Annotated in this window: 40 protein-coding genes and 3 pseudogenes; 5 read left to right on the top strand and 38 right to left on the bottom strand. The window is 26.0% G+C overall.

The window, feature by feature from the left end:
- Positions 1-186: 186 nt before the first annotated feature.
- The 4 genes from lepB to JOC62_RS16255 all read right to left on the bottom strand — a co-directional run bounded on the left by lepB (position 187) and on the right by JOC62_RS16255 (position 4492).
- The gene (gene lepB, locus JOC62_RS16270) at positions 187-687 is read right to left on the bottom strand and encodes a signal peptidase I (protein ID WP_204596350.1); all 501 of its coding nucleotides are present in this window, start codon (positions 685-687) and stop codon (positions 187-189) included.
- A gap of 1060 nt (positions 688-1747) precedes the next feature.
- Positions 1748-2245 (bottom strand): hypothetical protein, encoded by a 498-nt coding sequence (locus JOC62_RS16265; protein WP_204596349.1) that lies wholly within the window; start codon positions 2243-2245, stop codon positions 1748-1750.
- Positions 2246-3076: 831 nt separating this feature from the next.
- Positions 3077-3247: a hypothetical protein gene (locus JOC62_RS16260; RefSeq protein WP_204596348.1), complete on the bottom strand. Its 171-nt coding sequence runs from the start codon at positions 3245-3247 to the stop codon at positions 3077-3079.
- 180 nt (positions 3248-3427) lie between these two features.
- Positions 3428-4492 (bottom strand): hypothetical protein, encoded by a 1065-nt coding sequence (locus tag JOC62_RS16255; RefSeq protein WP_204596347.1) that lies wholly within the window; start codon positions 4490-4492, stop codon positions 3428-3430.
- Between the two features lie 124 nt (positions 4493-4616).
- On the opposite strand from JOC62_RS16255, the pseudogene JOC62_RS19495 reads away from it, so the two are divergent.
- Positions 4617-4883 (top strand): annotated as a pseudogene (locus JOC62_RS19495) (IS1/IS1595 family N-terminal zinc-binding domain-containing protein); the annotation flags it as partial.
- Between the two features lie 53 nt (positions 4884-4936).
- Here JOC62_RS19495 and JOC62_RS19235 read toward each other — a convergent pair.
- The 6 genes from JOC62_RS19235 to JOC62_RS16240 form a co-directional block, all read right to left on the bottom strand.
- Entirely contained in the window at positions 4937-5314 is a 378-nt protein-coding gene (locus tag JOC62_RS19235; RefSeq protein WP_243425097.1) for an amidoligase family protein, read from the bottom strand.
- Between the two features lie 82 nt (positions 5315-5396).
- Positions 5397-5636, bottom strand: a complete 240-nt coding sequence (locus JOC62_RS19230; protein WP_243425096.1) for a hypothetical protein — start codon at positions 5634-5636, stop codon at positions 5397-5399.
- 113 nt (positions 5637-5749) lie between these two features.
- Positions 5750-5869, bottom strand: coding sequence for a putative holin-like toxin (locus JOC62_RS19225; RefSeq protein ID WP_221858685.1), 120 nt, complete (start codon positions 5867-5869; stop codon positions 5750-5752).
- Between the two features lie 100 nt (positions 5870-5969).
- Positions 5970-6503 (bottom strand): hypothetical protein, encoded by a 534-nt coding sequence (locus JOC62_RS16245; protein ID WP_204596346.1) that lies wholly within the window; start codon positions 6501-6503, stop codon positions 5970-5972.
- A 113-nt stretch (positions 6504-6616) separates the two neighbouring features.
- Positions 6617-6751, bottom strand: a complete 135-nt coding sequence (locus JOC62_RS19400) for a hypothetical protein (protein WP_279381526.1) — start codon at positions 6749-6751, stop codon at positions 6617-6619.
- Between the two features lie 399 nt (positions 6752-7150).
- Entirely contained in the window at positions 7151-7399 is a 249-nt protein-coding gene (locus JOC62_RS16240; RefSeq protein WP_204596345.1) for a hypothetical protein, read from the bottom strand.
- Between the two features lie 477 nt (positions 7400-7876).
- Between JOC62_RS16240 and JOC62_RS16235 the strand changes: the two genes are divergently transcribed.
- Positions 7877-8779, top strand: a complete 903-nt coding sequence (locus JOC62_RS16235; protein WP_204596344.1) for a hypothetical protein — start codon at positions 7877-7879, stop codon at positions 8777-8779.
- 535 nt (positions 8780-9314) lie between these two features.
- A complete protein-coding gene (gene pnuC / locus JOC62_RS16230) occupies positions 9315-10106 on the top strand; it encodes a nicotinamide riboside transporter PnuC (RefSeq protein WP_204596343.1) in 792 nt (263 codons plus the stop codon).
- A 191-nt stretch (positions 10107-10297) separates the two neighbouring features.
- On the opposite strand, the gene JOC62_RS16225 is transcribed toward pnuC, so the two are convergent.
- From JOC62_RS16225 to JOC62_RS16170, 12 genes and pseudogenes are all read right to left on the bottom strand, one after another.
- On the bottom strand, positions 10298-10459 hold the full coding sequence (locus JOC62_RS16225; RefSeq protein WP_204596342.1) for a hypothetical protein: 162 nt from the start codon (positions 10457-10459) through the stop codon (positions 10298-10300).
- Positions 10460-10705: 246 nt separating this feature from the next.
- On the bottom strand, positions 10706-10846 hold the full coding sequence (locus JOC62_RS16220; protein WP_204596352.1) for a hypothetical protein: 141 nt from the start codon (positions 10844-10846) through the stop codon (positions 10706-10708).
- Between the two features lie 106 nt (positions 10847-10952).
- Positions 10953-11150 carry a YwbE family protein gene (locus JOC62_RS16215; protein ID WP_204596341.1) on the bottom strand — a complete coding sequence of 66 codons (198 nt, stop codon included), beginning with the start codon at positions 11148-11150 and terminating at the stop codon, positions 10953-10955.
- Positions 11151-11257: 107 nt separating this feature from the next.
- Positions 11258-12007: pseudogene (locus JOC62_RS16210) on the bottom strand (DNA topoisomerase); the annotation flags it as partial.
- A 1067-nt stretch (positions 12008-13074) separates the two neighbouring features.
- On the bottom strand, positions 13075-13371 hold the full coding sequence (locus tag JOC62_RS16205) for a hypothetical protein (protein WP_204596340.1): 297 nt from the start codon (positions 13369-13371) through the stop codon (positions 13075-13077).
- 56 nt (positions 13372-13427) lie between these two features.
- Positions 13428-15053 carry an ABC transporter ATP-binding protein gene (locus tag JOC62_RS16200; protein ID WP_204596339.1) on the bottom strand — a complete coding sequence of 542 codons (1626 nt, stop codon included), beginning with the start codon at positions 15051-15053 and terminating at the stop codon, positions 13428-13430.
- Positions 15050-15631, bottom strand: a complete 582-nt coding sequence (locus JOC62_RS16195) for a hypothetical protein (protein WP_204596338.1) — start codon at positions 15629-15631, stop codon at positions 15050-15052. Before JOC62_RS16195 ends, JOC62_RS16200 begins: the two co-directional genes overlap by 4 nt.
- A 109-nt stretch (positions 15632-15740) precedes the next feature.
- Positions 15741-15947 (bottom strand): hypothetical protein, encoded by a 207-nt coding sequence (locus JOC62_RS16190; protein WP_204596337.1) that lies wholly within the window; start codon positions 15945-15947, stop codon positions 15741-15743.
- A gap of 122 nt (positions 15948-16069) precedes the next feature.
- A complete protein-coding gene (locus JOC62_RS16185; RefSeq protein WP_204596336.1) occupies positions 16070-16912 on the bottom strand; it encodes a PqqD family protein in 843 nt (280 codons plus the stop codon).
- The gene (locus tag JOC62_RS16180) at positions 16905-18248 is read right to left on the bottom strand and encodes a radical SAM protein (protein ID WP_204596335.1); all 1344 of its coding nucleotides are present in this window, start codon (positions 18246-18248) and stop codon (positions 16905-16907) included. Before JOC62_RS16180 ends, JOC62_RS16185 begins: the two co-directional genes overlap by 8 nt.
- 18 nt (positions 18249-18266) lie before the next feature.
- Positions 18267-18764: a hypothetical protein gene (locus JOC62_RS16175; RefSeq protein WP_204596334.1), complete on the bottom strand. Its 498-nt coding sequence runs from the start codon at positions 18762-18764 to the stop codon at positions 18267-18269.
- The gene (locus JOC62_RS16170; RefSeq protein ID WP_204596333.1) at positions 18757-19854 is read right to left on the bottom strand and encodes a radical SAM protein; all 1098 of its coding nucleotides are present in this window, start codon (positions 19852-19854) and stop codon (positions 18757-18759) included. The genes JOC62_RS16175 and JOC62_RS16170 overlap by 8 nt, the downstream gene beginning before the upstream one ends.
- Positions 19855-20842: 988 nt before the next feature.
- On the opposite strand from JOC62_RS16170, the pseudogene JOC62_RS16165 reads away from it, so the two are divergent.
- Positions 20843-21487, top strand: a pseudogene (locus tag JOC62_RS16165) (transposase).
- A 132-nt stretch (positions 21488-21619) separates the two neighbouring features.
- Here JOC62_RS16165 and JOC62_RS16160 read toward each other — a convergent pair.
- Positions 21620-23794 (bottom strand): DNA topoisomerase III, encoded by a 2175-nt coding sequence (locus JOC62_RS16160; protein ID WP_204596332.1) that lies wholly within the window; start codon positions 23792-23794, stop codon positions 21620-21622.
- Positions 23795-24298: 504 nt separating this feature from the next.
- On the opposite strand from JOC62_RS16160, the gene JOC62_RS16155 reads away from it, so the two are divergent.
- Positions 24299-24973: a ferric reductase-like transmembrane domain-containing protein gene (locus JOC62_RS16155; protein WP_204596331.1), complete on the top strand. Its 675-nt coding sequence runs from the start codon at positions 24299-24301 to the stop codon at positions 24971-24973.
- Positions 24974-25269: 296 nt separating this feature from the next.
- Here JOC62_RS16155 and JOC62_RS16150 read toward each other — a convergent pair whose 3' ends face one another.
- The 15 genes from JOC62_RS16150 to gshAB all read right to left on the bottom strand — a co-directional run bounded on the left by JOC62_RS16150 (position 25270) and on the right by gshAB (position 41855).
- Positions 25270-26475: an L-lactate MFS transporter gene (locus JOC62_RS16150; protein WP_204596330.1), complete on the bottom strand. Its 1206-nt coding sequence runs from the start codon at positions 26473-26475 to the stop codon at positions 25270-25272.
- 19 nt (positions 26476-26494) lie between these two features.
- Positions 26495-28066, bottom strand: coding sequence for an acyl CoA:acetate/3-ketoacid CoA transferase (locus JOC62_RS16145; RefSeq protein ID WP_204596329.1), 1572 nt, complete (start codon positions 28064-28066; stop codon positions 26495-26497).
- 231 nt (positions 28067-28297) lie between these two features.
- Positions 28298-29671, bottom strand: coding sequence for a sigma-54 interaction domain-containing protein (locus JOC62_RS16140; protein WP_204596351.1), 1374 nt, complete (start codon positions 29669-29671; stop codon positions 28298-28300).
- Positions 29672-29949: 278 nt separating this feature from the next.
- Entirely contained in the window at positions 29950-30366 is a 417-nt protein-coding gene (locus JOC62_RS16135; RefSeq protein ID WP_204596328.1) for a MaoC family dehydratase, read from the bottom strand.
- A gap of 235 nt (positions 30367-30601) precedes the next feature.
- Entirely contained in the window at positions 30602-32293 is a 1692-nt protein-coding gene (locus JOC62_RS16130) for an NEAT domain-containing protein (protein ID WP_204596327.1), read from the bottom strand.
- 14 nt (positions 32294-32307) lie between these two features.
- Complete coding sequence (locus JOC62_RS16125) at positions 32308-32613, bottom strand: nitrous oxide-stimulated promoter family protein (RefSeq protein ID WP_204596326.1); 306 nt, start codon at positions 32611-32613, stop codon at positions 32308-32310.
- Positions 32614-32615: 2 nt separating this feature from the next.
- Positions 32616-33014 (bottom strand): YbaN family protein, encoded by a 399-nt coding sequence (locus tag JOC62_RS16120; RefSeq protein WP_204596325.1) that lies wholly within the window; start codon positions 33012-33014, stop codon positions 32616-32618.
- Positions 33015-33030: 16 nt separating this feature from the next.
- Positions 33031-34698, bottom strand: coding sequence for an ABC transporter ATP-binding protein (locus JOC62_RS16115; protein ID WP_204596324.1), 1668 nt, complete (start codon positions 34696-34698; stop codon positions 33031-33033).
- Entirely contained in the window at positions 34699-36468 is a 1770-nt protein-coding gene (locus JOC62_RS16110; RefSeq protein WP_204596323.1) for an ABC transporter ATP-binding protein/permease, read from the bottom strand.
- A gap of 262 nt (positions 36469-36730) precedes the next feature.
- Positions 36731-36952, bottom strand: a complete 222-nt coding sequence (locus tag JOC62_RS16105) for a DUF454 family protein (RefSeq protein ID WP_204596322.1) — start codon at positions 36950-36952, stop codon at positions 36731-36733.
- A 29-nt stretch (positions 36953-36981) separates the two neighbouring features.
- Positions 36982-37893, bottom strand: a complete 912-nt coding sequence (locus JOC62_RS16100) for a tetratricopeptide repeat protein (RefSeq protein WP_204596321.1) — start codon at positions 37891-37893, stop codon at positions 36982-36984.
- A 116-nt stretch (positions 37894-38009) separates the two neighbouring features.
- On the bottom strand, positions 38010-38165 hold the full coding sequence (locus JOC62_RS16095; RefSeq protein ID WP_204596320.1) for a zinc-ribbon domain-containing protein: 156 nt from the start codon (positions 38163-38165) through the stop codon (positions 38010-38012).
- A 172-nt stretch (positions 38166-38337) separates the two neighbouring features.
- A complete protein-coding gene (locus JOC62_RS16090; protein ID WP_204596319.1) occupies positions 38338-39228 on the bottom strand; it encodes a CehA/McbA family metallohydrolase domain-containing protein in 891 nt (296 codons plus the stop codon).
- A 39-nt stretch (positions 39229-39267) separates the two neighbouring features.
- The gene (locus JOC62_RS16085; protein WP_204596318.1) at positions 39268-39537 is read right to left on the bottom strand and encodes an ArsR/SmtB family transcription factor; all 270 of its coding nucleotides are present in this window, start codon (positions 39535-39537) and stop codon (positions 39268-39270) included.
- Positions 39537-41855 (bottom strand): bifunctional glutamate--cysteine ligase GshA/glutathione synthetase GshB, encoded by a 2319-nt coding sequence (gshAB, locus tag JOC62_RS16080; RefSeq protein WP_204596317.1) that lies wholly within the window; start codon positions 41853-41855, stop codon positions 39537-39539. The genes JOC62_RS16085 and gshAB overlap by 1 nt, the downstream gene beginning before the upstream one ends.
- Between the last annotated feature and the right edge of the window lie 192 nt (positions 41856-42047).

Below are 42047 nucleotides of genomic sequence, written 5' to 3'. Positions count from 1 at the left end.
CTATATAAGTTTAGTTGTATACTAGTAAATCTGCAATTAACATATTATATTAATAAAATAGATTTTTAATTTATTTATTATTTTATTAAACAAATTTTCAAATACTTTATTTAATTAAAAGACTAGATCAATTAATTTTATCTAGTCTTTTAATACTATATCTTAATTTCTATAACTACATATCTTTTAAGTTAAAAAACCAATATTATTTAATGGCCATATCCTAAAATAAGCTTTTCCAATTATATTATCTCCGTTTATGTAAGGACTGCTCCAAAAACGTGAATCATCAGAATTCGCTCTATTATCCCCTAAAAAGAAGTACTCCCCCATTGGAACTTTATACGTTCCTTCAAAATTCATATTATTTCTTACATACGGTTCATCTAATTTTTTACCATTTACATATACCGAAGTTCCATTAATATTTATCTCATCTCCTGGTAATCCTATAAGTCTTTTTATTAAATCTTCATGAAGTTCATTAGACTTAAATATTATAATATCTCCTCTATTTAGATGACTGGTGCTATACACTCTAGTTGCTAAGATTCTATCTCCAGGATTTAAAGTCGGTATCATTGATCCACTAGGTATATAAGCTGTAAATATTAAAAATTTATTTATTAACACTGTAACAACTATAATTACTAATATTTCTAATATATTTTTTGCTTTAGCTTTCATATGAACTTCTCCTTTTATATTAAATAATATTATTTGATATAATATCATATTTATTTTTTGATACATATGACTTTTATCATTTTATAAATAAATTAAATACCTTATAATAGTACTGTCTCATTATTAATATATTACATAATAAAAAGATAGCTTTTTTTATTTGGCTATCTTTTTATTTTAACTGTTATGTAATATATATTTTTTTAATTTATAGCATACTATATTCGGCAAATTATACCTATTTTTCAATAATGAATTTTTATTATCATTACTATATTTTCACTTAATTTATGTAAATTTGATATGAATATAATTATTTTTTATTAAAATATTGTGAGCATAATAGAAAAAATCCATAATAAAGTTCCATATAAGATAATTAATATAAATAATAATGTAATCAAATTAAACATATTACCTGGCTTCTTAGTTCCATTGTATTTTTTTTTCACATTTCATTCTCCTTTCTTATCAAATAATTATATTGGATATATTATCATATCTATTTTTTCATACATATGATTTTTATCATTTATTTTTATATTGTATAGATATATAATTTAATCATTAATTAAATTATTTTACGCTTTTTAAGTGACCCCTTATCAAAAAAGAACTTCATTTTATTAAAATGAGGTTCTTTTTAATTCTATATATAATTTAATTTTTATCTATATAACTTTATATGAATAATTAAACCTAATACATTTAATTATATTAATTAATCGCCATTATATTATCACTATTTTATTTTCAAAAATAAATGCAAATAAAAAATAATACGAAGTGTTTAATTGAAGTTTTATGTAAATCTTAATTAGTGATTTAAAAGATTACAATTCATCTCTTTATCCGCTAGATACTAAATCTTATTACAGATAAAAGCTAAAAGGATTTTTCAGCTCCTTTTCTTTTATTTAGTTTTTATTTATTTTTCCTAAATCTTTCTTTTAAAATATATTTAACCAACTTTTTAGATGTTGTATAATTTATTTTGTCACTAAAAAAGTTCTAAAGTTTTTCTTTAGAACCCTTTTACTATCAATATTTAAAACCAATTTCAATTAAGGCCTGTGAAATTTGAATTTTCTTCTTTTAAAAGCTTTTTTATATATTCATTTGGAGGGTATGCAAAATCATTTTCTATTTCATTTAAACTATTTATACTATTTCCAAATAAACTATATTGTAAACGATACACCTCTGTTTGATTAAATTTAGAAATTTTAGGAGAATACGTACAAGAATATTGTATTTCACAATCTTTAATTTTTACATCTTTATAATTTTTACCCTCTTTTTTTAATTTTTCTTTCCATCTTTCAAAATCTTTTTTTGTTGTAAAATATTTTGAATACTCCTTTTCAGAATCTCCTATCATACCCCATTCCTTAATTGGGGTAATTACTAAAATTTCACTTAAAGGTATATTAGCTTTTTCAGTAATAAATTTATCTATTTTTTTATCAGCATCCATTTTTTTTAAATACCCTTTGCCCACAAAAAAAATTATAATCCCAACTATAATAATTAAAATTATTAATAACTTTTTTTTCATATTTTATTCCCCCTAATATGTTCCAACTTTATAAGGCGCATATTTTCCTGTAAACACATTTGGTAATGCATTTGGTCATACCCAAGATAGATTAACCATGTTTTCTTTTATAACAGATGCACTACCACTTCCCCAGTAATATGATTGAAAAACTAATTTTGAACAATAATTAGGATTTTTAGTTGTTAATCTCGATGTAATTCTATAATCAATATGTATATTTTTATGATATCCACCTGTAGAATTCTAAAATGTCCTATCAGCATAATTAGCACATTTATTAGCCATATTTCTATCAGGTACACGCCATATCTGTATCCAACTATCAATATTTTTTGCAGGTTTTGCTCCTTGTTCTCCAATTCCCCATAACCAATTATATTTACTAATAACTAATTTTACATATCTTAATATCTAAATATCTTTCCATTTTTCTTTAGCAATTTTTTTGCTTATATCTATAACATACATTGTATATAATATACATATAGCTGCTATGATAAAACTTACTACTACCCCCTAATACTATTAAAATTATAAAAAACCACCAATAACGTCACTGATACAACAAATATAACTCTAATTTTCTTTAATATCTTTATTCATTTAAAATATATATCCTTTAATTTTGGAGCTTTTTTTTGTTAATTTTTTCATAACATATCCACTTTCCTTATTTCTTATTAATTATAGTTTATTATAACGCCATTAATATAACCATAAAAGGCCATATTCTTTTCGATAAACTCAAATCCAATTTAAATTACTTTTACAACAATTATTATTATACTAATCCAATTTTCATCAAACTATCTTTTGACTTTACAATTGCTATTGCCGCTTTACTTTAACTAAATCATTTATTGATATATTATTTAAATAAGCACTAAGAAAGATTTCTTTTTCATCATTATCTAAAATATTAGGTAGTTCTATAACCAAATTATCTTTACTAAACTCCCTATCTGATATGTCTTCAAAATAATCATTTAAAAATAACATAGTTTAATCTCTCATCAAATGTTACAAAGCCTTTATTATTTTTATAATCTTTAAGCAATAATTTTTGATACATTTTCTTATATATCCATTTAAATTATTTTTCTCGTTTTTTACATTTTTTAACTTTTTGAACCAATTTATTAATATTTTTCGTTTTTTATGTTTTTATTCATTTCTAATCTATAGTATAGCTTTTACAGTATCTGCTACAGAATACTTTTGATGATTTAGTCTACGATATATATCCCAATCTGGATTATCCTCCCCCATTGTAAGACCAGTTGGCCCCCAAATAATATATGCTACTCCCTTAGCTTTTATATATCTTTTTCTACCTACACTATCCATATGATCTTCATCATCCATTGGACTTCTTTTAGTTACAGCAAATAAAAAGCCTTGTCTTAAATTTGGATTGCTTTTTTTATGCTTTACACTTAAATATATACCATCATTATCAGATTTTATTGTATAAAGATCATTCCAACTAGCTGGAATTGTCATTTGTAATCCTAATTCATTATTTACATACACATAGGACTTAGACTGATTTTTATTAGAGTTACTATTACTACCTTTTTCATTTTTTGAATTAATATTTGTTTCTTTTTTCTTAGGTGTATTTTGTTTTACAATTTCTTCTTCTTTTTTCTTTTGTTCTAACTCCTTTTGTTTTTTCTCTTTAAGTAACTTTTCTTCTCTCTTTTTCTCATCTATTTTTTTGTTTAATGAATCTTCTAAATCTATTACTTTTTTGACTTGATCAGTAGTTAAATGTTCATTTTTTATATTATCTATTCCTTTTTTAGCCTCTTCTAACTTTCCATCACTAATTAATTTATGTACTTTATCTAAATTGTTATTAAATTGTTTTATTTCTTCTAATCTTTTATTTATACTACTTTTTAAATTTTCAATTTCATTTTTTATATCATAATTACTATATTCTTTTGGAATATTTAACACTTCTTCATTAGCCTTATTAATTTTCCCATCATCAAATAATTTTTTAGCAGTTTCAAAATCACTTATGATCTCTATTAGTAATTTCGCTTCTGAATTATTTGAATTCTCCTTCAAAACTACTTCCAATTCATTTTTAGCTTCATTATATTTTCCTGAATTCAAGTAATTCATAGCTAAATCCATCTGTTCTTTAACTTTATTACTACATCCAGAAAAAAATAAAATTCCACTCAAAAAAACTGCTGATATAATTGATATTTTTTTTAATTTTCTCTTCATAATATGCCCCCTCATTGTAAAGTACGTTCTGTTAATTTATATGAACATCGCTCTTCTTAACCTAAGGAAATACACTAAGTTTGACTAGACCACAATATACTCCCCACAAAAAGAGAAAAAAGCAATGAACAAAACTAATTTAAAATATCCTCACTGTCATTCGATTAAACTATATAAGTTTGGCTTTGATAAGCAGGCTAATCAATAATATCAATGTAAAAATTGTAACCGTCAATTCGTCTTGTAGACGGTATTGGAAAGGTTAAATCCAATTATCCAAGATACCAAAATGCGATAAAAAACTTATTTATATCATAAATATAAACATTACAATCTCTATAAATGCTGCAATATAAAGTGTACTCATATAATTATTAATCATCATAACTTAACAGAATCTAAATTTTAATTAATTTATGAAACATCATCTGATATTATTATACACTAAACTCTAAAAATTCTAAAATTTTCATCTCCATTCATTCTTTTTAAATACATTATTATTGCATCCTTATCTTTTTTTCTTGAAAAAGCTATATCTATAAATCTCATCATTTTATCCTTTATTCTTGTCACTGTAGCTATAGCAGAAGCTTTTAATATGTTACCTCTTTTTTTATAGTTTTCATCATCTGCATCTCTAAATCTTGCCTTTTCATATGCATTAATTATTCCTGCTGCCATTTTTATATTTGCCCGGATTTGCTTATAATTTAATGATCCGTTAAAATAACGAAATTCTACTGTATGAGCTCTTCTTGTTGCTATATTTTTTAAATTTATTTCATAGAATCTATTCATTCCTGATAATCTAGATTCCATTCCTTTAACCTCCTCATCAGATTCTAAGTTACATCGCATATTTTTAGTGCCAGAAGCTACTCTACTAAATTTCGTGTACTGTTTAACCTGTCCTAAATCGCCTCATGAAGCTACATATACCTTCTTCATAATTTTCTATTGTCTTAAAAAACCTTCTCCACCTTTGTCTTTCAGTATCTAATTTATTCATTTCAACATGAACATGACCACCACAATATTGATATACTCTTTCTCCATGTCTTTTGGCTACATCACATATGGCTTTTATTTGTCTCCTTGTCTCAGAAGTATCACTTGAAATTAGAGAAACTAATACCCTCATAGCAGATGGTATCCTAAATACAAAAAGTAGAGCGCTTCTAACACTCTACTAGAATATAAATTAAAGTTGCTTATGCAACTAATATCACTATAATATTATTAAAATAGTAGCACTCAATTTCGGTCAAGGGCTACTATTTTTTTGTTATTTTTTATAAATATGACTATAAACGTTAATAATGCTAGTAAAAACATTCCATCATTAAATAATAACCTTAACTTACCAATACTCATATCTATCACTCCCGTTCAAAAAAGGTATGATAATCAGTAGCACATAACAATCTTTAATTTATCTCTTTTGATTTTATTATAATATCCTTTTATTTTTTATTTATCCTATCTCATTTAAATACACTTCATAATTATATTTTCTTAATGCATCTATAATCTTTTTTGATAATTCATAATTTCTTTTAGCTGCATATGTAGAAACATTAAATGTTATTTCATTATTAGTCTTATCTACATAATAAAATAAAACCTTTACATTATTATATTTTATAGAAACTTCAATATATTTTAAATTTTGTGTATCTATAATTTTATAAATAGTACCTATATACTCATCATTAATATAAATAACTGGATTAACAAAAAAAATTAATGGTACATAATATATAAACCAAATATTATAATAATCATTATTTTTACTAAATAGATTATAAACTAATATAATAAAGCTAATAATCACTAATGGAATAACAAAAAAATTTATCCATCTATTCCAATTACCTTTATTTATATTATTTAAATTTATAACTGTAAATGATCTATTGGTTAATTTCATTTTACTTCGTAATAATAAATATAAAACCAATAAATTTAACATTATTATAATTAGATTAATAACCATCTTAAATTCCATATTTACATCCCCCTACCCCATGGAATACAACTTTTTATCTTCAGTTATACATTTTTCTATATTTTTTAGTTCAATATTAGCATCTTCTAAAGATGAATATTTCCCTAATTCTATTATTTCACTTGAAAAAAACTTGAATTTTTTAAAGTCCCAATAATTGCACATTTATATTTAGAACCAATTGCTTTCTGTAATTCTACTTTTGTAACTTCAACTAATTTTTTCTTATCTTGAGTTTTAATCCACATAAACTTCTCCTTTTCTCAACTTATTAATATAATAAAAATCTAAATTTCTTTGAAGTATTTAACCTTTACTCATTAATGACTTGTCTATTTGTTTTTTAGCTTCAACTAAATATCCTATTCTAGAATTAACTCACCCTACCTGATGCATGAAAGAAATTCCTCAATTTTTGCTTACTGCTTCGATTTCCTTAATTCTTTTTGTTCTCTAAGCTCTTTATATATTTCTTTTCTGTTATTCCAGGGTCCCCCTAAAGCTCTATCTTTTATATAAAATTCTGCAATACCATAAATATTTTCTAAAAGTAAAGCTTTATTTAAATCCTTTACTTTTATATGCTGGACTTAAAAAATAGTTTTGTATTTACAATTATATATTCACCTCATTTTTGTTTTTCTATATTAAATATGATATAGGTTTAAATATAAATTTTTTATAGTTAAAAATAAAATTATTTGAGTACTTAATCTTATTTCATTTAATGATAGAATGTTCATTTGTCTCTCAGTCAATTCTGAAAACAATATTTGTTTTTCTCTAATATTTTTATTCCTCCTCTCACTGTCAATAACTTCATTATTTAATACTTTTTTATAAAAACTATCAAATGAATATTGTTTTGATTTTTTATTTATAGATTTATTAATCATAGATTTTCACCTTCTTTCGCCTATAGCTAAAGTGGTGCTATAATAACTTTCACCTTTCTTTGTACTATTACTATGAGCAAAATAGCAATAATCCCGTAAAATAAACAGAAAGTACATAATTAATTTGAAACTAATTATGTATTTAAAATATTCCTTTTATTAAAAAATCAATTATAATTATATTTTTGATTAATACCAAATTACTTTATTATAATTACTGTTTATATTTGTATACTAACATATTTAATTATTAAATTTCTTATCAACTTTTTTATAATAAAACTTTAGAAATTAAATATGATTAAGCCATTATTTTTTATTATAGTATTTCTTAAGTAATATACTCAAACTCTTTTCAAATTTATGCTAAGACGATTAAATAAATATCTTTAAGCCTCGATACTACAATCCTAATTAAACTATCATCCTTAATTCATGATATAATTTATATTATTTAAACGAAATGAGGTGATATAAATGACAGAAAAACATAGTATGAAATCTTTAAGAATTCTTGCGATTTCCAATATACTCATTAATATTTTAGGTAATATTCTATTATATTTAAATTTAAAAGGATATTCCTTATCTCTATTTGATGGTATAAATATTAACTTAATTAATCAATTTACTGCTTTTACTCTAATCGCTTTAGCTCTTGGTGCAATATTTAATAAATCACCTAAATTATCTGAAGAAGATAGATTTATTGTAAAGTCTAAATTAAAGCCTTTATTATTTTTAAATATAATTTTTATTTTATATAGTGTAATTACTATAATTATATTTAAGAATATGTCGCTCTTTATCTCTTCTCTAATTATGGAGGCTTCTTATATTGCAGTTATAATTTATAGTAAAATAATATATTCTCTACTAGCTACTGACCGTAAACTAAAATGGCAACAAGCTATGTCAGGTGCAGATTCTGATATGAATGATAGTAGTATATTTTGGAGATTTAAAATTTGGTTTTATCCCCTTGAGAAAGTACCTTTTAAGCAAAGATATTTCTCTAAATTCTCAATATTTTATGCGGTTATATTTATTTACTTTTGCTATGATTTACTTTTTAAATCTATTCTAGTTTGGTTATTTTTAATAGGTATACTAAAAAGTCTCCTTGCTTTAATAGAGTACATATTTGGCCTATATACTTCATTAACTGGAATTTGTACAGGCATTGATGAATTTAATGATGATAATGATAATAAACGTTATTTCACAATCTATGTAACTGACTTTGTACATAAACGAGAAATAGTATATTCAACTTATGACACTCCCTATTTTAATAAAAATGGTAAGGTCAAATTGATTCATGGAATATTTTCTAAAAAAGTAATTATAGCTAATAATATAAAAATTAAGTATAGATAAAATTATATTTATTTCAAAGGCAGAGTAACCTATATAATTCTAAAGTTACTTTGCCTTTAAATTTATATATAAATATTATTTTTATATAAATACTCTAATTATATTTAATAACTTTATTTTCCATAAGGAAAACTATTTTAATATTTTAATCAAATTCAAACTCACTATACTGTGAATCACTTGGAACTGTCCTAATTATCTCTTCTTTTTGATTCAAATACTCATCAAACTTAAATTCACTAAAAACTTTTTATAGTTTTTTCATTGAATACATTTAAAATTTATTAACTTTATTCTTTTTTTATTTACTTTATTAAAATTCTATAGTTCCCTCACTTATGAAAACCTTTTACACACTTGCATTGAATCAATTTATTTTGTTTCAAAAATATGTACGCCTCTCTTCTGTATGTAAATATTTTCATACACTTACTTTTAGATACTTTTATGTCATTGTTTTATTGATTTATTAGCTATATAATAACGTTGTCATTTAGAGACGTATTTATTTAACATACTTTTAGGAGGAATTTTAATGACTTGGTTTAAATCGTTTTCAAAATTTCATAAAGGATATTTTATATTTTTCTTACTTGTAAATATATTCTTTTTCTTTAGTCCTTTATATAGTGGTGGTTCAATTTCTGAAACAATAACTGTATTATCAATTGCAGGACTTTTATCAGCAGTAACTGGATTACTTGCAGCAGTATATACAGCTCGTGCAGAAGCAGCAGCTTATGCTTGGGGAGTTGTTAATACTTGTTTTTATATATTTATTTCTTTATCTCGTACAATGTATGCTGAGGTTATTTTATATACATTATACATGTTACCAATGAATTGTTATGGTTTCTTTGCTTGGAGAAAAAGTGCATTAGAAGCTAAAAAAGATAATTCTGAAGCATCAACTATAGAAGTTAGATCATTAAATAAAAAGCAATGGATAGGAATTATTATATTTATAATAGTACTTTGGTTCCTTTACTCAAGATTTGCTTATTATCTACCAGATATAATAAAGCACTTTACTGGAAATGTTATACCACCAGATAAAAGTTACTTAATAGATTCATTTACTGCAACAGTAACAATTTGTGCTGTTATAGTTTCTACTCAAAGATTTAAAGAAACTTGGTATTTCTGGTTATTAGCAGATGCAGTAGGAATAGTATTATACTTACACTCATTCCTTTCTGATCCAAACCTTTCACTTGCAGCTTTATCAGGTGCATTAATGTGGATTCAATTTACTGTTAACTCTGTATACGGTATAATTCTTTGGAAAAAGATTGATAAGAAACAGCATGTAGAAACTGCTAATTAAAGTATTATCAAATTTAAAAACATTGAATATATATATATATATATATATATATATAAGTACTAATAAAAAAATAAAGCCATGTTTTAAATTATTATTGATATAATACTAAATAAACGGACAAATGCATGCTTGTCCGTTTATTATTTTAATCTTTATCTAACGATAAAATAGCAATTATAAGTGATTAATTGTTAAAAGTTTAAATTACCTATAAAATCAGAAAAAATAGCTATAATTATAAAAATAATTCCTGCATATCCTATACTTTTTGTTGATTTCTTTTGTTTACTAATTCCATATATAATTAAACTTATACTAAGTATTATTATAAATATCATCAATAAATTTTTCATAATATACCTCTTTTCTTATGTTTATATTTTATAAATATCTTATAGATTCTAGTTTATCTCTAATCTAATCATAACATTAATTTCCATATAATAAATATAAGTATATAAATTTTATTTATATTAAATATAAATAATAAAAGAACTTGCCTACTAAAAGCAAATTCCTTTATTACTAATTATCTATTAAGTTACATTAATATTTCTTTTTTACATTAAACATATACTCTTTTAAAAGCTTATAATCTATTAATCCATAGTATTCATTTTATGTCCGCAAACCTTACATTTATAATACTTTTTCCCATATATTTTATTATCATAAGCATAATCATGCTCTTTCATATCTTCTCCACAAATTGGACATTTAATCTTTTCTTTATTACTCAAACCCAATCACCTCTTAGTATCTTATGTATTTTAAAGTTATTATAATATATAAAATTCTCTTTTAAAATCTTCTTCATAATTTTTCTTATAAGGCTTATAAACTTTACTATTTTGATGGTATTTCTTGTACTCTTCCAACAGTTCCATCTTCAAGCATAACTTTTATCCCTCTATGGTGAATTGCTGAATTTGTAAGAATTCTCTTAACTATTCCCTTAGTTAATTTTCCAGTACGTTGATCTTCTTTCTTAACAACTAGTACTCCAAGTCCAATCTTTATATCTTTTCTATTAGTTCCATCCATATTATTATCTCCTATTCATTCTCTAGATTATCTTATTATATATCAAATTCTAAACAAATAGCAGAATAATTAATATTATTTATTAACTACTCTGCTATAAATACTATCTATTTAAAATCTTTTAAAAGTGCTGCAAATGGATTATTCATTTCCTCTTCAGCTTCCTTTTTCATTTGCTTCATTATCTTATTTACTTCTCTCTTATTTACCTTACCATTCTTATCAAATCTCTTCTTGAATTGAGATTCCTTTTCCCTAAAGTTACAGTTAGCACCTGGACATACATATATCTTGCCATCTCCACTACCTCTAAACTCTAACTTCTTCTTACACTCTGGGCATCTTGCATTAGTAAGTCTTGCTACATTTTCTCTATGTCCGCATTCTCTATCTTGACATACATTCATAGTTCCATTCTTGCCTTTAACTTCAAGCATATATTTTCCACACTCTGGGCACTTCTTACCAGTTAAATTATCATGATGGAATTTAGCATTTTCTTGCTTTACTGCTTCAACTAATGCAGTTGAATAATTTTTCATATTCTTTATAAATAAATTAGGATCTTCCTTCCCTTTTGCTATTCTATCAAGTTCACCTTCCCATTTTGCTGTAAGAAGAGGTGATTTTAGTTCATTAGGTACTAATTCTATAAGTTGCTTACCCTTTGAAGTTGGGAATATTTCCTTTCCTTTCTTCTCTATAACAAATGAGTTAAATAACTTTTCTATTATATCTGCTCTAGTTGCAACAGTTCCAAGTCCCCCTGTTTCCCCTAAAGTCTTAGCTGACTCTTTATCTACTGCTATATACTTTTGAAGGTTTTCCATTGCAGATAGAAGTGTTCCTTCATGAAAGCTAGTGCTAATAAAAAGAAATAAAAAAAGCAAATATACAACTTAAATCTAAAAAATATCAAAACAAGCTAAATGACGAGAGATTAATAATGATAGAAAAAATCATAGTAAAAAACCTTTAAATAATGGTTCAATAGTAAAAGGAAAATAAATTATTAAAAGCACTACTTATGAAGAAAGTGGTATATCTTACAAAACATAAAAATGTTTTGCGTATTTAGCACATACAACTTGTGATTATAACAACTTTATACTTGGATTCTATATAACTCATGAGAACATCCACGATAGCGTATATTCGAAGATATTTACTCTAAAGTTATTGATAGATATTGATGAAGAATCATAGCTACAGTTACTGCTGTGGGATATTTTACTCCATACATAGATAAAATAATTTTAGATTCTAATGTTCTTCAGTAAATGCCATATAAGAAACCCCTGACTAAAAAGGGATTCTTTATAAAATATGAATTTGCATAAATAATAAAATTCTTAAATACTCAATTACTAATAGAGACGGATATAACGAATATAAATCCAACTCAAAAGAATGTGTTAATTGTCAAGTAAAACAAATTAAATCAGACGATAGATCCTATACATATTTGGTAAAGATGTTTAGATGAAGCAAATCATTTAAAATATGCTAAATATATTAAATCGGTATATAAAAAAACTATAGAACGTGTCTTTGGTGATGCACAGGAAAAGTACTGAATTATATTTACTCACTTAAGAATCTTTGTAAAAATTAAATTTGAGTTCATGCCTATTTTCGCATACATGAATTAAAAAGGATGGAAAATAGTCTTTTCTTCGCCGTATATAGATTTGCTTATGCAAATCTTAAACTGTTCGATTTTAGAGCTAAATATATAAAATATTAAAAGGACCTTTTCTTTCATAAAAAAGTCCTTTTGTATATATACTAAAGCAACTAAATAATTTAGTTGCTTTTTTTCAATTAATAATTTAATATATTATTTTCACGTATAATTATATATAAGAAAATATATAATTTTTTTTCTTTACCTTTAACTTAATCTTTTTTATTAAACTTAGTTCTACACTTTTTTGTTATATAATAACGCACATCTTAATGAAAATATCACTATCGATCCCATCGATATACAAAAGATAATTAACGGATTTTCAATTTTAGCTATTATTACAATTATACTTGAAAGTATAATTATAAAGCTCATTATAACTATATTAGTTCCTACCCATTTACCTGCAATTAATTTATCATCATTTTGGTCATCAAATCCTGCAATCATATTACTCACTAGACCTTTACACATTAATATTCCTAATCCTAAAAGAAATACTCCTATAACTAAAAATACATAATTTACCATTTGCTACCTCCTTTATTATTTATATAAATTTCATATTGAATATTCTTAAATCATATTTAAAAGTTTATTTCATAATCATTTTCTATTTTAGAATTATTATTATGCGTTATTATAAATGTAATTCTATTTTCTTTATTATTAATTATATGAGTATATAACTTATTAGTAGAATCATGATCTAGAGATATATCTGCTTCATCCAAAATTAAGATACTTGGCCTTCTAATCAAAGTTCTTATTATGCCAACTTTTTGCTTTTCTCCGCCAGATACATTTATACCCCTACTTACAATTTTTTTGCATAAAAATTTTTCATCAAATTTGCTAAATCCTATATTTTCCACCAAATCCAATATTTCTTTTTTTTCTATATCTTCACCTAATTTGATATTTTCTAAAACCGTATCAGAAAATAATTCTATTTCTTGAGGTATCACTCCAATAATTTTTTCTAAAGATTCTTCTTTAATTTGTAATAGATTTATTCCATCAATATATATATCTCCATTCGTTGGCTTAATTAATCTACAAAGTAAATTTACTAAAGTCGTCTTTCCTTTTCCATTTAATCCATTTATTTTTATCACTGAACCAATTTTAAAGTTTTCTGATACATTAGAAATTATTTCATCATAATAAGAGAAATTAATATTTTTCATTACTAACTCTTCTTTTAATTCAACATATGTTTCTCCTTCATAAATTATTTCAGAATCATTAACAATTTCATTAAATCTATTAATAGCAACTAAAAACTTTTGATAGTCTATTTGTATATTAGATAATCCTTGGACAGATTGTATAAATTGCTGCATATAATTCAAAAGAACAATAATAGTTCCTATAGACATTATTCCCTTTATTACCATATACCCACCTAATCCTAAAAGTGTTATATTAGGAAGGAAGTTAAGTACCGATAAAATTATACTTAATACTATTGATATCCTCATCATTTTTAATTTAATATCTATATGTTCTTCTAATTTCTGTTTTAATTTATTTTCAGTATAACTATATTTTCTAAAATATTTTATTGTTTTTATATTAATTAAATTTTCATTTAATATATTTCCGACTTCAGCATATTTTGACAGCGAACTGTTTTGAACTATTTTTATTTTCTTCCCAAATACCTTCATTATTATTATTGTTATTACTAACGATATAATTGAAACTATTGTTAATATATAATTTAGCTTCATCATTAAAACAAATAATGCTATTGTAGTAAATACCATTATAAAAATATCAATTGTTGTATTCATTAAAAATCCAACAATTATAGGTACTTCTTCCATTATCCTAGTCATTAACTCTCCAGGATTTTTATATCCATGAAATGAAAGTTCTTTATGAGATATTTTTTTGTATAGTTTTACTCTAAAATCATATAATATCTTTTCATTCATTTTTGTAAATAATGAAGTCTTTATTATATATAATGCCTGAACTGCTACAAAAATACCTATTACTATAATAATAGTTTTAATCAATAAATTTACATTTCCCTTCATAATACACTTATCTACTATATTCTTCATTAAATATGTTTGAAAGAATCCTAATAAAGTTGCACAAATAATGATTATTAATCCAAATATATATTTCCCAATATATACTCTGAATATTTCAAAAATCCCCTGCCATTTATTAAATAACTTTTCTTTATTTTTATTCATATTACATTCTCTTCTGATACTAATTCATATTTAGTTATATTATTTAAACAATTATACTCTTTTAAAATTTTATTTTTTTTATCATACCTGCAAATTGAATTTTCCGGAAACAATATTTCAAAACATATATTCTCATTATCTTCTGTAATAAATTTCACAGTTGTTGGGTAAATATCTCTTAATTCGCTATTTATCGTATACACTTTCAATATATTATTACCTTCACTATATCTATCAAAAATTTTAGGAAGATTAGAAATTAGATATACATTACTAAATATTATATTGTTAAACAAATATGTTCTTTCTATTTTATTATTCATACCAAAAATAATGTTACTATTTGAGTCTATTTCTGAAAATATATTACTTATTCGAAATTCATTTACAAAACTATTAATACACTCTTTAACTAATGTATAATCTTTTTGGTTTACTGCTACATAAATATCTTGTTTAATATTTTCTAAATTAATTTCTCCCTCCATTACCTCTACATCTTCATTATATGTAGTAGTTACTAAAAAACATCCTAGTTCTCTTCCATTATTCGTAATTTTATATTTTATTAAACTCATAAAAGCCTCACCTCTTATACAATAATTTACCTTTATATAAGGAATTAATTAAATATTAATAGTAGGATAGATCACTAAATAATCTATCCTACATTTCTTTAACTCCTATTTAACAACTAACACCAATATTAATCCATGCTGCCATATTAACTCCTGCAACCATATTTACACCGCCATATGCGTAACCAGCCGCAACATAAGCACCTGCAACAGCTATTGCTACCGCAAGAACTACAGCTAGCCATGTACACCCATATGGAGTAATGTTGTTATCATCTCCAACTCTCTTTATTTGTGGCTTTTGGTATTCATTCATAGTATTCCCTCCCCCTTTAAATTTTAATTTATATGAACATATTACTTTTCCCCTAAAAGATATTTAAATTAGAATGGAAAAAGCTAATGAGCATAGCAACTATCTTTAAATAAAATTTTTATTTAAATTATATCAAATGCTTTAACAGAAACATCAAATACATCTTCTATTCTAATTGCATCCTTCATTATTCCTAATTCTTTAAAGCTCGTTCTTTCTATAAATTTATTTATACTTCTATAATTATTTTCTGCTATTTGTATATCTATTCTTGTAAAATCAATTCCCGTTAATTTTTTATAGGTATCAACACACCATTTTATAAATTCATCTATATTAGTTGATTCTGGTATTTTTTCATTTTCAATATAAAATGTAAGAGTTAAGCTTTTTCTTGCATCTAACGGCGTAGCCAGCGCTAATGTTAAAATTGATTTTGAATCTATGTCTAATCTAAAGTATTCCTCTGTTGCATGGAAAACTCTTTGACGTGCCGAAGATATATTTAATATATAATCTAAAGTTACGTAAGGTGTATGGAACAATTTACTCTCTCTATCATCTAATTTATCTATTTCTCTAATTAATTTTATTACTTCATCTTCTGTCAACATTTTATATTTTACATTGTCTATAGATTTTTCATAAATATTTTTAAATGCATGTTCTCCATTCCATTCAACTATACCGATTCTCCACAAAACGAAAATTATATTTGTAATATCCTCCTGAACCTCTTCTAATGTAACATTAGAGTAATTAGATTTTATCTTATTACTAATTTCATTAATAGATTTTTTTCCATCACATAAGTTTAAAATATTATTAGTCTGCTCATTCATTTCTAAAGCTTGTAGCTCTGGGTGATGCTTAGAAATAAATGTAGTAATACCTTTTTTTTCGTTTCTTTGATAAATTAAATTTTTTTTATTGAAAATTGGTTTACATTCTAAATAATTATACATTTTCCACCTCTTCTATCTTTATTAAACTATCCATTATTAATTTTGCAAGAATTTTTTTTAATCCTAATTTTCCTTTTAATAAATATTCAAATTTATTCAAGCTAATTTTATCTTTATATAATTGATTTATTATCTCTATCGGTATATCTTCACATGAATAAGTCTTTATTAACATATTGTTACTTAAGTCATATCTTTTAAATTTATAATTATTCTCATTATTAATAAAAATCATATTTTCATTTAACATAACATTATATAACTCTTTATTTTTAATAATATTCTCTAATAAATCTTCAAACTTTGAAAACATTATTTCACACTTATTCATTGTTTTTCCTGAGTCTTTTCCTTCAAAAGTCATAACACATGGGAAGCACTCATCATTAAAATTACAATTATCACAAATACCTCTTTTTTGTATATTAATATATGACTTTACTTCTTTATTAAATTTGGTATTATCTAAAATTAAAAATTCGTTATCTAAATCTATTTCAAACATCTTATCCTTGAAAACTTTACTTGAAAACATAGATATACACGGAATTATTTTTCCATTACTCATTAATGAATAACAATTATTTATAACAGAACATTTCGGTACATAAGTAAAGAAGTTGCTACCTGTTTTCAAATTTAAATAGGCTACCTCTATTGGCAATGCTGATTTAAGATTTAATTGATATTTCTTATTTTTCAAACTATTATAAGCCTTTACAATTTCTTCTTGACTTTTTCTAAATTCTTCATCAGTGATTTGTATCTCTAAATTTTCTAAAGCATTTCCTTGACTAGCTATTCCTCCAATATTTAATGAATTGATATTTAATTCATTAAAAAACTGCGGAATTTTATCCACTTCCTTCATGTTATATTTATTCAATGTCATTTGTATTCCTAAATGTTTATTCGATACTCGTCTTACATTTTTAATTGCTCTTATAATCTTATTAAAACTACCTTTTCCTCTAATATAATCATTAGATTCTTTAGTAATTCCTTCTATACTAATAAATATTGCTGATAGACTAGTACTCATAATTTTCTTTGCAAATTCTATATCCTCTAATAATATTCCATTTGTAACCATATCAGTTATTATTCCATATTTATTACAAAGATTTATAAGTTCACTTATATTTTTATAGATCAATGGCTCTTTAGTCGAAAATGTTATTTTTTTTACTCCTAAACCTGCCAATCTTTTTATGATTTTAATTGACTCCTCAAATGGTAAATCTTTAATTTCATTTACTGTCTTATCCACAAAACAATGTCTACAATTCAAATTACATTTACTTGTTATCTCCCAATGAATAGAGTCTATCCTCATATAATTTCTCCTTTTTCACTATATAGTTTTTACAAATATGATAACATTTTGATCCATTCCAAGTTCATTTTTTAATAAAATTTCTCTCTCAAAATTTAATTCTTTTAATTTATTTTTCAATTCATTATTTAATTCTTCTTCTTTAATATATATCGTTATTCTTTTATATAAATCTTCAAATATTTCATTAATTTTAAAAACTGAAAATTTTATAAAATCACTACAATTCTTTGAATTTATATTTGTAAATAACTTCAGCTCAATAGAAGTTACATTACTAATATCTTTAGGTAATACATAGTATAGCATTGAATCTATTTTACTATCTATCACACTAGCAAAACATAAGATTTCATAATTAAACATATATTCCCTTATTGCAACTTCATCGAATTCCTGTATATTATAATGAGCTCCAATGATATTATTTTTTTTATCTATAAAGATATCACTTTGTTTTATAAAATCACTTATCTTATAGCTATCACTTATTTCTAATAATTTAAATTTATTCATATATAAACTCTCCTTCTAAATTGTACTTATGAATATTATCTAATGTAACTGAATTTATATCCTTGATTTTTATTAAGTCTAAATCAATATTTTTTTCCTTATATACTCTTGGTAAGTTACTATTAATTTCTGTTATATCCAGTTCGCTGCATGATTTAGGTAATTCTGCAATTTGTCTTAATAAATTTATTCCCCAAGCTTCACTTAATCCATTATTCCAATACTTTAGTAAACTATTTCTTCTTATATTACCAAATTTTATTGGTAAGTATGGCGAAACTGTAATATCACCATAAGCATTTATACCTACATAATGAGAATATCCATCTATTCTTGTTTTTGATCTAACCAAATGATCAATAGGATCTCCCCAATCAAATTGCATTTTATTTGTACCTACATTATTTACTTTTTTCTTGTTTATATATCTTGCTAATTTTCTATAATCATTATATTCTGGCATATAATCTTTTAAATTTTGTTCTGCTCTACCTAATAACATCAATGGTTGCATTCTAAATTCATCAACTTTAAGTTTTTCACATAATTCTACTACCTTTTCAATCTGATTTATATTTCTTAATGTTGGTGTAGTTGCAACTCCTACTCTTAGGTTACACTCTTTTAAATATTTAATAGCTTGTACAGCTTTTTTAAAGCTTCCCTTTTTATTTCTAATCCAATCATGTAATTCATCACAATGACCATCTAAACTTACTTGGATATTTGATATTCCTGAATCTTTTAAATTTTGTGCAACCTCTCTTGTAACTAATTCACCATTTGTAACCATATTTACCACTATTTCATTTTTACTTTCATCTGTTAATAATTTAGCAATTTTATAAATAAGTTCTTTTCTAAGGAGTGGTTCTCCACCACATATACAAATAACATTCGGTTTTAATTCCAAAATATCTCTGACAACATCTAAAACATTTTCGTCAGACATTTCTTCAATTCCTAAATTATGTTCACCACTACTATTAAAGCAATGTAAGCATCTTAATGTACATCGATATGTTATATCTAATGAAATCATCATTGGTCCTGTTTGAATTTTGCTATCTTTTATAAAATTCTCTTCCATAATCCCTCATCCCCTCTTATTTAAAATGCACCAAATAATACCTTTTGGTATATTTTATTAAAATTTTACTATTTATTCATTTATTTACATTTTATTGCTTTATCCTTGTATCGTCAATATTTTTTTCATAATTTGTTAATTTCTTTAACATTTTTTTCTTATAATACTTAGTCATAAATATCTTAATAAAAATAGACTTATAAAATATAAATGTTTTAAGTAAAAAAGGAGTCTATTGAAAATAGCTTCACATAAGAAATGTAATAAACAGCTATATAACACAAATTGAACAAAAAATACGAATTGAAATCAAAAGTATTTAATAGTTTACTTCTATATATCATTTCCACTTATGTTAGTGAATTAGTTTAAAATAAAATCACATAATACAACCATAATAAGCTAAATCTATCAAAATATCTAAAGAATTTATTAATTTAAAATATCATCATTATTAGTAATTTTAAAAAAACTAGATACACTTTTTGAGGAAAAGGAAAAGATTAATTAGTATTGAAAATAGTTGTATTGATTAAAGAAACTAATAAAGATAGTGTTAGTCTACTACCATCTTATTGAATTTGTTGATATTAGTAAAAGGGTATTTACAAGATGGCTCAAAAATATAACTGTAACCAATAATAGGATGAAAAACTGCATTAGATAATAGTCTAACAAAATACTTCAGACATAGTAAGTGAGCCCATAATTTTAAGATTTACCAACATCACAAATATTTTCTTTTTAGCAGAGAGAACCTTATATATAAAATTAGAATTAATACTCTATAAAACACCTAGAAAAGAAAATATAGACATCATTATATACATACTAAGGTGCCTGTATTGCTTCAGAGAGTAGATAAATTTGTGTAAAAGCCAATTTATCTACGGTCTTTTTGGTATAATAAACTGGAAAATCTGAAATAATATTCTTAAAGATTTTAAATAGGATTTCAAATGAATAAAAAAATAATCATCAATAAGAGATTAAAATTTGTAAATCTGTTGAAAATTTAGTGGGTAAAAATGAATTGATGAAAAGGCTATTCAACGATGTTATGCATCAATTGTTATAAGCTGAAATTAAATAACATTTAGGTAGAAGTACGTATTAAAGAGCTTTAGAAGATAATGATTCTAAAAATTATAGAAATGGAACATCAAGTAAAACTGTTAGAAGTAATTCCAAGACATAGAAATAGTAATTGTACTCCGGTATCTGTAAAGAAATATATAAAAAATTACAATGAATTTGATCAAAAAATCATTGGACTATATATAGAAAAAGAAAAACGGGATTATAAGTATGCTCTAGTTATAGATTCTTATTATTCTAATTTTGATAAATTAAGTACATTCTTTGCTTTTTCAAAGACAATAAGAAAGATGATTCATGCTACAAACACACTTGAAGTATTTAATAGACAACTACCAAAATGTACTAAAATAAGAACAGTATTGCCTACAGATGAATCATTAAGAAAATCTTTATATTTAGCAACCGATCAAATTATGAAAAATGAACTTCGCCAATAGGAAATGGAGGATATATTTTGTTACAATTTGAAATAATGTTCTCAGAAAGATCAAAATACTTCAGCAATTTAAGTTGGAGTTATTCGTATTTTTAAGTATATATTTAAAATTTTGAACAAAATAAACTTTAAATACTAACTCAGTATTTAGTATTTTAAAACATATAAATTATATAATATAAAATTATAGCAGGGAAGTTTTTAAAACTTCTCTGCTATAAATACTATCTATTTAAAATCTTTCAAAAGTGCTGCAAATGGATTATTCATTTCCTCTTCAGCTTCCTTCTTCATTTGCTTCATTATCTTATTTACTTCCCTCTTATTTACCTTACCATTTTTATCAAATCTCTTCTTAAATTGAGATTCCTTTTCCCTAAAGTTACAGTTAGTACCTGGACATACATATATCTTGCCATCTCCACTACCTCTAAGCTCTAACTTCTTCTTACACTCTGGGCATCTTGCATTAGTAAGTCTTGCTACATTTTCTCTATGTCCGCATTCTCTATCTTGGCATACATTCATAGTTCCATTCTTGCCTTTAACTTCAAGCATGTATTTCCCACACTCTGGACACTTCTTACCAGTTAAATTATCATGATGGAACTTAGCATTCTCTTGCTTCACTGCTTCAACTAATGCAGTTGAATAGTTTTTCATATTCTTTATAAATAAATTAGGATCTTCCTTCCCCTTTGCTATTCTATCAAGTTCACCTTCCCATTTTGCTGTAAGAAGAGGTGATTTTAGTTCATTAGGTACTAATTCTATAAGTTGCTTACCCTTTGAAGTTGGGAATATTTCTTTTCCTTTCTTCTCTATAACAAATGAGTTAAATAACTTTTCTATTATATCTGCTCTAGTTGCAACAGTTCCAAGTCCTCCTGTTTCCCCTAAAGTCTTAGCTGACTCTTTATCTACTGCTATATACTTTTGAGGATTTTCCATTGCAGATAGAAGTGTTCCTTCATTAAATCTTGTAGGCGGCTTTGTTTCACCCTTCTTTTCTATAACTTCTTTAACTTTAAATGAATCACCTTTACTCATCTTAGGAAGTTCTTGCTCTTTTATATCTGAATCTTCTTCATCATCTTCTCTATCAAAGACCTTTTTCCATCCCTTTGATTTTACAACTTTTCCTTTTGCTATAAGCTTTTCTCCATTTACTTCTCCAGTAAGAGTTGTTTGTATATATTCAAATGGAGGCATAAGCACTGACAAGAATCTCTTAACTACTAAGTCATAAACATGTCTTTCTTCTGAGCTAAGGTTTGCTAAGTTTCCTCTTTCTTCTGTTGGAATTATAGCGTGGTGGTCTGAAACCTTTGCATCATCAACAAAGCTTTTATTTCCAGTTATTTTAGTTTTAAGTAAGTCTGTAGCTATCATTCTATATTCACCTACAGCAATTCCTTTAAGCCTTTCTGGAATTGTAGCTACTATATCTTTAGATATATATCTTGAATCTGTTCTTGGATATGTTAAAAGCTTATGGTTTTCATAAAGTCTTTGCATTATGTTTAATGTTTGCTTTGCTGAATATCCCCATATCTTATTACAATCTCTTTGAAGCTCTGTTAAATCATAAAGCTTTGGTGAGAATGTTTTTTTATGACTTTCATTAACATCTATTATCTTTCCTTCTCCGCCTCTAAGCTTTGATACTACTTTATCTGAGAAATCTTTATTAAATACTCTTGAATTATTATCTTTATTTACCCAAGTGAAATTACATCTATCTGTTTTAACATTAATAGTGTAGTATTCCTTTGGTTTAAAGTTTCTAATGTCCTCTTCTCTTTGTACTATCATAGCTAAAGTTGGTGATTGAACTCTACCTGCTGAAAGCTGTGCATTATGCTTACAAGTTAATGCTCTTGTTACATTAAGACCAACAATCCAGTCTGCCTCTGCTCTACACTCTGCTGCATGATAAAGATTATCGTATGCTCTTCCATCTTTTAAGTTATTAAATCCATCTTTTATTGCTTTATCTGTTTGAGATGATATCCAAAGTCTCTTAATAGGCTTCTTTACATGTGCTTTTTCTATAATCCAACGTGCAACTAGCTCTCCTTCACGTCCAGCATCTGTTGCAATGATTATTTCATTTACATCTTTTCTAACCATTTGATCTTTTACAATCTTATATTGCTTTCCGCTACCTTTAATTACTGTAAGCTTCATATGCTTTGGAAGCATTGGTAATGTCTCCATAGACCATTTTTTCCACTCTGGGTTATATCCTTCTGGTGCATCTAGTGTTACTAAATGACCAAGAGCCCAAGTTACTATATATTTATCTCCTTCTAGGAATCCATTTCCTTTTTTATTACATCTTAAAACTCTTCCAAGTTCTCTTCCAACTGAAGGCTTTTCTGCTAAAACTAATGATTTCATAAATCTTTATTTCCTTCCTTAATTCAATTTACTATTCCTATTATACTACTTTTATTAACTTAAACCTCTTAACATATTTATAATTCTTAAAATTTCAAAATCCCTTCAAAATCTCATCTTCTTAATAAAAGCTATTATTGTAAGATCTATTTTCACTCATTAAAAATCTATCTTTGAAGTTTGTATTAAAAAATGATGTAAAAGCCTACTATTTTTTATGAATTAATAATATACGCTCTCACATCACTAGCTTCAAATATACTTCTAAGTTTTTTAAATGTCCGTATAATAATTTACTAAATTGACTGTTTTACATAATATATTTAGTAATGTAATTAATTCTATATTTCTAAAATATTTTTATAGGTATAGTATTCCATTTACATTACATTCTAATTTTATTATATGTATTTTGTTTTTTCAATAAATTATTTTTCTTGACTAAATTATGAACTCAATATATAATTCAATTGATAATGATTTTCAATGACAAAGGAGGACTTTATGTTACTTATTATTTCAATTCTAATTTTATCTGCTTTAGGTTTTTTCTTGAATAAACAGATAAAATCGCACGCAAATATTCTTTATTTAATTTCAGCATTAATTGCAATTTTCTTTATTACATATTCAAGAATGAAATTAAATATTTATTTCCCAGAGTTTGTAAATAAATATTTAATTAGCATTTTTTCTAGGGGAACAATCTCTTTAGCATTGTTTACTATAGTAATGTATACTGGTGCTTTAAGTAGATCTTTAACTATAACAAAAAGATTTATGAGTATCCGTGCTGAACTATCTATAATAGCATGTATATTAACACTCGGACATAATATTTTATATGGTTTTTATTACTTCCCTGTTCTTTTCACTAATCCAAGCTCTCTTTCAACATATAAATTAATAGCAACGCTAATGACAATCGTAATGATTTGTTTAATGATTCCTTTAATGGTTACATCATTTCCATCTGTAAGAAGGAAGATGCCTTATAATAAATGGAAGAAAATACAACGTTCAGCTTATGTTTTTTACGGATTAATCTATATTCACATAATGCTTTTATTTATTCCTAAAATTCAAAAGGGAAAGTTAAGTGATGTTTTAATATATTCTTTTGTTTTCCTAATGTATTATATTTTACGTATACATAAACATATTAAAAAAATTAAATAACCTATTTTAATTTAAGCAATTACATATATTCTAATAGAATAAATTTAATAACATTCTACATACATTTAAAAAGAGTTAAGAAAGTGAGATTTCTTAACTCTTTTATTTCTATATTATATATATCTATTATAAAGCACTTTAAAAAATCCTGTATTCTTTATAAATATATGTTTTTAAAATAAATGTTTATATTATCTATTCTCCATATAAATTTGAATACTTTAAAATCTTTAACATACTCTAATCTATAAAATCCTTATTCTTAAAATTCCGTGTTCATAAAAATCATTTTATATTTAATCTAATTGCATTTCTCTGCCTATTTTAATTGTATTGTTCTTATAAATATATAAGGCTCCAAGTACCGCTATAAAACATAATATTGTAGATGCTATAAATGTTAGCTTTAACCCTATAGCTGTAGCTGTCATAGGTCCAATTACAGCTCCTAGTCCATATATTGCAAATATTATTCCATAGTTAACTCCAAAATTCTTAGTACCATAATAAGCTGCCATAATAGTTGGGAATATGGTTAACATTCCTCCATAGCTTATTGCCATAAATCCTAATACAATAAAGTATTTATTTCCGCTCAAATCTCCAAAGGCAGTATAAGCCATTGATACTGTCATTATAATATAAATTATTCCAGCTGATTTTTCTATTCCGAGCTTATCTGAAATCATACCCCAGAAAAGTCTTCCGCCAGCATTAAACAGTGATATTACTGCAACTGCATTTGCTGCTGCCTCTGGAGTTATATTAGCTAGTTCAACTCCTATATCTCTAGCTAGTCCAATTACTGTTAAACATGCTGTTCCACCAAATAGATACATCATAGCTAACACATAAAACTTTCCATGACTTAACATCTCTTTAGGAGTAATATTAATTTCATCCTTATCATTAGTAGGCTTTTTATTATTAGCTTCAACCTCTTCATCTGGAAGTGAAAGAAATTGTGCAGGTATTATTGCTAAGATTGTATAAATAATTCCTAAATATAAGAAAACACCTGGAACACTGGCAACATTAATAAAATGTATTGCTATAGGCTTAAAAACTAATGCTGATAATCCAAAGGCACTTACTGCAAGTCCTGTGACTAAACCTCTCTTATCTGGGAACCACTTAACACAAGTAGCCACTGGACACACATAAACAAAACCTGCTCCTATCCCTGCGATCACTCCATAATATAAATATAATTGCCATACTTCACTTACTGTACTAGAAAGTATCACTCCTGCACCAAATAAGATACTTCCTATTGTTGCTATCTTTCTAGGTCCATATTTATCCTGTAGTCTACCACCAAATATAGCTGAGAATGTAAAGAAAAATATCATAACTGAAAAAGTGAATACTATAGAACTTTTATCCCATCCAAATTTCTCTGTAAATGGTATATTAAATAAGCTCCACATAAAGATAGTTCCCATAACTAATTGAATTGCTAATGATGCAATTACTACTATTATTCCTCTACTCTTTTTCATCTTATCCCCCTTTTGTGTTTTAAACTAACACTTCCTTATTTGTTTTAAGCTCTAAGTTCATTAACTCATCTTTAAATATTTTTTCTTCCATAATTTTTAAATCTTTAGATATAATAGGTTTAAAGTCCATATTGTCTAATATATCTTTTTGCATGTCTACTCCTGGTGCTATCTCTGTAAGAATCAATCCATCTTTTCCAAGTTCAAAAACAGCTCTTTCAGTTATATATAAAACCTTTTGTCCAAGCTCACTAGCATATTTACCACTAAAAGTTATTTGCTCTACTTCATCTATAAATTTGTTTATTTTACCTTCCTTTTCAATAACTAACCTTCTATCATCAACCTTTATCTTTAGACCTCCAGCAGTAAAAGTACCACAATAAACTACTTTCTTAGCATTCTGAGTTATATTTATAAAACCACCACATCCTGCTATCTTAGGACCAAATTTACTTACGTTAATATTTCCATCTTTATCACATTGTGCAAGACCTAGGAAAGCTACATCTAATCCTCCGCCATCATAAAAATCAAATTGATAAGCTTGATCTATTACACATTCTGCATTAAGAGAAGCACCAAAGTTTAATCCGCTTGCTGGTATTCCACCAATAGGACCAGACTCTACAGTAAGTACCATACTATCTTTTATTCCTTCCTCGTTAGCCACTACTGCAACCCCTTCTGGAACTCCAATTCCTAAGTTTACTATTGAATTAGGTAATATCTCCATTGCTGCCCTTCTTGATATTATCTTTCTCTCATTTAGCGGCATAGCGTCTACTTCATTTAAAGGAATTGTTATTTCTCCACTATAAGCTGGATTATATTTTTCTCCAAAGGTTTGCATGTTATTTTCTTCTTTAGCTACCACTATAGCATCAACATATATTCCAGGAATTTTCACTTCCTTACTCTTTATACTTCCATCTGTTACAACTTTCTCAACTTGGGCTATTACTATTCCCCCTGAGTTTTTTGCAGCTTGTGCCATAGATAATCCTTCTAATGTAGCAACTTCCTTTTGAAGAGATAAATTTCCCTTTTCATCTGCAAATGTCGCTCTTATTATTGCAACATCTATAGGGAATGCTTTATATAATAATCTTTCTACTCCTTCTATCTCAACTAGCTTAACTATATCTTCTTCAGTTTTACTATTTAATTTTCCACCGCTTACTCTCGGGTCTACAAACGTTTTCAATCCAACATGAGTTAATGTACCCACCTTTTTAGCTGCTATATCTCTTAAAAGATGCGTTATAGTTCCTTGCGGAAGATTATAAGCTTCTATTTTATTTTCAATTGCTAATTTTTGTAGCTTAGGTGCGAGTCCCCAATGACCACCTATAACTTTTTTAACAAGACCTTCGTATCCAAAATGATTTAATCCCCTTTCTTTTGAATCCCCTTGACCTGCTGCATATACAAGTGTTAAATCTTTAGGATGTCCCGTTTCTAGATATTTCTTTTCTATAGCTGATGTTATTTCTTCTGGATGCCCAGCCCCTATAAACCCTCCAACTGCTACTGTAGAATTATCTTTTATCATATGTAGTGCTTCTTTAAGTGATTTTACCTTTGACATTTAAATTACCTCCTTAAATTCTATACCATATTAAATAGCAATTAGCATGCCAAGGTTACTTACATATAAAAAGCTCTAGAAAATCCTGTAAACATCAGCATTTACACTTTTCTAGAGCTTAATATCTAATATTTAGTTATGTTTATTTTGTTTACAGTTTTATATTGCTTTTTCAAGAATTAGCTATTTGTATATATTTCTTCAAACTGTAAAGTTTATTTACATGTATTTTTATTTTGCATCACTTAAATTATAGTATTCTATCTTTTTGTACAACCCAACTCTACTAATTCCTAAAATCTTAGCAGCTTTATTTTTATTCCAATCTACATCCTTTAAACACTCACTTATTACTTCCTTCTCAACCTCTGAAACTATATCCTTTAAATATTTCCCCTTAGTATCTCTTATATACTTACTCTTCTTTTGTATTAACTTCTCAGGCAAATGCTTTTCCTGTATATAAATATCTGAATCTAACATATTAATTGACCTTTCAATTGCATTTTCAAGCTCCCTTATATTTCCTGGCCAATCATACTCTTTTAATCTTTCCATAGCTTCTTTTGATATACCTTCTACATATATACCAAGCTTATCTGCTACTTTTCGTTTTAATATATTTGCTAAAGGCTCTATATCCTTCTTTCTGTTTCTTAAAGGAGGTACACTAATTCTTATAACATTTAATCTATAATATAAATCTTCTCTAAATTTTCCCTCTTCTATTGCTTTCTTTAAGTTCTTATTGGTAGATGATATTATTCTAACATCAATCTCTTTAACAACATTTCCTCCAATCTTTTCAATTTCTCTTTCTTGAAGGACTCTAAGTAGTTTAACTTGAGATGATAAAGGCATATCTCCTATTTCATCTAATAATATTGTTCCATTATTAGCTAGTTCAAACTTTCCCTTTTTTCCACTCTTTTTAGCTCCAGTAAATGCGCCTTCCTCATACCCAAAAAGTTCTGATTCAATTAATTCCTCTGGTATTGCTGCACAATTTATCTTAACAAAAGGGCCTTGTCTCCTATAGCTTGCATTATGTATTGCATGAGCTAACAGTTCTTTTCCTGTGCCACTTTCTCCAATAATAAGTACATTAGACCTAGTCTTTGCTGCCCTTGCTGCTATTTCTTTAACCTTAGTATTTTCTTCAGAGTCTCCAATTATATCTGAAAAGAAGTATTTTGCAGATCTTTCATTTCCAAGTTCATTTTTATAATATTCTAATTCTTTCTCCAACTTAGTTATTTGTTTACCTAATGAATAATAATCACTTATATCCTTAAACATAACTTTACCTACTGCACCTATAATTAATCCATCCTTTTTTACAGGTACTCTCATAGCTATCATTCTATTTCCTCTAATATATTGTATATCTCCAATTATAGATTTACCACTTTTCACAATTTCGTGCATTTTAGTATTATCAATTACTTCAGTTACATGCTTACCCTCTGGAGAATATTCTCCTAAGAATTCTTTATACGCCTTACTCATCATAGTAATCTTAGCATCCCTATCTACTACAACTACCCATTCATTTACAGAATCCATTACAGTATTCAAAATATCAATATAAATATCATCCCTCATATCTTCCACAAAATAGCCCTCCTTAATAATATTGTTAACTTTAAAGTTAATAATATAGAAATCCCTATTTTAAAAGAATTAATCTATATTAATTTGAATTTTTATATTTTTTTACTTTCTAATTATATTAATTATAAAGCTAACATAAGTTAAATTATACTAATATAAATAATTTTAAATAAAAAATAAGAGAAATACCCTAGTCTTTGAAATTTATATTGCAAAGATTAAAATATTTCTCATAATTTAATAAATTTCTACTTTACAAACTAATGATTTTATTTAGGAGGCATAGCCTTAGCCACTCCTGTTAGAACAGTTTTTCCATCTTGATTTGTACATGTAGTTTTTAGTGATATTATGTTCTTCTCTTCATTTATTTCGATAACTTCTGCTTCTGCTTTTATTGTATCTCCAAACTTTACTGGAGCTGTAAACTTTAACTCTTGACCTAAATAAATCGTTCCAGGTCCAGGTATCTTCATTCCTAATACTGCAGAAACAAGTCCAGCTGTAAGCATACCATGAGCTATTCTTCCTTTAAACATTCCTTTTTCTGCTTCAACTTCGTTTATATGAGCTGGATTTAAATCCCCTGTTATTCCTGCATATAAATATACATCTGTTTCAGTTATAGTCTTTTGGAAAAAATCCTTATCCCCTATCTTTAAATCCTTTATAGTTAAACCTTTCATATTAAAACCTCCCTAGAATTATCAATTTTAAACCTTATATAATAATTCTTTAGCAAATAATATGCCATATTTATTTCAAAGTTTAACTACATAGTTCATATAACCTCTAAGATAAGCTATATCAAAGATTCTCCTAAGAATCTACCTATTAATTTTAATTATTAAACTAATATATCCCTAATATTTTGTGTACATTTTATTTACATGTAAAATAAGTTTACTTTACACTACTGTACTAATTTTCTTTTTTCTTTACTTTCACTCTTCTAATAACCTTTGTTCCAATTGCACTTGTGCCCATCCCAAGTAAGAACATGCCTCCACCAAAGCTTGCAGCTAAAGTTGTCTTAAGTTTCTTTCCGTCAATTGTTACATCCTCTGGAGTATACTCAGTTACAAGTTCTAATGTATCTTCTAAAAGCTTAACACCAAAATCAATATCCATATTCATTGGTATTATATGCGCATAGACCTTTATATCATCATTTATATTATTTATTTTAAATCTATAAGCCTTTACGTTATTTGTAGCATCTTCATCTACTAATTCCATATCTATATCTTCATCATTTACCTTTATCTTTATATCATTCATAAGATCCATCCCTGAAAATCTTAAAGTTATATATTTTACTCCATCTACTTCTTCTAATAAAGCAGTTTCATTTAGGTATTTTCTTGCCATCTTACGACCAACTGAGCTATCACTTATAATTTCATTTTTTATAGTGTATTCTTTATAGCTTTCTTTTGCTGTATTCTTCTTACTAGTTTTATCATTACTTTTGCTAGCTTTTTTATTTTCAGCTTCTTTTTCATCATCTGATTTTGATTTAGTTGTAGCTAAAAATTCTTCAGCATTTGGTATTGATAGATTTGTGCTTGGCTTAGATTCTGGTAAAAAACCTATTTGAGTTAAAGTATTCTTTAAGAATTTAACTCCAAAATCTATATCTTCACCCAATACATCTATATGCATTTTAAATTTAACATTGTCATCTAATGAGCTTACTAGGAATTCTATATCCATTAAATTATTAGATCTATCATTCTTTAAAACTGTATAATTAATTGACTTGCCATTTACTATAACTCTTATATTAGACATTAAATCAGTTCCTGAAATACTCATAGTTATATACTTTTTGCCATTCCTAATTTCCATATAATTTGTTTTAGATATAGCTCCTCTAGCTGCACCATATCCTATTTCACTATCTGTTAGTATTTCGTTTTGCATCTTATATAGTTCTTTATTTTGAGTTTGAGTATTATTAGATCCAGTTGTATTATTAGGTTTATTACTTGGCTTTTCTACTTCTGGTTTATTCGTATCTGGTTTTTCTTGTGGCTTTTCAGTTTCTGGTTTATTATTTTCTGGCTTATTTGTATCTGGCTTATCTGATTCTTGATTACCTTCTCCTGGTTTCTCTTCTGGTATAGTTAAATCTCCTTCTTTTTCAAGTGTATCTTCTTTTAATACCAATCTAAAATCTACTTTCATTGAAGGAAAAGGGGTTGCACTTACTATAATTTTATCTTTTATTATAGAATTTATCTTAAATTCATATGTAATTGTATTATCTGTTTCATTTGTTGTTTTAATTTCTGCTACCGCTTCATTTATAGTTACTTTAACATTTTTCATCATACTTTTATTTGAAAATGTTATTGATAGGAACTGTTGTCCATCTTTTACTCTTATGCTACTTTCTTTTTCAAGAAATTTTCTAGCCATAGATTCTTTATCTTCTGTTATATGAAGTGCATCATTTTCTATTTTATATTTACCATCTTTAAGAACATCTTTCGCCTCTTTTGAATCATTTTCTTTTATTATTTCATTTAAAGTAGTTGCAGTTACTGGAGTTGTAATTGAAAATGTCATAGCTCCTACAATAGTTAATGCTATTACTTTGTTTCTCATAAACTTCTTCTCCCTTATTTAAAAATATGCCTTATGAACTCGTGTGGTTTATATACTATAAGCCTCCACCCTGAGAATCTCATAACATCTTTTATTTTCATTTTCATATCCTTCTTATAACAGTGAATAGGACACTTACTACAAGAACTTTTTTCATTTCCAAACTTACAGTAACTTAACCTTTTATGTGCATATTCTAATAAGTCTGTACATTCATCACATAACTTATTATCTTTTGTCTTATGTTTCTTAGAACAATAAATTTCTATCATAAACTTAACAATATCTTTTTCTTTTTCTATTCTGCTTCTTCTTGCCATATTTACGCTACATCCTTTACTAGATCTTCTTTCTTTACAGTTTTTATCTTAAACATAAAGTACCAATACTTAGTTAGCATAACTGCAACTATTAAAATTTTTGCCCAAATTGAATCTAATATAATAAGAGGGAACATTAACATAGCATCTGCAAATAATAATATTGTTATTTTCTGCTTCATAGTCATAACTCTATTATTTACAAAATTTTCTAAATGTTTTTTATAAAGCTTTGTTCCTTTAAACCATCTATCAAATCTATCTGATCCTCTAACAAAACAAAATGATGAAAGAAGTAAGAAAGGAGTTGTAGGTAATATTGGAAGTATAACTCCTATTGCTCCTAATCCAAAAGAGATAATTCCTACAGTAACATATAAAATTTTTTTTATCTTATTCATTTTAATCTCTCCTAAACTATTCTCTTATTAATTTTTTATTTTGCACCCTAAATACTTTTTCGCATACTGAAGAAGTTGATTTCCTATGAGTTATTAATATTATTGTCTTATCCTTTTTGTTCTCTTTTATAGAATTTAAAATTACACCTTCATTTAATGTATCTAGATTACTAGTTGGTTCATCTAAAATAAGCACTTCACCCTTACTTAAAAAGGCTCTAGCAAGACCTATTCTTTGCTTTTCTCCAGATGAAAGATTAGATCCAAGCTCTCCAACTTTTGTCTTATATCCCTTTGGAAGGCTTTCTATAAACTCATGAATAGCAGCCTTTTTTGCAGCTTCTTTCACTTGAACTTCAGTTGCTTTAAGGTTACTAATTTTTATATTATCTTCAATTGTTTCATTAAACAGATAAGTTTCTTGGCTCATTAGAACTTGATGATTTCTAAGTGCATTTGTTTCAAGAGTTTTTACATTCTCTCCTCCAAATTCAATCTGTCCTGACTTAACATCCCAAAATCTCATAAGTAATTTTACAAAGGTACTCTTACCACTTCCACTTTCACCTACAATAGAAATGCTATCTCCCTTTTTAATTTTCATATCTATATTTTTTAGTACATCTTCTCTTCCTTTATATCCAAAGGTAACATTCTCATAAGCTATATCTGTATTTTCTAATTGCTTCTCGCCCTCATTTTCAACAACTTCTGGCTTTTCATCTAAAAGATTAAATATTCTCTCTGCTGAAGCAAATGTCTGTAATAGGTTATTTGATAAATTACTTAATGCGACTACTGGCCCAAAAGATGATGCTAGTATAACTATAGCTATAATCATACTTCCAAATTCAATTGTTCCATCTAAGTATAAATATATTCCAAGGACTACAAATCCCATCATTCCAATCATTATAGTAAAGTCTGTTGTAGCTCTTATAATACCTTCATGTAATTTTATTTTCTTTTGCTTTTCATTAAGTTCTTCTGAATATTTATGAATATTTTCTCTTCTCTTATCACCATTTTTAAATACTAATACTTCTCTAAGTCCCCTTAAAGAATCTAAAAGATATGAGTTTGTTTCTCCAAATTTATTTCTATACTCTAATCCTGATTTCTTACCTATCTTTGACGTAAAGTATGGTATAAAAAGGCCAATAGTAAGATATAAAATTGCTGCTGCTAAACCATAGTAAGGATTAATACTATATAGTACTATTGCTATAATTGTGTTTGTTATTATTGCTATAGAAATTGGAGCTATGGTATGAGCATAAAATACTTCTAAAAGCTCAATATCTGAGGTAATTAAAGAAACTAAGTTACCTTTTTCTTTATTTTCAAGTTTAGATGGTGCAAGTTTTCTAAGAGCTGTAAATACTTTATCTCTTAAAATAACTAGAATTTTAAATGCAATATAGTGACCTGATAATTGTTCTGCATATCTAAGTGGTCCCCTTAAAATTGCACATATTACCATTATTATTAAAGAAGTAGTAAATGTTATTTTTAAGCCTTCACTTATTAAGCTAACTATAGCAACTGCTCCAAAGGAAGTTATTGAAATAGATGCTAAAAATCCTAATACTCCCATAGATATAGTTATAAACATAACAGGTATTAAAGGTTTTAATTCTAAAATTAATCTTTTCATAAGATAAAATCCTGATTTTCTGTTCATTTATACTACCTCTCTTCTTTCTAAAAATTCTTGTTCTTTTATCATATTAAAATAATATTTTTCTTTTCTTAAAAGATCATCATGTCTACCACTTTCAACTAACCGTCCCTCATCAAGTACATATATAACATCAGCATTCTTTACATTGGCTAGTCTATGAGATATTACTATTACTGTCTTTTCTTTAGCTAATTTATTAATGGCTTCCCATATTATCTCTTCTGACTCAACATCTACATTTGATGTTGCTTCATCAAAGATATATATTTCTCTATCTGCAAGCACTGCTCTTGCAAGAGCTAATCTTTGCTTTTGCCCTCCTGATAAAAGAGAACCGCCTTCTCCGACCTTTGTATGAATTCCATCTTTAAGGTTATCTACAAAAGATTTTAAATTGGAAAGTTCTAATGCATATTGAATTTCATTATCACTCAAATCTTCTTTTGCTATCTTTAAATTATCTAATATAGTCCCATTAAAAATATAACTATTAGTATTTATAAGCATTATCTTTTCGTATATATCATCAAATGCAATATTATTAAGATTTATATTATTAAATAATATTTCACCTTTATTTACTTCATAGGTATTTAATAAAAGATTTGCAATAGTACTCTTTCCACTTCCGCTCTTTCCAACTATAGCCGTAAATCCTTTATTCTTTATATTTAATGAAACATCATTAATTACATCTCTTTTTCCATCATAAGAGAATGTAATATTTTTCACATTAATATCTATATTATTTAAACTTGTGATATCATTTATGATTTCCTTAGACCTTTCTTTACTATCTAATAATTCAAATATCTTATCTGATGCTGCTACTCCATTCATTGCAACATGGAAAAATGACCCAAGGAGCCTAAGTGGAATAAAGAACTCAGATGATAATAAAATAATAATTATTGTTTGTCCAAGATTTATTTGACCATTTTTAAATGAAATTAAAGCAACTATTGAACCAAGTGCAGCTCCTCCAAATGCAATTAAGTCCATAACTGTTATTGAATTAAGCTGCATACTTAAGACCTTCATTGTTATTTTTCTAAAACTTTCTGCTTCTTCATTCATTTTTTTATGCCTTTTTCCATCAATATTAAATACTTTTAGTGTTGTAAGTCCTTGAAGATTTTCTAAGAATGTTTCTCCTAAATTTGAATAGTTGTTCCAATAATTTTTTAGTAACCTTTTTGCAAATCTCATAATTGCTATTATTGATATTGGAATTAGAGGTACACATAATATAAATACAATTGCAGATTTAAATGATATAAATGAAATTACAAAAAATAAAGTTATTGGTGCAAGTAATGCATAGAATAATTGAGATAAATATTTACCAAAGTATATTTCTAAGGCTTCAACCCCTTCAATTGCACTTTGAACAATAGATGATGTAGATAAGTTTTTATTATAATCTAATCCAAGTCTAAGTAATTTATCATAGATCATATCCCTAAGTTTTACTTTTACTATGTCTGAAGATTTATTTGAGAAATATCCATATAGTATATTTGCAAAAAATCTTATTAATAATAAAATCATAAATATTCCTAAATATATACCTATGTTATCCCTTATAAACTCTCTAAATCCTACTCCTTCTACGACTTTCATGTTATAAAATACTTTGTTTATTATTTCACCAATTAAAAGTATCATAACTAGATTACATATAGCTACAATCCAATTTGAAAGTACCGTAAGTCCTATGTATTTTTTTGATTCACTGCAAAGATTAATCAGTCTCTTGTTAATCATCATAATAAACCACTCCCTTCCATTAATTACTACAACAATATATCACACTTGAAAATGATTATCAATACTATTTTAATTTTTTGTTAATTTTTTTACAAATAATAACTAAAATTATCTCAAAAGTTTCTTTTCTATAAATTGATAGTAGATTCTATTATTAATTTATAGAAAAGAAACCGCACTAAGAAAAAAACATCAAGTATAGTTTTTCACTTTGTATTATTAATATATAAAAAAGAAACTGCCTATTTAAAGACAGTTCCTTCTATTTATCTATAAAATCTTTCATATGTTTTTCTAAATATTTTTTATATACTTTGGTTCCCTTAAGCCAATTTTTAAATCTTTTTGATCCTTTTGCAAAACAAGCTCCAGCAAATCCAATTATTACAAAACCAGGTACTAAGGGAATTAAAGATGCAATAGCACCTACTATAAGACATATAAACCCTAATATCATATATAGAATTTTCTTAATTATTCCCATGTAAATTCACCTTATCTCTAGTATATTTACTATAAAAATATTTCTTTGTATCTAGGTAAACCTCTTATAGAGTCAAGTTCTTTATCCTTTTTCATATATTCTATAAAAAAGTCATTAAGTTCTGTTGCTTTTAATACACCTTCTAGTGCCTTGTCTTTTTCTCCAATTAAGGCATAAAAACATGCTCTATTATAATACAAAAATCCTTCCTCTGAATTTTCATCTATTCCCTTTGATATAATTTCTATAGCCTTATTATAGTTCCCATTTTCTCTATAAATTACTCCTAAATTTAAATGGCTATATGGATATTTAGGATTACTTTCTATTGATTTTTCATAGTATTCCTTTGCTTTTTCAATATTTCCTAATCCTTTTTGTATTACTCCCATATTAAATAATATTCTAAATTGTTTAGGCTCTATATCTAATGCTCTTTTATTATATTCTTCTCCATCTTTAAGCCTTCCAAGTTCCTCCATTATACAAGCAAGATTGGCATTGGCCCAAAGATCTCTCGGATTTATCTCTAAAACTTTTTTATAAAGCTTTATTGCCTTTTCTTTCTCTCCTTCTTCATCATATATATTAGCTAAAAAGAAATATGCCTTATCATAATTTTCATTAAGCTCTATTGCCTTATTATAATATTCCTTTGCCTCTTCAAAAAATCCATCTTCATCATAAAGAGTTCCAAGTCCATAATAAGCTCTTTCCTCTTCATTATCTATTTCTAACACTTCTCTATATTTTTCTTCTGCTAAATCTATCTGCTCTAACTCATGATATAAAAGTGCCATATCCAAAAGAAGTTCTATATCGTATTTTCCTTCTTCTAATTTATAAGCCTTTTTATAAAATTGAAGAGCCTTTAATCTATTCCCCTCTGCTTTAAAATTTCTAGCAACATTTATATGATTATTAAATAAGTAGCTATCCATTACTCTTTTTGCCTCTCTTCTTATGATTTATAGAAATATTATATCAAAGAAATTTAAAAGTGTAATCATAAAAAAGCCATAGAACTTAAAGTTCTATGGCTTGTAATTAACTAATATTATCTATTGTTGAATCTTTGTTTTCTAGCTTTTCTGCACTCTGGGCATCTAGTAGGTTCGTTTTCGAATCCTTTTTCTTTATAGAATTCTTGTTCTCCTACAGTGAAAACAAATTCCTTTCCACAATCTCTACATTGAATAGTCTTATCTTCCATTTTTCATTCCTCCAAAACATATAAAGTTCCTTAATAATTAGCCTTTTCTATGTAATTGGAACAAACTCTAAAAACAGAAAATATCTAATTATTTGAATCTTTATTTAATTTACAAATTAAGTATATCATATGAAATTTATTATTTCAAGTAAATTTTCAAAATATTCTTAATTTATCGCACAATTATAAAAGGTTGAAGCCAAGCCTTTGAACCCTCTTCTCTGTAAGCTTCTACTCTAACATATCCTTCATCACCTTTTATTTCATATGTAGCTACATTACCTTTTTCTTCTTTAAGTAACCTTCCATTTTTACCAATAAATCTAAAGTATATATACGGTACTCTTCTATCTCCATTTTTTAATGATATTATATTATCTTTTAGCTGTATATCTTCTATAGTAATTCCGAAACTAGCATAAAAACTACCTCGATTTATTGCTTTTATTATACTATCTATAGTTTTCTCTTCAGCTAATACCATATTATACGCTCCACCAACTCTTGAAAAAATATGCATATCATCATTTGCAAAACCATATACATATTTACCATTGCTTAATAAATCATCCCACAGATCTGTTGCAAGAGCTCTACCTTTGCAATCCATTCTAACATTATTATTAAAAATCTCTATACCTGTGTAATTATCTAATTTTAATAATTCCTCTAATGTCCAATAATCTTCTCTAATAACATGGGGATGACATATTATATTTATTCCACCTTGAGCATCTACGCTATTAAATAAGTCTTGATGATTATTATCATTATCTAAATCATCATTATACTCTTTAATATTTATACCTAAAGTCTGATGATCTTTTCTTTTATACTCTACTCCTGGGATAAGTAATATGTCTTCCCTATTTTTAAATTCACTAATATCTGTCAAAGTATAATGATCTGTTATTGATAAAAAATCATATTCCATCTTGTATGATGTATACATTTCTACAATTCTATCAGTTCTATAAAAACCGCAAGGACTATTCTTACTGTGTGTATGGAGGTTTCCTTTTAAAAATTTACCTTCATATCCATATGGATTTATAATCTTCATTCTACTTATATTTCTCCTCTTTTTCTTTTGTTTTATATCTTAATTACATACTATTTCTTCTGCTAAATATATTATTTCCATAACTTTGCTATTTGTTAACTCATAATACTGATACATACCTTCTTTTGTAGACTCAACAATCCTTGCATTTTTTAATATTTTAAGATGCTTTGAAATATTAGCCTGAGAATAATCTATATTTTTATTTAAATTACAAACACAAATGGGACCGTCATATAACTGCTTTATTATTTTTATTCTAACTGGATGAGCTATAGCCTTTAAAATCTCGCTTGTTTTTTCATCCATTAATTTGTCTCCTTAAAAAGCAAGTTTAATACCTTATCTCCCACTTTTCTGTTTAATCCTTTATAAGGATAACAGTGTATATGAATAGCTGGATTAAAGTTTATTTCTATAATTCCATAACCATCTTCATAAGCTTTCTTCTTTATATCTTCTATCATCATATCTACTCCAGTTATTTTAGCATTAACACTCTTCGCTGCATCTATTGCTATTTTTTTATAACTATCATGAATATCATCTGTAAAGTCTATACTATCTCCACCTGTGCTTATATTAGAATTTTCTCTTAAATACACAATTTCATCTTTTTTAGGTATATACTCAAAATTCTTTTCTTGTTCTTTTAAGAACATTTCTTCTGCTTCACCTAAAGATATCTTTTCAAGTGGTGTTTTATATCCTTTTCCTCTTAATGGATCTTTATTCTTTTCATTTACAAGATCTCTTATAGTGCTTTTTCCATCACCTAATACATTAGCCGGAACTCTATGCAGTATACCAACAACTTCATCATCTATAATTAAGAACCTGTATTCTTTTCCATGAATGAATTCTTCAATTAATATTTCATTATCATTTTCAAAACCTATTTCACAAGCTCTTTTAAATTCTTCTTCTGAGAAATTACCCTTAAATATAGTAATACCAATTCCAAAGTTTGTTGATTTTGGCTTAATTACAATTTGTTTATTCTTGTATATATAAAAATCCATTAATGCATCTTCAATATTACTATAGTAATCACCTTTTGGAACTCTTATATTATTTTCTTCTAATACCTTTTTAGTAACAAGCTTATTCTCCATTATTAAAGCTGTTATATAACTATCTTTTGATGTTTTGGTAGCTTGTTTTACATATTCTATATGATTACCTTTTTTTAGTGAAATAAAGTTATCCATTCTATCTAACACTTTAAACTCTATACCTTTTTTAATACTATCTATAATTAATATTTGAGTAGATAATTCTAAATCTTCATATCCCTTTAGCTTAAATACATTTTTCTTGCTATATTCTAAATACTCTTTACTAAGCTTCATGAAGTAATCAATATAGTTTGATTCTTTTATTCCATTGATAAGCTGACTTGCAATTGTATCCTTATAATTATTAAATCTATCTCTTGAAATATTAATAACCTTTTTAAGTTCCTCATTATCTGGGAATAAAGTATTAGCTATATTTTCTATTTCATTTAATACTTTAAGTCCTTGTTGTCTTAATCCAACTTTCTCGCCATTAAGGTTTATTAAATGATATTCATGATTTTCTATAGCATTATTATCATTTTCTACATACTCATCATGTAATTTAACTGTATATTCTTGATCCTCAGTAAATACCGTAAATAATATAAATAAGAAAATTAGATTTAATGTATCTTTACTTACTCCTATTTTACATAGTGGATCTAAATCAAGAAGTCTAATCTCTATATACTTAACTCCATGTTCTAAAAGATTTTGAAGCATATCTCCATCTTCTTTAGTCTTAAATCTAATAGGGCTATAATACTCCCTTGCACCTTGTATACAATTGTCAGATATAAGTCTTCTTATATCATCAACATATTCTTCTACATTATTATAAGAAACATAAAAATCTTCTGCATTTTTATATCCGCACTCACTATTTCTTAAAGAGTTTACTCCTTTAAAATAGTAATCATCAGTACCAAGTCTCTTAGATTGCTTGCTACATGTTCCCTTATAGCTTTTATGGAATACTGGGCTAGCTCCTGTTAGATATATTAAAAACCACTTATACTTTATTAAATTTCTTCCTACCTTAAAGTAAATATCATTTTTAAAATCTTTATAACTCTCTTTGCATTCAGTTAATTTATAAATTTCTTTTAATAGTTCTTCATTAAAAGAAAAGTTAAAATGAACTCCACTTACAAGCTGTCTTTTAGCTCCATACTTCGCTACAAGGCCTTCTCTATACTTAATTTCCTTTTCATTTTTAAGTACTGCAACTGGTATCTCTTCGTCCTTAGGAATTATAGGCGGATTACTTTGTGGCCACAGATATTCATCCTTCAAGCTTGTTGATACTATATTATGCAAATTCTCCATAAAATCATAGACATCATCTATTGAATTACATATTGGTGTTACCATTTCAACTTGACTCTCTGAAAAATCTCTCTTTATATAAGGATTATCCTCACTAAAAATTTTAGGATGTCTTGTTAATGCAAGTCTTCCTTTAGAGTCTACTCTTAAATTCTCTTTTTCAAGTCCAAATCCACTTTTTAAAAGTCTTTTACTTAAATTATTATCTTTAATTAAATGTAATAAATCATTATACATATTTTTCTCTACCTTTCATCATGCTGAAACCTTAATCTTTATTATCTACTAAAAACTCTCTAAATAGTTGTGCCATTTTAAGTAAACTAATAACACTTATACTCATTTAAACTATATTTATTCCAAATAACTTCTTCTAATCTATATTATTTTTATAAGTTTAAAAATTGTTAAAATTCTATATTTATTATA

Source organism: Clostridium sardiniense, assembly GCF_016907995.1.
Lineage (GTDB): Bacteria > Bacillota > Clostridia > Clostridiales > Clostridiaceae > Clostridium > Clostridium sardiniense.
This window is presented reverse-complemented; position numbering and strand designations above follow the sequence as displayed.

Coding starts and splice junctions, on each gene's coding strand:
- lepB (WP_204596350.1), bottom strand. CDS start 687: ATGAAAGCTAAAGCAAAAAATATATTAGAAATATTAGTAATTATAGTT.
- JOC62_RS16265 (WP_204596349.1), bottom strand. CDS start 2,245: ATGAAAAAAAAGTTATTAATAATTTTAATTATTATAGTTGGGATTATA.
- JOC62_RS16260 (WP_204596348.1), bottom strand. CDS start 3,247: ATGTTATTTTTAAATGATTATTTTGAAGACATATCAGATAGGGAGTTT.
- JOC62_RS16255 (WP_204596347.1), bottom strand. CDS start 4,492: ATGAAGAGAAAATTAAAAAAAATATCAATTATATCAGCAGTTTTTTTG.
- JOC62_RS19235 (WP_243425097.1), bottom strand. CDS start 5,314: ATGGAATCTAGATTATCAGGAATGAATAGATTCTATGAAATAAATTTA.
- JOC62_RS19230 (WP_243425096.1), bottom strand. CDS start 5,636: ATGAGGGTATTAGTTTCTCTAATTTCAAGTGATACTTCTGAGACAAGG.
- JOC62_RS19225 (WP_221858685.1), bottom strand. CDS start 5,869: ATGAGTATTGGTAAGTTAAGGTTATTATTTAATGATGGAATGTTTTTA.
- JOC62_RS16245 (WP_204596346.1), bottom strand. CDS start 6,503: ATGGAATTTAAGATGGTTATTAATCTAATTATAATAATGTTAAATTTA.
- JOC62_RS19400 (WP_279381526.1), bottom strand. CDS start 6,751: ATGTGGATTAAAACTCAAGATAAGAAAAAATTAGTTGAAGTTACAAAA.
- JOC62_RS16240 (WP_204596345.1), bottom strand. CDS start 7,399: ATGATTAATAAATCTATAAATAAAAAATCAAAACAATATTCATTTGAT.
- JOC62_RS16235 (WP_204596344.1), top strand. CDS start 7,877: ATGACAGAAAAACATAGTATGAAATCTTTAAGAATTCTTGCGATTTCC.
- pnuC (WP_204596343.1), top strand. CDS start 9,315: ATGACTTGGTTTAAATCGTTTTCAAAATTTCATAAAGGATATTTTATA.
- JOC62_RS16225 (WP_204596342.1), bottom strand. CDS start 10,459: ATGAAAAATTTATTGATGATATTTATAATAATACTTAGTATAAGTTTA.
- JOC62_RS16215 (WP_204596341.1), bottom strand. CDS start 11,150: ATGGATGGAACTAATAGAAAAGATATAAAGATTGGACTTGGAGTACTA.
- JOC62_RS16205 (WP_204596340.1), bottom strand. CDS start 13,371: ATGGTAAATTATGTATTTTTAGTTATAGGAGTATTTCTTTTAGGATTA.
- JOC62_RS16200 (WP_204596339.1), bottom strand. CDS start 15,053: ATGAATAAAAATAAAGAAAAGTTATTTAATAAATGGCAGGGGATTTTT.
- JOC62_RS16195 (WP_204596338.1), bottom strand. CDS start 15,631: ATGAGTTTAATAAAATATAAAATTACGAATAATGGAAGAGAACTAGGA.
- JOC62_RS16190 (WP_204596337.1), bottom strand. CDS start 15,947: ATGAATGAATACCAAAAGCCACAAATAAAGAGAGTTGGAGATGATAAC.
- JOC62_RS16185 (WP_204596336.1), bottom strand. CDS start 16,912: ATGTATAATTATTTAGAATGTAAACCAATTTTCAATAAAAAAAATTTA.
- JOC62_RS16180 (WP_204596335.1), bottom strand. CDS start 18,248: ATGAGGATAGACTCTATTCATTGGGAGATAACAAGTAAATGTAATTTG.
- JOC62_RS16175 (WP_204596334.1), bottom strand. CDS start 18,764: ATGAATAAATTTAAATTATTAGAAATAAGTGATAGCTATAAGATAAGT.
- JOC62_RS16170 (WP_204596333.1), bottom strand. CDS start 19,854: ATGGAAGAGAATTTTATAAAAGATAGCAAAATTCAAACAGGACCAATG.
- JOC62_RS16160 (WP_204596332.1), bottom strand. CDS start 23,794: ATGAAATCATTAGTTTTAGCAGAAAAGCCTTCAGTTGGAAGAGAACTT.
- JOC62_RS16155 (WP_204596331.1), top strand. CDS start 24,299: ATGTTACTTATTATTTCAATTCTAATTTTATCTGCTTTAGGTTTTTTC.
- JOC62_RS16150 (WP_204596330.1), bottom strand. CDS start 26,475: ATGAAAAAGAGTAGAGGAATAATAGTAGTAATTGCATCATTAGCAATT.
- JOC62_RS16145 (WP_204596329.1), bottom strand. CDS start 28,066: ATGTCAAAGGTAAAATCACTTAAAGAAGCACTACATATGATAAAAGAT.
- JOC62_RS16140 (WP_204596351.1), bottom strand. CDS start 29,671: ATGAGGGATGATATTTATATTGATATTTTGAATACTGTAATGGATTCT.
- JOC62_RS16135 (WP_204596328.1), bottom strand. CDS start 30,366: ATGAAAGGTTTAACTATAAAGGATTTAAAGATAGGGGATAAGGATTTT.
- JOC62_RS16130 (WP_204596327.1), bottom strand. CDS start 32,293: ATGAGAAACAAAGTAATAGCATTAACTATTGTAGGAGCTATGACATTT.
- JOC62_RS16125 (WP_204596326.1), bottom strand. CDS start 32,613: ATGGCAAGAAGAAGCAGAATAGAAAAAGAAAAAGATATTGTTAAGTTT.
- JOC62_RS16120 (WP_204596325.1), bottom strand. CDS start 33,014: ATGAATAAGATAAAAAAAATTTTATATGTTACTGTAGGAATTATCTCT.
- JOC62_RS16115 (WP_204596324.1), bottom strand. CDS start 34,698: ATGAACAGAAAATCAGGATTTTATCTTATGAAAAGATTAATTTTAGAA.
- JOC62_RS16110 (WP_204596323.1), bottom strand. CDS start 36,468: ATGATGATTAACAAGAGACTGATTAATCTTTGCAGTGAATCAAAAAAA.
- JOC62_RS16105 (WP_204596322.1), bottom strand. CDS start 36,952: ATGGGAATAATTAAGAAAATTCTATATATGATATTAGGGTTTATATGT.
- JOC62_RS16100 (WP_204596321.1), bottom strand. CDS start 37,893: ATGGATAGCTACTTATTTAATAATCATATAAATGTTGCTAGAAATTTT.
- JOC62_RS16095 (WP_204596320.1), bottom strand. CDS start 38,165: ATGGAAGATAAGACTATTCAATGTAGAGATTGTGGAAAGGAATTTGTT.
- JOC62_RS16090 (WP_204596319.1), bottom strand. CDS start 39,228: ATGAAGATTATAAATCCATATGGATATGAAGGTAAATTTTTAAAAGGA.
- JOC62_RS16085 (WP_204596318.1), bottom strand. CDS start 39,537: ATGGATGAAAAAACAAGCGAGATTTTAAAGGCTATAGCTCATCCAGTT.
- gshAB (WP_204596317.1), bottom strand. CDS start 41,855: ATGTATAATGATTTATTACATTTAATTAAAGATAATAATTTAAGTAAA.